Raw genomic sequence first — 55,825 nt, forward strand, 5'->3', positions numbered from 1 at the left:
AGTCCGGAGACTGGGATTGATCTGTTGATCCAAGCTTGCGCTTGGCTTGCCTCTCAGAGGCTGTACTGCCAGTCCGAAGACCGGCCTGTGGTCTTGCGACCTCCCGAGTCTGGAGTCTTCCGAAGAAAACCGCTCGCACACCCTGTCGGATGTTCCTGTCATCGTCACCGATATCAGATTTTCATGCGTCCCAGCGATGCACCCCCGGATTGCTCCGTCTGCTTTTCGCCTTTGCCCTTTCTCTGGGGCGAAAAGAACTATAAAGCTTGTGCGAATTTCTGTCAAGGCCTGCCACACCTGTCCGTGCCGAGTGAAGAAGTAGGGCGCGCTAGCCTGCCTTCATGACGCGTGAACATCCCAACTGGACCGGGCTGACCGAGGACGAGCAGCAGCCCTGGCAGACCCTGGAAGCCCGGACCCTGGTGGGCGGAGTCCGGACGGTGCAGGAAGACCGCGTACAGGTGCGGCCCGGCGTGGAGACGACCTACCAGTACCGCCCGCGTGGCCCACGCGCCGTATTCGTCCTGCCGGTGACGGCGCGCGGCGAGGCCGTGCTGATCCGCCAGTACCGTTATCCCCTGCGCGCGACGATCACCGAGGTCGTGGCCGGCGGTGTGGAACGCGGGGAGGCGCTCCTCGGCGCCGCCGCGCGCGAGCTGAAGGAAGAGGTGGGCGGCGCGGCCGCGGAATGGGTGGCCCTGCCGGGGTTCTATCCGCAGCCGAGCATCAGCGGGGTCGTGTTCTACGGCTTCGTGGCGCTGGGCGTTGAGCTGGGCGAGGCGCAGAATGAGGATACGGAGACCATCGAGCGCCTGACCGTGCCGCTTACCGAGGCCTACCGCCGCCTGGAAGCGGGCGAGATTCAGGACGGGCCCAGCAGCCTGGTGATGTGGCACGCCCGGCGGATTCTGGCCGAGCGGGGGCTGCTCTGAGCGCGGCCTTCACGACCCTGAATGGGCCACACCGGCACGACGCCCTGATCGAGAACAGCGAATTCCTGGCTTTTGCGGACCGGGCCGGCACGCCGCAAGACGCCCTGGCCCACCTGGCCGCCGTACGCGCCCGCTACCCGGACGCCACGCACCACTGCTGGGCCTACCGCGTTGGGCCGCTGTACCGCTTCGGTGACGACGGCGAACCTGGGGGAACGGCGGGCGCACCGATCCTGCGGGCCATTGAGGGACAGGGGCTGGACGAGGTGGTAGTCGTCGTCGTGCGGTACTACGGCGGCACGAAGCTGGGCACCGGCGGACTGGTCCGGGCCTACGGAGGTACGGCGGCCGAATGCCTGCGCACTGCTCCCCGGCTGGAGGTCCGGCCCCGCTGCCGCTTGAGCGTAGCTGTGCCCTTCGAGCATCTCAGCGGGCTGTATCACCTGCTGGGGACCTTCGACACGGTGAGGGGAGAGGAGGCGTATACGGCGAGCGGGGTGACTCTTGAGGTGGAGGTCTACCCCGAGGAGGCGGACGCCTTCGCGGCGGCGCGGCGGCGCTGCGGGACGCCACGCGCGGATCGGCACAGGTGGAGGGCGTAGAGGAAGACGTATCGGAAGCCTGAGACGAGGGGCTGGGATCTGGACTAGACCGGCTCAGCGCTTCGGGCGGTCCTGTAACAGGCCACTGCCCACTGCCTGCCGGGTGATCTGGCCGAGGGCCTGGATGCCGCGCGCCTTACTCCAGAGGTCGCGGTCGAAGGTGAAGACCTTGCCCGACTGCACGGCGCGCAGCCGCAGCCAGATGCGATTCTTGCCCCAGCTGTCCAGTACGTTGTGCTCGCCGGGATTGACGAGCAGTACAAGGGTCGCGGGGTCGAGGGCCGCGATACCTTCGAGGTCGAGACTGTAGAGGCTGTCCTGCTTGCCCACCGAGGACGACAGGTTGGTGCGGCCCAGCCGGCCCATCAGGTCGCCGATGACACTCTCGCGCGAGTGCAGCACGAACAGATTCGAGGGGGGCAGCGCGGCCACGAGCAGCCCCCCGGCTCCCCTGCGGGCAAGCAGACGTGACTTGGTCAGGAGCCGGGCCTGTTCGTCCAGCAGACGCTGGGCCTGGGGTTCGCGGCCCAGTGCTCGGCCCAGGGTGCTCAGGGCGCCGAGCTGGCCCTGGTAGTCGCTGCGGAACACGTTCAGGGAGATCGTCGGGGCGATCCTGGAAAGCTGCGCGTAGATATTCTTGTGCTGGCCCGTGTCGGCCAGGATGAGGTCGGGCTTGAGGGCCAGGATTTTCTCTAGGCTGGGCTGCGCGCGGGTGCCGACGTTGGGGACGCCCGCGAGCTGCCGGCCCAGGTAGTCGGGCACGTCGGCCTCGCGCGCCCAGCCGACCGGCTTGAGGCCCAGGGCGGAAACGTCGTCGGCGTAGGCGTACTCCAGGACCACGACGCGCCTGGGGGTGTTCGGCAGGTCCACGGTACCCAGATCGTGCTTGATGCCCACAGCCCCTGCCGAGGCAGCGAGCGAGAGGCCGAGGAGCGGGACGAAGAAACTCTTCATATCCGACCAAACTACTCGGGATTGAGAGAGGAGGGCCAGTGTCCGTCTGGTCAAGTCCTGCGGCCACAGAAGGCCTGGACTGCCCGGCCTAGACTGTCTGAATGACTGCGCCAGACGCCGCTCCTGCCCCCACCCATCCAGGCGGGCACATCCACCTGCCGGACGGCTCCTGCTGCAAGCCCAAGCGTTTTGCCCACCTGCACCAGCACACCCAGTACAGCCTTCTGGACGGTGCAGCCAAGCTCAAGGACCTGCTGAAGTGGGCCAAAGAGGTCACGCCCGAGGGCCAGACCCCAGCGCTGGCGATGACCGACCACGGCAACATGCACGGCGCAGTGCACTTCTACAACTACGCGACCGGCATGGACGTCAAGCCGATCATCGGGTACGAGGCGTACGTGGTGCCGGGGCAGGGCACCCGCCGCGACCGCACGCGCGGCCAGGACGGCGAGAAGGGCATCTTTCACCTGACGCTGCTGGCGCGTGACTTCGAGGGCTACCAGAATCTGTGCCGTCTGAGCAGCCGGGGCTATACCGAGGGGTACTACTACAAGCCGCGTATCGACCACGAACTGCTTCAGGAGCACCATAAGGGCGTGATCGCCATGAGCGGCTGCCTGGGCAGCGAGGTGCAGCAACTCCTGATGCAGGGGCGCGAGGCCGACGCCAAGGCGAGACTGCTGTGGTACCGCGACCTGTTCGGCGAGAACTACTACATCGAGATTCAGGATCACGGTCTGCCCGAGCAGCGCAGGAACAACCCCATCCTGAAGGCTTGGGCGCAGGAACTCGGCATCGGGATGGTGGCGACGAACGACGGTCACTACGTCAAGAAGTCGGACGCGACCGCGCACGAGACCCTGCTCGCCATCCAGACCAAGGCGACGCTGGCCGACGAGAACCGCTTCAAGTTTCCGTGCGACGAGTTCTATGTCAAGGACCTGGAGGAGATGCAGGCGGCCCTGCCGGTGGCCGAGTGGGGCGAGGAGGTCTTCGACAACACGGCCATGATCGCCGACCTGTGCAACGTCGAGCTGCCGGTGGGCAAGAAGCGCGTATACCAGATGCCGGCCCTGCCCATTCCCGAGGGCCGCACCATGCCCGAGGAACTGCGCGTACAGACCTACCGGGGCACAGTCAAGCGCTACCCGGCGCACGCCACCGAGGGACTGCTGCGCGACTATGCTGCCCGTTCGCTGGCGGAACTGGGCGAGGCCGACGCCGCGCGGGTGCTGGCACGCGTACCGGGCTGCGACGCCCAGAGCTGCGATCTGGAGACGCTGCTGACCCTGCTGGCCTTCCTGGGCAGCGAGTGGGAGGCGCGGGGCAAGGCCGCCGAGGAAAAGTACACGCCCTATCCGGCGCTGGTGAAGATGGAGGAGGAAGCGGAAAACGGCATCCTGCCCCCCTACGCCTACGAGGACTGCCGCCGCGCGCAGGGCAGGGACAGCGACACGACCATCGAGCTGGACCCGGACGCCGACGAGGGCGAAACCACGCGCGGCCACCACCGCCACGCCCTGACCATCCTGCGCCGGGCCGAGTACGAGCTGTCGGTCATCAACAACATGGGCTTTCCCGACTACTTCCTGATCGTGGCCGATTACATCAACTGGGCCAAGGACCACGACATCTCCGTGGGGCCGGGGCGCGGCTCGGGCGCAGGCAGCCTCGTGGCCTACGCCATGCGGATCACCAACCTCGATCCCCTGGAGTTCGAGCTGCTGTTCGAGCGCTTCCTGAACCCCGACCGCATCTCGATGCCCGACTTCGATATCGACTTCAATGACGCGCGGCGCATGGAGGTCATCGAGTACGTGCGCGGCAAGTACGGCGACGACAAGGTCGCCATGATCGCCACCTTCGGGACGATGGCGAGCAAGGCCTGCCTCAAGGATGTGGCGCGCGTGATGGGCCTGGAATACGCCAAGGTGGACAAGGTCTCCAAGCTCATTCCCATCAAGTTCGGCAAGAGCTACAGCCTGGAGCAGGCGCGCGAGTCGGTGCCGGACATCGCGCAGATGCTGAACGAGGATTCGCAGCTCCTCGAAGCCTACGAGTTCGCGCAGAAACTCGAAGGCCTGACGCGCCACGCCTCGGTGCACGCGGCGGGGGTGGTGATCGGGCGCGACAAGCTCACCGACCTCGTGCCGGTCATGCGCGACACGTCGGGTGAGGGCATGGTCTGCCAGTACGACATGAAGGCCGTGGAGGACATCGGCCTGATCAAGATGGACTTCCTAGGCCTGCGCACGCTGAGCTTCCTCGACGAAGCGCGGCGCATCATGCGCGAGTCGCAGAAGATCGACGTGGATTTCGACGCGATTCCCTTCGACGACGAGAAGACCTACGCGCTCATGAGCCGGGGCGACACCAAGGGCGTGTTTCAGCTCGAAGGCGCGGGCATCGCGGACGCCTCGCGCCGCCTCAAGCCCCGGCGCCTGGCCGACATCATCGCCCTCTCGGCGCTGTACCGCCCCGGCCCGATGGAGAACATCCCGACCTACGTGCGGCGCCACCACGGGGTCGAGGAAGTGGACTACGTGCGCGACGGCTTCGCGGCCAGCGCCCCGCACCTCGAGAAGATCTTGCAGGAAACCTACGGCATCCCCGTGTACCAGGAGCAGATCATGCAGATCGCCTCCGAGGTGGCGGGCTTCTCCTTGGGCGGAGCGGACCTGCTGCGCCGGGCGATGGGCAAGAAGGACGTGGCCGAGATGGCCCGGCAGCGCCAGATCTTCGTGGAGGGAGCCGAGGAAAACGGCGTGTCCAAGGAGGAGGGGAACAAGCTCTTCGACCTGCTGGACGCGTTCGCCAACTATGGGTTTAACAAGTCGCACTCGGCGGCCTACGGGGTCATCACCTACCAGACCGCGTGGCTCAAGGCCAACTACCCGGTCGAGTTCATGGCGGCCCTGTTGACCGTCGAGCGCCGCGACTCGGACAAGGTGGCTGAGTACGTCAGCGACGCCCGCAAGATGGACGTGCGTGTGCTGTCGCCGGACATCAACCGGTCGAGCAGTGACTTCGCCGTGCAGGGCGAGGAAATCCTGTTCGGGCTGTACGCCATCAAGGGCCTGGGCGAGGCGGCGGTGCAGAAGATTCTGGAGGAGCGCGAGCGCGGCGGTGGGTACGCCTCACTCTCGGACTTCTGCTCGCGCCTGGGCAACAAGGTCTGCAACCGCAAGGCCCTGGAAAGCCTAATCAAGTCGGGGGCCTTTGACGCCTTCGGCGAGCGGCGCCAACTGCTGGAATCGGTGGACGACGCCCTGGAAGACGCCGCCGGCACCGCCGAGATCAATGCAAAGGCCCAGAGCGGCATGAGCATGATGTTCGGCTTCGAGGAGGTGAAGAAGGAGCGCCCGCTGCGCAGCGGCGTGACGCCCCTGACCGACCTGGAGCGCCTGAAGATCGAGAAGGACGCGCTGGGCCTGTATATCTCCGGACATCCGCTGGAGCAGCACGAAGGCCTGCGCGAGGCGGCGAGTTGCCGCATCAGCGACCTCGACACCTGGTTTACGACCCAGAGCGTGGCTCCCGGCAAGCGCATCAAGGCGGTGCTGGCCGGCATGATCGAGAGCGTGGTCAAGAAGCCGACCAAATCGGGCGGCATGATGGCCCGCTTCATCCTGGCCGACGAGTCGGGGCAGACCGAACTCGTGGCCTTCTCGCGCGCCTACGACCGCATTCAGGACCGGCTGGTGAACGACACGCCCGCCCTGGTGATCGTGGAGCTGGAGTCTGAAGACGGCGGCCTGCGGGCGATTGCCGAGGAGGTCGTGGGGATTGAGCAACTGACCGAGGTGCCCAAGGTCATGTACGTGACCATCGACCTGGAGACGGCCAGCCCGGACGCTGTCGGCGAGTTCCAGAGCGTGCTGGACGAACACGCAGGCAGTATGCCCACCTACCTGCGGCTGGAGACGCCCGAGCAGTTCGTGCTGTACCAACTGGACCACGGGATGGGCAGCCCGGAGGCGATCCGGGCGCTGAACCGCACCTTCGCCTGGGCCTCGGCTTATCTGGCCTACGACCAGCAGACCATTCTGGGCCGTTTCGCTCCCAAGCCGCCCGCCTGGATGGCGCGGCAGCAGGGCGGGGGCGGAGGCATGCGGGCGTGATTCCGGAACCCCTGCGCGCAGAGGCGGCCATCCATCATCTGCTGCTGCGCGAGGGGTTCATGACGGGCCGCGAAGTCGTCGCCTGGGCCGATGCCTGGCTGATGCGTCTGGATGACCTGCCCGACGAACTGGTGGACATCAGCCTGAGCCGGGAGAGGGCCAACGACATTCTCGGTGCCCTGAACCGGCTGGCCCCACCGGGGCTGGATGCCGACACCTTCGGCCGCCTGTGTCAGTTGCTCCATGGACAGCTCGAACGGTCGCCACAGGCTCTGGAGGCTATTACGGCGCTGCTCTGGCGGGTGCATTACGACGGTGTGGACGGTGCCCGGCCGCTGACTTTTGAGCCCTTGCAGGGGCTGTACATGTTCCGCGAGTACCAGAATCTCATTCCTGACGGCTACGTGCACCTGACGCTGGACGAGTTGCGCGGGGATGTGCTGGAGTTTCTGGGCGGGTACGCCCGCAGAGGCAAGGCCTGAGCTTCTCTGCGCTCGCTCGGCTTATCAGCCGCCGCATCTCCGGTCTACGAAGCGTCCAGCACCGAGGCCAGGGCCAGCGAAAAGGGTAGACACAGGGGGTGGGCTACGGCTTCCCTAACCCCCGCCTCACCCGCTGACTCCAGGCCGCCCCCAGACTGAGACCATGCTCGATAACATTCTGGACACGGTCCGCCGAGGGGCCGAGAAAGTGCAGCGCCGGGGCGAGGAAGTGGCCCAGGTGGCCCGGCTGCGGATGGAAGTCTTTCAGCTCGGCCGCGAACTTGACGGCACCTATGGCCGCTTGGGGCGCGCGTACCACGGCGGCGCGCAGCCCGACCAGATGGCTGAGCTCCAGACCGAGATCCGCCGGCTGGAGGCCGAGATCCAGGCCCGCGAGCGTCTCATCACCGAGCTCGGGAGCGTTCCCGACGAGCCGGGGACCCAGCGGGTCGAGCCGGCCTACCCGGTCGCGACGCCGACGGCGACCGCTGCCTCCACGACTGCCTACAACACGCCCGCCGCCGTGCCCCACCCCGGCCAGGAGGTTCCTTCCATGACCAAGAACGACGTTCCGACCACGCCCGACCCCACCATGCAGCACAGCGACGAGCGGCTCGTGCCCGGCGACAAGACGGCCAGCCAGGGCAATGAGGCGGCGCGCGACGAGATGGTGCGTCACCGCGAGACCATCGAAGAGGGCAAGGCGTCCAGCAAGAATCCCGATCCGCTCGATCTCTGATCTGGACGCCGCCGGACAGGCCCGAGTGCCTTCCTGACTTCTGAGCCCCTGAATGACTGCCCCCGCCGAAGCGGGGGCGTTGTCGTGGATCTGGAAGCGCTGCTCAGCCCGGAGATAGGAGCTCGGCGCCGTGTGTCCGCAGCCAGGCCCGCTGTTCACGGTGCCCGGGCCTCAGGCGGGCGACATGCGCCCAGTAGCGCGGCGAGTGGTTGAGTTCCAGCAGGTGGGCGGCCTCGTGCAGCGCCACGTACTCCAGCACGGGCAGCGGCGCGGCGCTCAGCGCCCAGTGGAGCCGGATGTCGCCGCGCGCTGTGCAGCTGCCCCAGCGGCTGCGCGTATCACTGACTTGCACCGTACCCAGACGGTCCAGGGCCCCCAGCTGCGTGGCGAAGTCACGGACCAGCCGCTTGTACGGCTCCGGCGTGGCCGCGCGCCGCCACGCCCGGACCTGCGCCGCCAGCCCCGCAGGGTCGGCGGCCGGGAGACGCAGGTCGTCACCCACCCGCTCGGGTCGCAGCAGATCGCTGACCACACGGAGTGTCAGGGGCTCGCCCATAAAGAAGACGACCGAGCCGTCGCCCGGTGCCGGAGCTGGGGGCGCGGAGGCGGCCTGGGCCTGCCGCTCCAGGTGCTGTGCCAGCCAGCCACTCTTGGCTTCCACGAAGGCGCGGATGGCGGCCTCGGGCAACTGCGTAGGGGCGTGCGCCGTGACCACGCCGCCGCGCACTTCCAGCGCCAGGGTGCGGCGGCGTCCGCTGCGGCGCACGACGACGGTCAGGCCGGCGACGGTGAGGGTGGGCAGGGGAACCGGCATCCACTCAGCAGAGCGCGGTGGGACAGGCGGCGTCAAGGTGCGTGGGGATACGAGAAAGGGCGTGGAGAGCCGGTCTGGCCTCCACGCCCCTACCGCTCAGCTCAGAGCTGGTTGTAGGGCACGTTCAGGGTGTCGCAGTTGTTCGGGTTGCCCGACTGGAAGCCCTTGGTGAACCAGTTGATGCGCTGCTGGCCGCTACCGTGCGTAAACGAGTCCGGCACGACGCGGCCCTGGCCGGCGCGCTGCAGGGTGTCGTCGCCGATGGCCGAGGCGGTGTCGAGGGCCTCACGGATGTCGGCCTGGGTCAGGTTGGCGGCCTCGCTGCCGCGCACCTTGTTGCCCCATACGCCTGCGAAGCAGTCGGCCTGAAGCTCAAGGCGAACGCTGTAGCTGTTGGCTTCGGCCTCGCTGCGGGCCGCGCGCTGCTTGCGCTCGACCTGATCGGCGATCCCGAGTTCGTTCTGGACATGGTGCCCGACCTCGTGGGCGATCACGTAGGCGTAGGCGAAATCGCCGCCGCCGCCGAGCTGACGCTCCATCGTGTTGAAGAAGCTGGTATCCAGATACACCTTGCTGTCCAGTGGGCAGTAGAACGGCCCCACGGCGCTGCTCGCCTGTCCGCAGGCGCTCTTCACGCTGCCGCTGAACAGCACGAGCCTGGGCTTGGTGTACTGCCGGTCCGACTGCTTAAAGATGCCCGTCCAGACCTGATCGGTGCTGCCCAGAATCCGGTCCACGAACTGGTAGCTCTCGTCCTTGGTGTCGCTCTGGGTCTGCCCATTTTGCGTCTGGCCATCCTGGGTCTGCGAGGGAGCGTTATGGGTCTGCGTCTGCTGGCCCGAGTCACCGCCGCCTAGGATCACGCTGGGGTCAATGCCGAAGAACAGCGCCACTACGGCGATGATCAGGCCGCCGATACCGCCTACCGCGAGGCCGCCGCCGGGCAGGCCCCCGCCGCCGCGCCGGTCTTCCACATTGCCGCTTCCCGGAAGATTTTTCCAATCCATGAGGATGTCAGTGCTCCTTTTGGGTCCTGCGCCGGGCCAGCCGGTGCACGCTGGCTTTGCCGGGGCCCCGTTGCGGCGCGGGGAACCTCAGTCTAGGACTCTGTGGCTGACGACACCTTTAGTGAGAATGCACCGAACGTTGCGAATTGAGCGCGGGGCGGGCGCTGGGTCAGCCGGCGTGAAAGGGACACGCCCCGGCTGAAGCAGGTTCTTCCGGGTCCAGCCAGCGGGGAGACTGGTGGGCGAAGTTGGGGGCCTCCTCACGGGCTCTGTAGCTGCGGCCCCAGACCGGGGTCGTCGCGGGCGAGAGCGGCGGGATGAGCCACGACCACCGGCCGCGCACCTCACGCCCAGCCCGCGCTTCCCGTTCCTCGAACCGCCGGAAGTGCCGCGTGACCGTGTGGTGATCAGTGATCTTGACCCCCGCCGCCCCGAAGGAGTGCAGCGTCGCCACGTTCAGCTCGACGAGCGCCCGGTCACGCCACAGCGTGCGCTCGCGCGAGGTGTCCAGCCCCAGCGCGCGGCCCACCGCCGGCAGCTGGTCATAGCGGTCGGCATCGGCCAGATTGCGTGCGGCGATCTCGGTCTGCACGTACCACCCGCTGAAGGGCGCGCACGCGAAACTCAGCCCGCCGACCTCCAGGCTCATGTCGCTGATGACCGGCAGGGCGTGCCACCGCAGCCCCAGCTCCGCGACAGCGGGGCAGTCGGGATGCGTGAGGGCCACCTCCTGCACGGCCTGGGGCGGCAGGGTGAACAGCCGGGTCCGTCCTCCTGCCTCAATGGCCAGCGGCAGCACGTCGAAGGCGGTGCCGGGGCCGCCCGCCCAGCCCAGCCGGCGCAGCCAGTCGGTCAGAGCGAGGTTGGCCGGGTCGCCCACCACACTCTCCGGGTGGCCGGGCTGCCGGTATGCCGCATACCGGATGAGCTGCGGGTTGTGAATCCGCACGCCCGGCCCGAACACGCTCATCAGAGGGCGCAGGTGTCCGCCGTGAAAGGCGTCCTCCAAGTGGGCACACAGGTGCGCGAAGACCTCCTCGTGCGCCGTGACGTGCCGCAGGTCACGCACCTCCAGCGCTTCCCAGTACAGCCGGCCCACACAGCGCGCCGAGTTGCGCCACGCCACCCGGCCCCCGTGCCTGAGTTCCTCGGTGTTCAGGGTATAGGTGCCAGTGTGGCTCAGCTCGTCCCCGACGGCACGGAGCCGGGCCTCCAGGCCTTCCAGCGCGTGCTCGGCGTACATCCCGGTCAGGAACCGTTCCGCCTCACGCTGCACGGCTGGGGGGGTCAGGGTCATGGCGTGAGGCTAGCGCCGCCGCCGCTGCGGGAATGTCCCGCGTGGGGGGGTACGGTGCCCCCGGCGGGGGAGAAGAAGTCTGTGCCTACTCGCCCTGCAGGGTCAGCACCAGCGAGCGCGCTCCGCCCTGGTCGCGGTGCTCGCACAGGTACACGCCCTGCCAGGTGCCCAGGGTCAGGCGGCCGCCGCCCACCGGCAGACTTAGGCTGCTGCCCAGCACGCTCGCCTTGATGTGGGCGGCCATGTCGTCGTCCCCTTCCAGGGTGTGCTCGAACGGCGCCCAGCCGTCCGGCACCGCGTGATTGAAGTACCGCTCGAAGTCGCGTCGCACGTCGGGCGAGGCGTTCTCGCTGACTGTCAGGCTGGCTGAGGTGTGCTGAATGAACACGTGCAGCAGCCCGGTCTGCACCTGCCCGAGCTCGGGCAGAGCGGCGAGCACCTCACGGGTGATGAGATGAAAGCCGCGTGGGTACGGGCGCAGGGTCACTCGGCGTCGGGTCCACATACCGCTCAGGGTAGGGGAAGGCCGGACTTCATGGGCGCGCCCTACCCTGAGCGGCGATGCGTCCTCTTCTCATCCCCCTGCTGCTCGCCGCGTTGTCCACTGGGCCGGTGAGTGCCGCCGTGCCGACCGTCCCTGTCACCCCCTCGCCCTCGCGGGTGGTGCTGCCGGTGTCGGTGCCCCTGGCCGGCGTGCAGGCCGCCGCAGAGGCCCGTGTGCCCGCCGAACTCGCGCGGCTCGACCAGACCCGGTCGTTCCTGGGTGGGGCCGTTCAGGTGCGCCTCAGCGGCGCGGTGACGCGGGCAGGCACCCCGACCATCGTCCCCGATGGCGACGCGCTCGTGGTGCGTGTGCCTCTGCGCGCCGAGTTCCAGGCGGCCCCGGTTGGTGTGGGCGCGGCACTGGGGCGCAGTTTCGGCGGTGCGGCGACCGTCAGCCTGCGTCTCACGCCCTACGTGACCCCCGAGTGGGAGGCGGGCGTGCGCGCCAGTGCCGACGCCGTCTGGACCGACCCCCTGAGCGTGGAGCTGGCGCCGGGCGTGAAGATCAGCGTGCAGTCGCTGGTGGGCGCGCAGGTGCGGACGGCGCTGGACGCCGTGACCACGAGCATCGAACGCTCGGTGCGCGGGGGGCTGGATCTGCGGCGCCGGGCGGGCACGCTCTGGGCACGGGTGCAGCGGCCCTGGGCCCTGCCACTGCCCGAGCCGGGTTACGCGCTCGTGTCGCCGCAGACCCTGGCCGTCACCCCCTTTCGCCTGAGCCCGCAGGAGATCGGGGTGACGGTGGGGGCCAGCTTCGGCCTCAACGCGGGGCTGGGCCGCGCGCCCGAGGTCGCCGCCCGGTCCCTGCCTCCGCTGACGACCGCGCCCCGGCTGGAGCCGGGCCTGAGTCTCGCTGTACCTCTGTCCCTGCCCTACGCCGACCTCTCGGCGCTAGCGACCCGTTCGGCAGCTGCGCGGCCCTATACCCTGCCGGTCCCCACCAGCCCGGTTCTGCGCGTGCTGGACGTGCGCCTTACGCCCGCCGGCGACCGGGTCCGGGCCGCCGTGCGCGCCGAGGTGCGCGGACCGCTGGGGCTGCGCCTGGAAGTGACGACCGACGTGACCGGTACTCCGGTCCTCGACCCGGCCACCCAGATCGTGACTCTGCGCGGCGTGAGCGTCCAGACCCGTAAGGAGGGCCTGAGCGGGCGCGCCGTCGCCTGGTTGGCCGACGCCCGCGCGCAGGAGTACCTGTCGCGCGCCGCCCGCTTCGACCTGACGCCCGCGCTGGAGCGTGCCCGGAGTAGCCTGGCCGCCCGCCTGCCCTTTTCGCCCGTGCCGGGGCTGAGCCTGGGCGGCGCGGTGGGGCCGCTGCGCGTGACCTCGCTGGACGTGACCCCTCAGGTCCTCGTGGTGCAGGCGGCCGTGACCGGTACGCTGCGCGCCGAGGTGCAGGCGGGCGCGTTGAACTAAGAAAAGACCCTGTGGCCGATTCCCCCGATACACCAGAGCCCCCCCTTCCGCGGGGAAGAGGGGCGCCAGTAAAGCCGCGTTCCGGAGGGCTATTCGGCTCCGCGCCGCAGGGGCAGGTAACGCGGTTCCCAGGCCCGTTCACGGATGACTGCCTCCAGGGCGTCGTCGTTCATCGCGCGAACGCGGCGTTCGGCGCACACACCGTCCTCGATGGCCTGGCGCGCGACCCGCACCGCGACGCGCACGCTCAGCTCGCGCAGTTCGCTGATGGGCGGGTACACGCGCGGCGCGCCGCCGCTCTGGGCGTTGTGCTCTGCGGTGTAGTCGGCCAGCGTCAGGGCGGCGGCCATCACCATGTTGTCGGTGATCTCGCGTGCCCGGCTGACCACCGCGCCGAAGCCCAGCCCCGGGAAGATGAAGGCGTTGTTGCCCTGGCCCACGGCGTAGCGCCCGCCCTCGTACTCGACATCCGGAAAGGGACTGCCCGAGGCGACCACGGCGCCGCCGCGTGTCCAGTGGATCAGGTCGGTAGGGCGGGCCTCGACGTGGCTCGACGGGTTCGACAGCGGAAACACGATGGGCCGGGGCGTGTGTTCCAGCATTGTCTCGACCGTCTCCTGCCGGAACAGGCCCGGCACGCCGGTAAAGCCCAACAGAGCGGTCGCGCCGGCCCCGGTCACGGTCTCGTGCAGCGTGGGGTACTCGCCCGCGTACTGCCAGCCCGCCACGGCGGCCGCCGGGCGCACGAAGCTCTGCTGCTGTTCTTCGAGGTCGGGCTGCCCGTCCATCAGGAGGCCGTAGCGGTCCACCACGTAGATGCGGGCGCCCGCGTCCTCGTAGCTCAGCCCCTCCTGCATCAGGCCCTGGCGGATGGCGGTCGCCACGCCGATGCCGGCGGCCCCCGCCCCCACGATCACGAACACCTGGTCCTTCAGGGCCTCGCCCTTGAGGCGCGCGGCGCTGATGAGGCCGGCCAGGGCCATCGCCCCGGTGCCCTGGATGTCGTCGTTGAAGCTCGGGACGACCTTGCGGTAGCGCTCCAGCACCCGGAAAGCCGTACCGCGCGAGAAGTCCTCCCACTGGATGATCGCCTTGGGGTAGCGCGTGGCGACCGCCTCGACGAAGGTGTCGAGGAACTCGTCGTACTCGCTGCCCGTCAGGCGCTTGTGGTGGCTGCCCAGGTACAGCGGATCGTCGATGAGGTCCTGGCGGTTGGTGCCCACGTCGAGCTCGACCGGCAGGGTCTTGTCGGGGCCGACGCCGCCCGCTGCCGTGTACAGTGAAAGTTTGCCGATCGAGATCGCCATGCCGCCGAAGCCCTGGTCGCCGAGGCCCAGAATGGCGCTCGAATCGGTCGCCACGATCATGCGTACGTCGTTCACCGACACGTTTTCCAGCATGTCGTCGATGCGCCCGATATCCGAGCGGCTCACCGTGAACCCGCGCGGGTAGCGGTAGTTGCCCGAGTAGTTCTTGACTGCCTCACCCACGGTGGGCGTGTAGATGATGGGCAGCATTTCCTCGAGGTGATCTTCGAGCACCGCGAAGAACAGGACCTCGTTGCGGTCCTGCAGGGCGCGCAGGTACTCGTGCTTTTCGAGGTCCGAGCTGCACTGCAAGTAGCGCAGGTAGGTGCGCTGCTTCTGTTCCTCGAAGGTGCTCACGTGCGGCGGGATCAGGCCTTCGAGGCCCAGGCCCAGGCGCTCCTCGGGCGTGAAGGCGGTCGTCTTGTTCAGCAACGGATTTTGCAGCAGGGCCAGCCCGGTCACGTGCACGTCGATGAACCGCTGACCCTCAGCGTCCCGTTTGACGTCGTAGTACCGGGAAACAGGAAGAGACTTCGGCATATCGTTCCAGCATAGCGGCGCCGTTCTCCGGATGTGTCCGCCGCACTGTGCCGGAGCTGAAACCCTCTGGGGGACGGGGGAGACTGTCTAGGCCCGCACGGCCTCCCAGCGGCGGCGCAGCTCGGCGAAACCGTCCTGGAGCCGTGTGCCGGCCGTCACGACCTGGGTGGTGGTGCCGTGCCCGACCGCGTCGCCCAATTCGTTCACGGCGAACAGATCGGCGTGGATACGCCGGCCTTCCTGCCGCGTGAACGTCGCTGTGACGGTCACGGTCATGCCCGGCAGCGCCGAGGCGGTGTGGAACACTTCGAGCTGTGTGCCGATTCCCTCCTCACCCCCTTCCAGAAAGGGCAGGATGAGCTTGCGCCCCGCCTCCTCGAAGTGCCGGGCCAGCCAGTAGGTCGCGTAGACCGGGTGCACCGGACCCAGTTCGGCGAACTGCACGGTCATCTCGTCCGTCACGGTGATGACGAGCTGCTGCTGAAATCCCTCGGGCATGGGGCGCATGGCTCCAGCCTACCGGACATGAAGCTTCGCTGAAACCGTGTCGGCCCCCGTACGGCGCGCGCGCGGCGCCCCCGCTTACACTGCCGGGGTGAAATTGAAGCCCGCCGATCTCCTGACCCTGATCCGTGAGGCCGCCCTGGCCTTCGGGCAGGACAAGGCCCCGCGACTGTCGGCGGCCATCGCGTACTACGCCATGTTCAGCATCGCGCCGCTGCTGGTGGTTGCCGTGGCGGTCGCCGGATTTTTCCTGTCGGACGCGGCCGTCATCCAGCAGCTGTTCGGGCCCGGCAGCCTGATCGCGCAGAACCTGGGCGACCAGGCCGCCGAATTCCTGCGTGGGCTGCTCGACAGCCAGCAGGGCGTGCAGCGCGGCTCGGGCTGGGCGACCACCATCGCCTTCGCCGTGCTGTTCATGGGGGCCACGGGGCTGTTTGTGCAGCTTCAGGACGCCCTGAACAGCCTGTGGGGCGCCGACCCTGCCCCGCCCATGGGCGTGGTCGCCATCGTCAAGACGCGCGTGCTGGCCTTTTTCATGATCCTGATCATCGGGCTGCTGCTGCTGCTGTTCCTGGGCCTGAATACCTACCTCTCGGCCATCGCGCAGAATCTCGGCGACCGCATCGGGGCCGGGGCCTTTTTCGTTCGCCTGGGCACCTTCGTCCTCTCGGCGCTGTTTCTCACGCCCATCTTTGCGGCCATCTACAAGCTGCTGCCGGTGGTGCGTCTGGAGTGGCGTGACGTGACGGTCGGCGGCGCGGTGACGGCTTTCCTGTTCACCCTGGGGCAGCTCCTGATCGGGCTGTACTTTGGGCAGGCGGCGCCGGGCAGCGCCTTCGCGGCGGCGGGCACCCTCGTCACGCTGTTGCTGTGGATCTACTACAGCGCCATGATCTTCTTTTTCGGGGCTGAAGTGACCTGGGTCTACAGCCAGAAGTACGGGACGCGGGCGGGCGGCGCCGGCAACGTCGCCAAGAAGCGGGCGGTCGCCGGCCTGGGCGCCGAGATCGACACGGCCCCCAGCGCTCAGGAGGCCGAAGCTGCCGCTGAGGCCGACCGCCCGGTGCGCGACGCCCGGGGCCGCGTGGTGGCCGGGCCACAGGCCGCCAGTCAGGAGAAGGGTGCCCGGAGTCGTCGCCGCCTGCCCTGGCCTCTGACCCGGGGTCCGGCCACCCGCCGCGCCCCGGAGTCCAGTCTGCCCAGTGTGAGCGGCGCCCTCTGGAACGCCCTGAGCGCCGTACTGGCGGTGCCGGCCGTGATCGTACTGCGGCTCCTGGGCCTCACCGGCCGCAGGAAGTAGCCCAGCAGAAACGGGGGACGCGGGGCAAAGTGGCTCCGCGTCCCCCCGCTCTTCTGGCTTCCTACAGCACGACCGGGTAGGGCAGCGTGCCCTCGTAGATCGCGCGGCCTACGATGGCGCCCTCGATGCCCTCCTCGGCCAGCAGGCGTACGTCCTCGGTGTCCCGCACGCCGCCGCCCACGATCAGGGTATTGAGCCACAGCCCGCGGACCTGCCGCATCAGCTCGCGGTCCAGGCCCTTCAAGGTGCCGTCGCGGGTCACGTCGGTAAAGATCAGGGTTTCCAGGCCCGCGTCGGCCAGTCTGGGGGTCAGCTCGGCCACCTGCACGCCGCTGCCCTGCGCCCAGCCGTGGGTGGCGACCTCCAGCCCGCGCGCGTCAAGGCTCACGACGACCGCCTCGGAGCCGTGGGCGGCGATGAGTTCGGCGACGAGTTCCGGGCTTTTGACGGCCGCCGTGCCGATCACCACGCGGCGCACGCCCAGCGCGAGCAGGGCCTCGGCGTCCTCGCGGCGGCGCACTCCGCCGCCCACCTCGACCGGCACGCCGAGGTCCGAGACGATCCGCGCGATGATCTCCCGGTTCTCGCCGCGCCCGGTAGCGGCGTCGAGGTCCACGAGGTGCAAGAAGCCCGCGCCCAGGCCGGCCCAGTGCTGCGCGGCCTCCAGCGGCGACTCGAAATACACGGTCTCGCGCTCGGGGTCGCCCTCGTAGAGCCGGACGGCGCGGCCCGACTGGATGTCCACGCAGGGCAGGATCAGGGGAGACAGGGAGCGGTTCACGCGCCCCAGCATAAGGGCCGGTGAGAACCGGGGCGGCTTCCGGACCGCTAGACTGCGCCTCAGCGTGCGAATCGGAATCGTGACTGCCACCTACCTGCCGTCCCGCAACGGGGTCGCCACCAGCACGGCGCTCTTTGCGCGCGGCCTGCGGGAACGCGGCCACGAGGTCCTGATCTTCGCGCCCCGCCACCCGCAGATGCCCCCGCACGAGGAAGGCGTCTACCGCCTGAACAGCTCGTTCGCGGGGGCGCGGGCGCTGGGTGCCCCGGCCGACTACCCGGTGATGCTCGCCCCCGGCCCCCGGCTCACGGCGCGGCTGCCTCTGCGCGGGCTGGACGTGGTTCACACCATGCACCCCTTCCTGGCCGGGCGGCTGGCGCTGCGCTGGGCACGCCTTGCGGGGGCGCCGGTGGTCTACACGGCCCACACCCAGTACGACGAGTATCTGCATTACACGCCCATGCCCCGGCGGGTGGGCCGCGCGGTGCTGCGCCCCCACGTCTCGGCCTTCGCGCGGCGGGTGGACGCTGTGCTGGCGCCAGGTCAGGCGATGGTGGACATGCTGCGCGGCTACGGATTTGCCGGCGAGGTGACCCTGCTGCCCAATCCGGTGGACCTCACAGCCTTCGCCGGGGCCACGGGCACGGCGTTCCGGGCCGAATACGGCATTGCGCCAGACGTGCCGCTCGTTATGTCGCTGGGTCGGCTGGCCCCCGAGAAGAACCTGGGTACCATGCTGCGCGCTTTCGACCGCGCGCGGGCCAGTCGCCCCGAACTGCGGCTGCTGGTGGTCGGAGACGGCCCCAGCCGCGCCGAAGCCCAGGCGGCGGCCCCCGAGGGCGTGACCTTCACCGGGCCGGTGCCCTACCCCCGCGTGCCCGAGGCCCTGGCCGCCGCCGACGTCTTCCTGACCGCGAGCACCAGCGAGGTGCTGCCCATGTCCATGATCGAGGCGCTGGCGGCCGGCGCGCCCCTGGTCGCGGCCCGCAGCGCCGCCGCCCTGGACCTGGTCCGTGAGGGCGAGAACGGCACAGTGAGGGAGGCCACCCCCGACGACCTGTCGCTGGGCATGCTGGAGACCCTGGACCCCGCGCGCCTGAGCGCCCTCCAGGCCGGTGCGCGCGCCAGCGCCCGGCAGTACGCCCTGCCCGAGCGCGCCGCTGCCCTGGAGGCAGTCTACGGCCAGGTACTGGCGCGCCGCCGACGCCTGTAGCTCGGGGGCGGGGTCAGTTCAGCTGTTGTGCACAGGGTCTGGACGAATACAGGACAAAAGCAGAAGCCCCAGCATTTCTGCTGGGGCCCCTCTGCTGGTGCCGAGGATGGGATTTGAACCCACACACCTCGCGGCGCTAGTCCCTGAAACTAGTGCGTCTACCAATTCCGCCACCTCGGCACGCTTCCGGCGTCCTGCACAGCTCCGGTTGCTTTGGTATCTCACCCGCGCTAGCGGGCGCGTTTCAGGCTCGCTTACTTTACTGGCGACTTCCGGAACTGTCAAGCGTTGCCGGCGATAGCTTCCCGCGTCCTGCGCACGACCTCGGCGGCCAGCGCCTCTCCGCGCGCCGACAGGTTGTCTCGTTGGGCCCGGAGCCGCGTTCCCTCCCCGGCCTCCAGGTGGCGCAGGTTGATGTCCAGGGTCAGCAGGGCCGCCTCCAGCGCGCCGCGCAGTAGGGCCGCTCCCGCGCCTACATCGCTGATCACCTCGGGGTGGGTATGGGGCAGGGTGGACCCGGCGAGCTCCAGCGCCTCGACGCAGGCCTGGGCGGTTCCCAGGGGCGCGGCGCGGGCGGCTTCCCCGGCCCGGTCCAGAGCTGCTCGGCGCTTGGCCTTCTCCTCCTCGGTACTCCTGGGCAGGCGCGTGGCGTCCACGTAGCCCCGGAACACGGCCACGTCCTCGTCGGCGAGGCGTTGCAGGCGGCCCTGCACCTCCTCCAGCGTGTCGGGGGCTGCCGTCAGGGCGGGGTCGGGCGTCTGGCCCGCCTTGTGCGCCTTGTGCAGGCTGATGCGCGCTGCCATGGCCACCAGGCCGGTGCCGAACGCCCCGCCCAGTGCCGCCACCGAGCCGCCGCCGGGGGTGGGCTGACGGCTACTGGTGGCGTCCAGCAGGTCCTGGGCGGAGCGGGTCCAGAGGGTCTCGGGAGGGGTCATGGCCGCCACTGTAGCGGTGAAACCGGACTGGCAAAACCCTGGCGGCAAAAGCGCACCGGCGAAGCTCGCCGCAGCAACACGTAGGCGGGGGTGCGGCCCGCAAGCCACGCCCCCGCCCCGACAGTGCGGTGTTACTTCACCAGACCGAGTTTGCGGACCTCGTCGCGCTCCTCGCTCAGTTCCTGGGCGGTGGCGTCCATCTTGCCGCGGCTGAAGTCGGACACCTCCAGGCCCTGCACGATCTCGTACTTGCCGCCGCTGGTACGCACCGGGAAACCGTAGATCAGGCCCTCGGGGATGCCGTAGCTGCCGTCGGAGGGAATACCCATGCTGACCCACTCGCCTTCGCGGGTACCGAGCGCCCAGTCGCGCATGTGGTCGATGGCCGCGCTCGCCGCCGAGGCCGCGCTGCTCAGGCCGCGCGCCTCGATGATCGCCGCGCCGCGCTTGGCGACGGTCGGGATGTAGGTCTGCTCGTACCAGTCGCGCTCGACGAGGTCCAGGGCCGGCTTGCCGCCCACGGTCGTCTGCGAGAGGTCGGGGTACTGGGTCGAGGAATGGTTGCCCCAGATGGTCATGTTCTTGATCTCGCTCACGGCCTGGCCGGTCTTCTCGGCAAGCTGCGACACAGCGCGGTTGTGGTCCAGACGGACCATCGCTGTGAACTGCTTGGGGTCGAGGTCGGGCGCGTTCTGCTGGGCGATCAGTGCGTTGGTGTTGGCGGGGTTGCCCACCACAAGTACCTTCACGTCACGGCTGGCGACAGCGTTCAGGGCCTCGCCTTGGGGCTTGAAGATGCCGCCGTTGGCGCCGAGCAGGTCGCCGCGCTCCATGCCGGCCTTGCGGGGCATGGCTCCCACGAGCAGGGCGTAGTCGGCGTCCTTGAAGGCCACCATCGGGTCATCGCTGGTCACGACGTCCGCCAGCAGCGGGAAGGCGCAGTCGCGCAGTTCCATGACCACGCCGCCGAGCGCCTTGAGGGCCGGGGTGATTTCGAGCAGTTGCAGGATGACCGGTTGATCCTTGCCCAGCATGTCGCCCGAGGCGATGCGGAAAAGCAGGCTGTAGCCGATCTGACCGGCCGCGCCGGTGACGGCCACACGTACGGGTTGCTTGTTCGCCATGAAAGTTCCTCCCAGAAGAAATGGTTTTACGGCTCACCATAACGCGAAAGATGCCGGGGCGGCGCGCCCGTCCCCTTGGGGGGAACAGTACGGCGTGGCAGCCCGGCCTGACGCGCTTGCCTGTCATGACGACGCGGGGCCGCCGGCCTCCCGCAGAGGAGAGGATCGGCGGCCCCAGGGGGTGCGGGCGCGTTACTTCTTCGGGGGCTGGGCCGGCGTCTCGTCGCCCAGACTCCAGAAGTCGAGGTCGTCCACGGCGCTGCTCAGGCTGCTCAGCTGCGCCATGTCTCCGGCGCTGGCCTGACCCTGCACCTGTACAGTGCCGGCGCGGGCCGTGTTCTGGCCGATGGCTCTGGCCATCACGTCGGCCGGAACGGCGGCGAACATCTGCGCGGCCTGCTGGGGCGTGGCGTCGAGCAGCACGTCGCCTAGCACCTCGTCGGGAATGTCGTGCGACACGCGGGCGCGCGCCGACGAGAGCGCCGCCGCGTCAATCTCGGGCCGTGCGGCCGTCTCCTCGTCGAGGTGCCGGGTGCCGGGAGGCTGGACCTGGGGCACGTTCTCCTGCGGCGTACCGGCCGTGCCGGAACGCTTCCTGAGAACCAGAAAGGCGACGATCGCCACGAGAATCAGCACAAGAATCAGGAACTTCATGGGTACACCTTGGGCGGCACTGGGTTCTGGGCGTCCCCGACCGGCGGAAAGAAACGGAGGCGGGCCTTCAGGAGCTGAGGGCGGTGGCGGGCGCGTTCCCGGCACGTGGACTTCCCAGTCAACTGCGCGCGGCTCGGGCTGTGAGCAGCGTAGGACGGCAATCCTGTCTCCACTCTTACTTTGGGCTCAGCTTCAGTATTCTCCCCCCTGATCGGGGGCAACCCGGCCGCCCGATGAAGCGGCGACCGGGAGAATATGCCAGCAGAAGTGCACGAAAGGGGGCAGAGGCCAGCGCGCCTCTGCCCCCTTTCGTGCACTCAGATTTCCTGGTAGCTCTTCTCGATGGGCATGCCTACCGCGTTGCCCCACTCGGTCCACGACCCGTCGTAGTTGCGCACGTTGGGGTAGCCCAGCAGTTCGCGCAGCACGAACCACGAGTGGCTGCTGCGTTCGGCGATGCGGCAGTAGGCGATCACGTCCTTGTCGGGGGTCACGCCCTCGCCGCCGTACAGCGCGGAGAGTTCGTCGGCCAACTTGAATGTGCCGTCCTCGTTCGTGGCCTTGGCCCAGGGGATGCTGCGCGCGCCCGGGATGTGGCCGCCGCGCAGCACGCCTTCCTGCGGGTAGTTGGCCATGTGCGTGACCTTGCCCGAGAATTCATCGGGGCTGCGCACGTCCACGAGGGCGCCCCGGCCCGACTTGACGCTCTCCAGGTGGGCGCGGACCTCGTCGCGGTAGGCGCGCAGGCTCTCGTCACGGGTCAGGGCGGGATACTCGGTCGCCTGCACGGGGGTCTCGTCGGTGGTCAGCTCACGGCCCTCGGCGACCCACTTCTGGCGCCCGCCGTTCATAAGCTTGAGGGGGTTTTTCACGCCGCTGTAGCTCAGGAACCAGTAGGCGTAGGAGGCCCACCAGTTGCTCTTGTCGCCGTACAGCACGATTTGGTCGTCCGGGGAGATACCCAGGCGGCCCAGCAGCGCGGCCACCTCGTCGGCGCCGATGAAGTCGCGCTCGACCGGGTGCCAGAAATCCTGCTGCCAGTCCACCTTCACGGCGCCGGGGATGTGTCCGGTGTCGTACAGCAGGATGTCCTCGTCCACTTCGATCAGCCGCAGGCCGGGCCGGCCCAGGTTCTCGGCCACCCAATCGGTGTTTACCAGCACGTCTTTCACGTAGTCCATCGTTTTTCCTCCCTCATGTGGGGGCACGTGGCCCCGCTTCTGCAAGATTATTCCGCGGCTGCCAGTAGTTGACCAAAGAAGTCAACTGGACAAGGCTCACCATAGCGTCTGCGCCGTCCACGTTACAGTAGAGGTATGACCGGTGAAGCCCCCCTCCCCGAGAAGCTGCAAGGGATCGTGAATCTCTTCCGCTCGGCTCCCAAATCGCTGCGGCTCCAGGCCCTGCTGGAATACAGCAAGAAACTGCCCGCTTTGCCCGAGAAGTACGCCGAGCACCCCGAGTTCATGCAGGCGGTGCCCGAATGCACCAGCCCCTTCTTTCTGGTCACCGAGCGTGACGAGTCGGGTGGCGTGAAGATGTTTTTCAAGGTGCCCGAAGAGGCGCCGACCGTGCGCGGCTACGCGGGCATCCTCAACGAGGCCCTGAGCGGCGAGTCGCCCGAGACGATCCTGAATGTGCCGGACCAGTTCTACATGGACATGGGCCTCTCGGAACTCATCACGCCGATGCGTCTGCGGGGCATGGGCGCCATCCTGATGCGCCTCAAGCGGGACGTGCAGACCCACACTGCGGACGCCCCCCAGGGCTGAGCCACCGCGTCAGGCGGGAGCGGGGCAGACGAGGCCCTTCTCCCGCCTGTCCTATTCGCCGCCCGGCAATGCACGGCCTGCACGGCCCAGCGCCCAGACGCTCAGCCCCAGGGCCGCGCCGTAAAACAGGTGTGCCCCCAGGCGGTTGAGGTGGCCCCTGGCGTTGCCCGCACTCGGGCCGTCCTGAAGTCCCAGCAGCGGCACGATACCCTCGTCCATGACGGCCCACAGGCCCGCCCCAAAAGCGGCGCCCAGCCCCGTACCGGCCAGGGCGCCCGTCTGCCGCCCGGCGATGGCCCCGAACACCGCGCCGCTCATGACGCCCATACCCCAGTGGACCCCCTCACTGAGCTCGTTTTTCAGGCGGTCGCTACGCGGCGGTTTGCCCTTGAAGGCCTCGTACCCCAGGCGGCCCAGGGCGGCGGTGCTGCTCTCGCTGGGCTGGTGCAGTTGGCCCAGTGGGGCGACCGAATGCTGGTCAGGCCCCTTCTTGGGCAGGGCACTTTCGGGCTGCACAAGTGGGGCGATCTTCGTCCAGTATTGCCCCATCGCCAGGGTGCCCGCCGCGCCCCCCACCATCCCGGTCAACATGCCGCGCAAAGTTGTCATGGGGTCAGGCTAAGGGGACCTCCGGGACGGGCGCCGGCTGCCTAAAGGATTGCTCAGCTCACTGGGCGCCGGCTCAGGCACCAGGGCGGTGGGCGGCAAGCAGGGCCGCCAGCGCCTGCCCCCGGTGGCCGACCGCGCGCTTTTCGGGGATGGTCAGCTCGGCCATGCTGCGGCGCTCGCCGTCGGGCACGAACAGGGGATCGTAGCCGAAGCCGCCCTGCCCACGCGGGCCTTCGAGCAGCGTGCCGCCCACCTCGCCGCGGTACTCCTCCAGGTCGCCGTCCGGGTAGGCCAGCACGACCACCGACACGAACTTGGCCCGGCGGTCCCGAGTTCCGCGCAGCTTCTCGAGAAGGTAGAGGTTGCGCTCCAGGTCGCTGCTGCGCCCCCCGAACCGCGCCGAGTACACCCCCGGCTCGCCGCCCAGGGCCGCGACCTCCAGACCCGAATCGTCGGCTAGGGCGGGCAGGCCGGTCATCATGGCCGCCGCGCAGGCTTTCAGGGCCGCGTTCTCGGCGTAGGTGCTGCCAGTCTCCTCGGGCAGCGGCAGGCCGCTTAGGCCCTGCACCTCCCAGCCCAGGCCGCCCAGAGCCTCCTCGATCTCGCGGACCTTGCCCGCATTGCTTGTCGCCACGACCACGCGGCGGATATTCCGGCTCTCACTCGTCACCTCCGCAGTGTAGGCGGTCGGGACGGCGAGCGGACACCGGTCCCTTCCGCCACCCAGGGCCGCGCAGCGCGGTGCACGGCTCCGCGACCCCAGGTCAGTAAACGGCGGCCAGCGCCCGCACCAGCCGGTCCTGAACGGCGCGCAGCTCCAGCAGGGGCGTACTCTCGGGACCGTTCATTAGGACAGCGAAGGCCAGGGTCCGGCCGCTGTCCGCAGTGACGTAACCGGCCAGGGCACTGACTCCCGGCAGGGTGCCGGTCTTGGCCCGCACGTCCAGGCCGCTGCCGACGAGCCGCGCGGCGAGGGTGCCGCCGCGTCCCTCCTTGTCGCCGCCCACGCCCGCCTGTGGCAGAGCCTCGGCGAACAGGTTGCGCCGATTCGCGTAGACCTGGGCCGGGGAGTCGGTGGTGGGCGAGGCGGTGTAGGGCAGGTCGTACATCACCTTGAGCAGGTCCACCAGGGCGCGGGAGGTCAGTCGGGCGTCCCGGCTCAGGCCGCTGCCGTCGGCCAGTACCACGCCACCCAGGTCCACGCCCAGACGGCGCAGCGCCGCGCGTTCGCGGTTCAGGGCGCCGGCCAGGGTACCGCCGCTGCCCGCGTCCTGGCCGCCCGGCGCGGCGGCCAGGGCCGCGAGCAGCGACTCGGCGCGGGCATTGTCGCTGGGCCGCAGGGTGCTGTTCAGAAAGGGCGTGACCGGCCCGCTGCGTACGCTCGCCACCCCGGATTCGGGCCGGCGCGCGGCCGGAACGGGCGCCTGGGCCTGTGTCTGGGTACCCGGCCGGCCGGGCGAGAGATAGGGACGCCGGGGCACGGCTACTCCCAGGGCGTCCTGGTCCACCTGGACACCGGCGCGGCGCAGTTCGGCGATCAGGGCCGCGCCCAGACGCCGCCTGGCCTCGGTCACGCTGCCGGGGGGGCGGCTTTTCCATTCGCGCAGGCGCAGGGCCGGCATGGGGAGGCCGTACTCGGTCGCGGCGAAACTCGCGGCGTCCACCCGGCCGGGGTCGAGCCGCACCTCGCCCACACGCCGGACGCCGCGCGCGTAGGCCTGGGTGGCCAGGGCACGCAGACTGTTGGCACCGTCCGAGACGCTCAGGGTGGGGTCGCCGCTGCCGCGCAGGGTCAGGGCGTTTACGCGGGGCTGCCCCTCCTGCACCGCCGGCACGGTCAGTTCGGTGCTCCACCAGCCGCGTGCCCCCTGGCGCGAGACGAGGGTCACGGCACCCGTGACCAGCTTGGTGGTGCTCGCCGGAATGAGGGGGAGGTCGGGCGACTGCGCGGCCAGCACCGCGCCCGTGCCCAGGTCGCGCACGAGCAGGGTGGTCGTCACGCCGCGCGGCAGGTCACGCAGCGCCGCGCGCATCGCCGGCGCCGGGCCGGGTTCACGCGGCAATACCACGTCGGCGGCCGGGGCCAGCGCCGCCGTCTGGGCGGGGGCGGGCGAAAGGACCAACAGGCCCGCCAGAACCAGGCCCGTCCCCAAGGGGCGCAGGCTCAGGAGGTCGTCCCGGCCGCCGCGGGATGCGGCGTGCCGGCCTCCCGCGCGGCGCGGTCCTGCATCGCCAGGTACATGCCGTACTGCGGCGCGCCGCCGAGCATGTTCTGACCGCCGTCCACTGGCAGGATGACGCCGGTCACGTAGCTCGCGGCGTCCGACACCAGGAACAGGGCCGCGTTGGCGATGTCCTGCGGGACCCCGAAACGGCCCAGCGGCACGGTCCGGGTGAACTGAGCGCGCGTCTTCTCGTCGGGGGCCAGGCGCGCCATGCCCTCGGTGCCGTCAATAGGACCGGGGATGATCGCGTTGACCCGCACGCCGCGCAGGCCCCACTCGACGGCCAGCGTCTGCGTCAGGGCGTCCACGCCCGCCTTGGCCGCGACTACATGGGCCTGTAGGGGCACCGGCACCCCGTAGGCGCTGATGCTCAGGACATTGCCGCCCGGCGTCTTGAGGTGCGGGGCCGCCGCCTTGATGGTGTTGTAGGTGCCCAACAGATCGATGTCCACCACCGTCTTGAAGCCGTTGGGGCTGATGCCATCGACCGGAGCCGGAAAGTTGCCCGCCGCGCCCGCCAGCACGATATCCAGCGGACCGTGCGCCGCCACGGCCTGCTCGGCCGCCGCCTGAAGGGCTGCAAAGTCACGCACGTCGGCCGAGACGCCTATGGCCCGGCCCCCCGCCGCGACGATGCCCGCCGCCGCCGTCTGGGCTTTTTCGAGGTTGCGGCCCAGAATCGTGACCGCGCAGCCGTGCGCCGCGAAGCTCTGCGCGACGCCGAGGTTGATGCCGCTGCCGCCGCCCGTGATCAGGGCGTGCTTGCCGGCGAGCAGGTCGGGGCGGAAGGTCGTTGCGGGGTCGTGGGGCTGGGTCATGGGCACTCCTGGGGTGAGGAAGAAGGGAAGGTCAGGCTCTACGCAGGGCCGCTTGCAGCCCCTCGGCGGTCATGTGGCGGGCGTTCCAGGCGACGTCGGCGGCCAGGCGCGCGGCATGCGGCCCCTCGGCGTTCAGCGAGCGCTTGGTGCCCTCCAGCGCGTGGGCCGGCAGGGCGGCGAGCGCGTCGGCCAGGGCGTCGGCACGCGCGAACAGGGCTTCGGGGTCGGGGAGCACCTCGGTCACGAGGCCCCAGCGTTCGGCGGTGGCGGCGTCCACCGGCTGTCCGGTCAGCGCAAGGTGCGCCGCGCGGCCCCGCCCGATCAGCCCCGGCAGGCGCTGGAGCCCCCCCAGGTCGGCGGTGATGCCCAGCCGGACCTCGGGCAGCATGAAGCGGGCGTCGGCGCTGCACAGCCGCAGGTCGGCTGCCGCGGCGAGTTCCAGCCCCGCGCCGATACACCAGCCGTGCGCGGTCACGATCACCGGAATGGGCAGCGCGGCCACCCCCTCGGTGACGGCGTGCATCCCGGCCACGATCGCCGCGAATCGGGCCTCGTCACCCAATGCGGGCAGCAGGTCGGCGGCGCTGGCCTTCACGTCCAGTCCGGCGCTGAACAGGCCCTCGCCGCGCACGGTCAGGACCCGTACACCCTCCAGATCACCAAGCGCGCGCGCGGCGTCCTGCCAGAATCCTGGCCCCATCGCGCCCATCTTGGAAGTGATGGTCAGGGTGGCGACCTGCTGCCCGTCGCCTGTGACCCGGCGTGTGAGCCGGACACTCTCGTTCGTCATGAACCGAGTCTAGAACAGTTCGCCGGAGAGCGTGGGTAGAGGTTCGAGGCGGTCCCGGACCCCGCGCCGTCAGGTCCTGGAGGCCGCGCACTCCCGTCGGGGCCACCGGAACATGGGCCGAGATGTCCGCCAGTTTATGAAGTTTTCATGGCCCTCATCCTCAGCGCCACAATGAGTGGCCTGCCACAATGGATTCACTCGGAAGGTACGGGTGCTCCCTTCAGGGGGTGCCTCTCCATCTGGCCCCTATTCCCCGGAGGTTCCTATGAAGCGTCTGCACTCCCTGACCACCCTGACCCTGCTGCTGTGCGGCGGCGCCCTCGCCGGCGGCGCCGGTGCGCCCGTCACGCCCGTCACTACCGCGCCCGCTCCTGTGGCCCCGGCCCCCGCGCCGATGCCTATGCCCGTCGCCGTGCCCGCCCCCGCTCCTGTGGTCTGCACGCCCGGCACCTGGGCCAAGGCCGCCATCGACCTCGTGACCCAGCGCGGCCTGTTCGTCGGCTACCCCGACGGCCAGTTCGACTGGTGCAGCGCCGCGACCCGTCAGGAAGTCGCGCAGGTGCTCGCCCGCCTGCTCGCGCAGCTGCCCGCCAACCAGACCACCTTCGACCCGGCCGAGCTCGCCACCCTGACGCGCGGCGTGCAGGAAGCCCTGGCCGGCCTCGAAGCCCTGCGCGCCGAGCAGGCGGCCCAGAACCAGGCCATCACCGCTCTCCAGACCCAGGTGCAGGCGCTGCAAGAAGCCCTGAACAACCTCCCGGCCGCTGGCGCGGGCGAGGCGGGCGTCGCCGGGCCCCAGGGTCCCCAGGGCGAAGCTGGCCCGGCCGGAGCGACCGGTCCTGCTGGCGCGACGGGCGCCACCGGAGCGCAGGGTCCCCAGGGCGTGGCCGGCCCGGCCGGAGCTACCGGTCCCCAGGGTGAGCGCGGGTTGCAGGGCGACCCCTACATTCCCCCGGCGGCCCCCTTCCGTTACGGCAACTACCTGGGCGCGGCCTACTACGGCATCCTCCAGCAGAACGTCGGTTCGATGGTGCGCATCACGGCCGGCAATGACCAGATCATCGGCGGCTTCGGCGTGCGCGTCACGGGTGATCTCCGCGTCAGCGGCAGCACTCCCGGCAACAGCGTCAGCGGCGCCGTGACCTACCGTGGCACCTCGGGCCGCATTGACGGCATCCTGGGCGTGGGCGGCGGCTACAACTTCCAGAACGCCTCGACTTTCGGCGAACTGTCGGTGGGCGTGGACTACCGCGTTCTCGACCGCGTAGCCCTGTTCGGTGAAGCCCGTCAGCACTACTTCTTCAACGGCAGCAACACCAACGTCAGCACCATCGCGGCCGGCCTGAAGTTCCGCTTCTAAAGCCTCGCCCCTATACAAAGCGCCCTCCTGGTGGGGGCGTTTTTCTTTGTCTTGCGGGCACCTTTAGGTCGGGCAGAGATTGTGAGGGCGACTAGGTTGGCGTCCTGCGCTTTACCGGAAGCTGCCGGACAAGAGGCGCGGGGCCACTGGCCAGCGTCCACCGCACTTCATTCCCCGGAGGTCCACCCATGAAACTCTCCAACATCCTGTATATCCTCGGTTTCGGTTCAATCATCCTGAGCGCCGCCAACTTCTTCAAGAGCCAGGATTCCGACAGCGAGCGCAACGGTATCTTCGTGGGTCACTGGGCACCCACCTTCCTGATCCTGGGCAAGGTCGCCGAGGACCGCGAGAAGGAAGGCCGCGGCCTGTTCGACTTCAGCTGAGGACGGCAGCAGAAAGGCGGGCGACTTACCCTAAGTCGCCCGCCTTTCCCTTTTGCGTTCACATCTCCAGACGCACTTTCAGGAAGTTGGTCATGACGGCGCCGCGCTTATAGAACGGGTTGTCCATGATCTTCACGTACAGCGGAATGGTGGTTTTCGGCCCCTGGATCACCGTTTCTTCCAGGGCGCGCTTCATGCGGGCAATCGCCTGGTCGCGCGTGTCGTGATGCACGATCAGCTTACCAATGAGGCTGTCGTAATGCGGCGGAATCACGTAGCCGCTGTATACGTGCGAGTCCACCCGGACGCCGGGGCCACCTGCGAAATGCACGTCGTCAATCTTGCCGGCCGCCGGGCGGAAGTCCTTGTCGGGGTCCTCGGCGTTCAGGCGGCACTCAATGGCGTGGCCGTGCAGCTTGACGTCTTCCTGCTGGAGGGGCAGGCCCTCGCCGGCCGCGATCTGGAGCTGTAGACGCACGAAATCCAGGCCCGAGATCATCTCGGAGACGCAGTGCTCGACCTGAATCCGGGTGTTCATCTCCATGAAGTAGAAGTTGCCGTCACGGTCGACGATGAATTCCAGCGTGCCGGCTCCGGCGTAGTTCACATGCTGCGCGAGGCGGACGCCTGCCGACAGGATTTCCTGGCGCAGCGTTTCGGGCAGCTGTGAAGGCGCTTCCTCGATGAGCTTCTGGTTGCGGCGCTGGATCGAGCAGTCGCGCTCGCCGATGTGCACCACGTGGCCCTGGCCGTCGCCCATGACCTGCACCTCGACGTGCCGGAACTCCTCCAGGAACTTTTCCATGATGAGGTCCGGGTCGCCGAAGTACAGCCGCGCCTCTTCCTGCGCCTGCGCGAAGCCCTTTTTCAGCTCGTCCTGCGTGCGGATGACCTTCTGTCCGCGCCCCCCGCCTCCGGCCGAGGCCTTGAGCAGCACCGGATAGCCGATCTGCTTGGCGGCCAGCAGCGCGGCGTCGGTATCCTCCAGGATGCCGGTACCGGGCACGGTGGGTACGTTGCTCATGGCGGCGATTTCACGCCCGCCCGCCTTGGAGCCCAGGGCGCGCATGCTCTCGGGCGTGGGGCCGATGAAGACGATGCCGTGCTCGCGGCACATCTCCGCGAAGTCGGGGTTCTCGGCCATGAAGCCGTAGCCGGGGTGAATCGCCTCGGCGCCGGTCATGAGCGCGGCCGAGAGGATGTTGGGGATGTTGAGGTACGACGCGTTACTCGCAGGCGGGCCCACGCATACCGACTCGTCGGCGAGCAGGACAGGCAGGCTCTTCTCGTCGGCCGTCGAGTACACCACGACCGTCTTGACGCCCATCTCTCGCGCCGTGCGGATCACGCGCAGGGCGATTTCGCCCCGGTTGGCAATCAGGATCTTCTTGAACATGTGCGCTCCGGGCCTTACTCGATGACGAACAGGGTCTGACCGTATTCGACCGGCTCGGCGTTCTTCACCAGAATCTGGCGCACCACACCGCCTGTCTCGGCCTCGATCTCGTTCATCAGCTTCATGGCCTCGATGATGCACAGCACCTGTCCGGCCTCGACCTTGTCGCCGACTTTGACATAGGCGGGCGCGTCGGGGCTGCTCGACGCGTAGAAGGTGCCCACGATGGGCGCCTTGACCGGCGTGCCGGCACTGGCGGGGGCCGCCGCCTCGGGGCTGGTCGTCGCCGGAGCGTCGCTGGCCGCGGGGGCAGGGGGAGCGGGCGTAGGCGCGGTGTCGGCGGCCGAAGCCTGGGGCATCGGCGCGGCCGGCAGGGGCGCCGGGGCCGGGGCAGCGTAGACCTGCGGCGCCTGCATCTGCGGGGTGGCCACGGGCGCGGCAGCGTACTGCGGCCCACGCTTGAGCGCGAGATCGAAGCTGCCGGTTTTGAGGGCGAATTCACGCACGTCGGCCGCGCTCAGGGCGTCGAGGATCTTCTTCAGGTCGTCGGGATGCATGGAACCTCCGGAAAAATGGGAACGGGGCAGGAAAAGGGGGAGCAGGTCCGGGGGACGCTCCCTAACGGGCGTTTGGCTGAACCGAGTCTAACGCGAAGACGCCAGCCGCCTTCCGTGGGGGGAAGGCGGCTGGCGAGCAGGTCACGTCGTTTAGGCGCGGCTGAGGTACTGGCCGGTGCGGGTGTCCACCTTCACGTCGGTGTCCTGCTCGACGAACAGAGGCACCTGCACGACGGCGCCCGTTTCCAGGGTCGCGGGCTTGGTGCCGCCCGACACCGTGTCGCCGCGCACGCCGGGGTCGGTCTGCGTGATCTTGAGAATCACCTGGTTGGGCAAGCTGATGCTCAGGGCCTTCTCGCCGTACATGGCGACCTCGACCTCGGTGTTTTCCTTCATGAACTTGGCGGCGTCGCCCACCAAGTTGGGGGCCAGGTACACCTGGTCGTAGGTGTCGAGGTCCATGAACACGAAGTCGGCGCCGTCCTTATACAGGAACTGCATCTTCTTGCCCTCGACATAGATGTCCTGGAGCTTTTCGCCGCTGTTGAAGGTGCGGTCGACGATGCTGCCCGATTCCATGTTGCGGAACTTGGTCACGACCTTGGCGCCGCCGCGCCCCATCTTGAGGTGCGAGTACTCCAGGCACTCCCACAGGCCGCCGTCCATCTCCACTTTCGTGCCGTTACGCAGTTCAGTCACGCTGATCATGTCGCTTTCTCCTCCATTTCTGTCCGGGGCCGCCTCGGCCGGCGCCGCGTCCTGTCCGCTGGGGGCCAGAACCGGCGCCGGGCCAGGGGCCGCGCGGCAACGCCCGCAAGTCTAGCAGAGACATGCCTTTGCCTTCCACATTGGCCCCTTCCACCCCTGGGGCGGCTTTTGCTATGCTGTCAGGGTTGCCCGCCCGCCCCCGCTTCTGTTGACCCGGAACTGGCCGAGCGCGAGGCGGCGAAGAGACCCTCTCAAGGAGAAGCACCATGGAACTGAACGCCAAACCCCGCAGCAGCCGCGAAAAGCTGGCAGAAGGCATGATCCCCGCCGTCGCATACAACAAGGAAAACAACGTTTCCTTCGCGCTGGACCGCAAGGTCTTCGACCGCGCCTTCCGCACCCAGGGTACGGCCGGCCTGTTCGACATCACTGTCGAAGGCGGCCAGACCTTCCCGGCCCTCGTCAAGACGGTCCAGATGGACAAGCGCCGCCGCCTGCCCATCCACGTCGACTTCTACATGGTCACCTACGGTGAACCCGTCGAAGTGTCGGTGCCTGTGCACACCACCGGCCGCAGCCAGGGTGAAGTCCAGGGCGGCCTGCTCGACACCGTGCTGCACAACCTGAGCATCATTGCTCCGGGGCCGCGCCGCATTCCCCAGGAACTGACCGTGGACGTGACCGCCCTGAACATCGGCGACCACGTCACCGCCGGCCAGATCAAGCTGCCCGACGGCGTCAAGCTGGCCGTGGCCGAAGACACCGTGGTCATCAGCGTGCTGCCCCCCCGTCTGACCACCGAGCAGCTCGAAGCCGAAACCCAGGCTGCCCAGGTGGCGGGTCTGGTCGCCGCCGGCGAGATCTCCGAAGAAGCGGCCCAGGCCGTTCTGGAAGGCGACGCCAGCATCGAGGACGTCAAGACCGAAGCCGCGAGCGAGGCCGACCGCGAGACGGCCGAAGCCAGCGACGAAGCCAACAACGCCTGATCTCAGGTGTGAGCGGACCGGGGCGCCCTGCGGGGGGCCCCGGTTTTCTGTTGGGCATGTTTTCCTGGGATTGTGATTCTGGACAGCCAGACCCTGTTTTAGGCAAGGGCCGTGATGGGCAATGCCCCGGCCGCACGGTAAGGCGCGTCGCCTTCGTTCTGACCGTTCCTTCGTCCACCCAGTCTTGCTGGTTGCGTCGGGTCAGGTACTAGGTGACCCAGGGCTTCTGCCGGTGCCGCGCCTAGAACACCTGCCGCGCGGCACCCAGCTCCGGCCTGTGTTCGTCGTCGCTGGGGCGCTCGTGTGGGCGCAGAAGGCAGTGGACTGAGCTGCGGCCCCTAGGCCCACAGGTCTACGAACCGGGCCACGTCCCAGCCCACGAGGTCGGAGACCTGGCCGTCCCCCACCTCGACGACCCGCAGCGTGCCGTCCTCCCGCATGGCCACATCTACCGAGAAGAAGGGGAGGGCCAGCCGTTCGGCGCAGGCCTGTACGGGGCCGGGCACCGCAGTGCTGTCCGCTGAGGCGGGCTGGCCCCGCACCACGAAATACCGCCGCTCGGTGTCGGGCACGAAAGCCTCGAAGCGGCGCACGCACAGCCCTCCCTCGATCTGCCCCCGGAAATGCGCCATCTCGTCCATCAGCGCCGCGATCTGCTTGGGCTGCTCGATCAGGCTGCCGCTGCCGGTCTTGAGCGACTTGACATAGTCCTTGACAAAAAACCGGTCCCAACCCAGGGCCCGCAGCCGGGCCTCGGCCGTCTCCAGGTCAGAGAAGCACACCGTCTCGGGCGTGAGGTCGGCCAATAGGGGTGCCCAGTTGGGGAGGTGGTGCGCGCCGAGGTACTGGGCCGACGAGGTCAGGAGGTCGCCGCCCGCCGCCTGCACGGCCGCTTCCAGTGCGTTGTACCCGGCAGCGTTCAGCATCCACCCGCGGTACAGCGCCGTGTCGCCGGGGTTGGGGACCGGATGCAGCTGGCCGCCGTCATCCAGCGTGGACACGCTCCAGCCCAGCGCGGCGAAGGCAGCGGCCTCGTCGGCGTACTGCGCGTCGGGCCGGGTAGGCTGAAAGTAGTCGGCTGGAACGATCAGTCGCATGTCGGGAGCATAGGGGAAGGGGCCGGCCCGGGGCCGCACAACCGAGTCGGCTCAGAGAAATACCTGGATAGTCCTTATCTGCCGGGAAGCCGCTGCTCGGGGCGGCCAGACAGTGCCGTGCTGCCGACATGGCGGGAAGCTCAACTTCGGGTCAAGGCCGGCCAGGAAAGGGCAGTCTAGGATGCTCGGTGACGCGCCCCGCCTGCCACGGACAGGGCGACCCCAAGGAGAATTCCATGCCCAGCAAGACCCTCAAAGACCTGGCCGAGCACATGCGCGGCATCGACATCGCCATGCTCTCGACCATCACCGAGGGCGGCTACATCGCGGGCCGCCCGATGAGCAACAACGGTGAGGTCGAGTACGACGGCACCTCGTACTACTTCACGGACGAAGATACCCGCACCGTGGGCGACATTCGCCGCGAGCCGAAGGTCGCGCTGGCCTTTCAGGGCAAGGATGGCTTCTCGCTGGCCGTCGAAGGTCAGGCCCGGCTGAGCCAGGACCGGGGCGAGATGGGCGAGCACTGGACCCCTGATCTCGACCAGTGGTTCGAGAAGGGCCTCGATACTCCCGGCCTGACCATGATTGTGGTGGAGGCCGAGCGCGCCCACTACTGGGCCAAGGGCGACGAGGGCGAAGTCACGATCTGACTTTGACCAGGAAAGCGGCCGCCCAGAGTATCTGCATCTAGGCGGCCGCTTTCCTGGTTACGCGTTTAGGCGGAGCCGACCTTCTCGGCGATGATGCCCTCGATGTAGGTCACGACGCTCTTGAGGGGCACGCGGGTCAGCACGTCCTCCAGGAAGGCCGTGACGAGCATCTTCTCGGCCAGTTCCTTGCGGATGCCGCGCGACCGCAGGAAGAACAGCGCCTGCTGGTCGACGGGGCCGGTGGTCGAGCCGTGCGAGCAGCGCACATCGTTGGCATTGATCTCGAGCTGCGGCACGCTGAAGTTGCGGGCCTCGCTGCTCAGCATCAGGGTGCGGTGCTTCTGGTAGGCGTCGGTCTTCTGGGCGCCCAGGTCCACCTTGATCATGCCGCTGAACACGCCCACGGCCCGGTCGTCGCCCACACCCTTGTACAGCAGGTCGCTGTGGGCGTGGCCCGCGGCGTGGTGCTGCAGCGTGTAGTGGTCGAAGTGCTGGTCCTCGTTGGCGAAGTACAGCGCCAGCATTTCGCTGTCGGCGCCCTGGCCGCGCAGGTAGCTCTGCATCTCGGTGCGTGAGAGGGTGCTGCCCATCGTGACCACGAGGGAGTTCAGGGTGGCGTCGCGCCCCACGTCGCCGCGCTGGCGCTGGATGTGGGTCACGCCCTTGCCCCAGTTCTGGATGGAGACGTAACGCAGCCGCGCGCCGTCCGCGACCACGAGCTCCACGGCCCCGATCGCGTAGGTGCCGGGCAGCTCCTCGCTGTCCTGCTCGTCGATGAACGTGACCTGGGCATTTTCCTCGGCCACGACCAGCGTGCGGGTCGCGGTGTAGGTGCCGGCGTCACTCATCACGCGGAACGAGCCCAGAGGCAGCTCGACTTCCACGCCGCGCGGCACATACACGAACGCGCCGTTGGTCCACAGCGCCGCCGCCAGGGCACTGAACTTGCCCTCGCTGGGATCGGGCGACTTGCTGGGCGTGGTGCCGGGGGCGGCGATGGTGGTGTCGTCGGGCACTTCGGCGGGAACCACGCTGTAGAGGTACTTCTGCACCTTATCGGCGTGCTGCTCGACCGCCGTCTTGAGGTCGGTGAAGATCACGCCCTTGGCGCTCAGTTCGGCCGGCAGCTCGGTGCGGTACACCACGTCGGGGCCGTCGAGCACCAGGAAGGCGCCCGCATCGGTGCTGCTCAGGCGCTTTTGCACGCTTTCGGGCAGCTGCGACACGTCCTGCACCACGTCACGCTTGGCGTGGGGGCGCAGGGCATCGAAATCTACCGCGACGCGGGTGTACTTCCAGGCCTCAACGCCCTCGGTGGGCACGGTCAGCGAGGTGAAGAGGTCAAGGCTTTCGCGGCGCTTGGTGGTCAGCCACTCGGGGCCGCCCGCCTGGGCGAGTTGATCGGTGAAGGGTTGGGTCATGGGATCTCCAAAATCAGAGGGGGCGAGGCTTGCCGCTCAGCCGAAAAACGACTCGACTTCCAGAACGAAGCCGCCCGGCGTATCGAAATAGAACGTCAGTCGCCCGTTGTTCTCGTGCGGCTCGGGAATGCTGAAGCCCGCGTCCGTGAGCTGCTTATGCATGTCGCGCACTTGCTGGGGCGTGTCCTGCATGAACCCGATGTGAAACACCTTGGGGTACGAGACGTCCTTGACCTTGAACACCGAGATCAGCGAGCCCGCGTCGTCGCGCAGAAAGGCCATGCGGTCGTTCATGGGCATGCCGTCGCCCGCCGGTTTGAGGCCGAAGTGGTCCTGAAACAGGGCCACGCTGGCCGGCACATCGGTCACGCCGAGGTTGATGTGATTGAGCTTCATGTGGACTCCTGTGCGGGCTGGGGGCAGAGCTCACCCCCACGCCCGCCGGCCGGGGCCGGGACGTGGGGGCAGAGGACTCAGCCGACCGAGCCTTCCATTTCCAGCTCGATCAGGCGGTTGAGTTCCACCGCGTACTCCAGCGGCAGTTCCTTGGCAATCGGCTCGATGAAGCCGCGTACGATCAGCCCAGCCGCCTCGTCCTCGCTCAGGCCGCGGCTCTGGAGGTACAGGATCTGTTCGTCGTTGATCTTGGAGACGGTGGCCTCGTGGCCCACAGAAGCGTCCTTCTCCTCAATCTCGATGTACGGGTAGGTGTCGGTGCGGGCTTCCTCGTCGAGCAGCAGGGCGTCGCACTCGACGTTGGTCTTGCTGCCCTTAGCGCCTTCGTAGATCTTGACGAGGCCGCGGTAGCTGCTGCGGCCCGAGTCCTTGGAGATCGACTTCGACACGATGGTGCCCGAGGTGTGCGGCGCGAAGTGCACGATCTTGGCTCCGGCGTCCTGGTGCTGCCCACGGCCCGCCATGGCGATGCTCAGGACCTCGCCGCGCGCGCCCTCTTCGAGGAGGTAGCAGGCGGGGTACTTCATGGTCACCTTGGAGCCCAGGTTGCCGTCCACCCATTCCATCACGCCGTTGCCGTACACGGCGGCGCGCTGGGTCACGAGGTTGTAGACGTTGTGCGACCAGTTCTGGATGGTGCTGTACCGGAAACGCGCGCCTTCCTTGACGACGATCTCGATCACGCCCGAGTGGAACGAGTCGGAGTTGTACGCCGGGGCGGTGCAGCCCTCGATGTAGTGCGCCTGCGCGCCCTCGTCGATGATGATCAGCGTGCGCTCGAACTGCCCGCTGCTCTCGGCGTTGATGCGGAAGTACGTCTGGAGGGGAATGTCCACCTTGACGCCCTTGGGGACGTACACGAACGAGCCGCCCGACCACACGGCGGAGTTCACGGCCGCGAACTTGTTGTCCTCGGGGGGCACGATGGTGGCGAAGTGCTCGCGGAACAGCTCCGGATACTGGCGCAGGCCGTCCTCAATGCTCAGGAAGACGACGCCCAGCTTTTCCCACTCCTCCTTGAGGTTGTGGTACACCATCTCGGACTCGTACTGTGCGCCCACGCCGGCCAGTGCCGCACGCTCGGCCTCGGGGATGCCCAGGCGTTCGAAGGTCCGCTTCACGTCTTCGGGCACGTCGTCCCAGGACCGGGCATTGAAGCCTTCGGGCTTGATGTAGTAGTAGATCTCGTCGAGGTTGAGGCCCGAGAGGTCCGCGCCCCATTCGGGCATCGGCTTGGAGTTGAAGATATCGAGCGCCTTGAGGCGGAAGTCGAGCATCCACTGCGGCTCGTCCTTGGCCTTCGAGATCATCTCGACGACGTCCCGCGACAGCCCCTTGGGCGCCTTGATGGCGTAGCGTTCGGGGTTGCTCCAGCCGTACTCGTATTCCGTGTTGATGTTGCCAGCTTCGGGATTGACGGTCATGTGACGCTCCTTGATCTCAGGGACAGGGAAGGGGGCGCGCGGCGCTCAGGCCGTCGCCAGTTCCTTGACCCAGTCGTAGCCCTCGGTGTCCAGGCGCTTGGCCAGTTCGGGGCCGCCGGTCTGCACGACCTTGCCCTGCACGATGATGTGCACCTTGTCGGGGACGATGTAGTCCAGCAGGCGCTGGTAGTGGGTGATGATCAGCCCGCCGAGGCCGGGACCGCGCATGGAGTTCACGCCGCGCGCCACAATGCGCAGGGCATCCACGTCCAGGCCCGAGTCGGTCTCGTCCATGATGATGTAGCTCGGTTCGAGCATGAGCATCTGCAGGATCTCGTTGCGCTTCTTTTCGCCGCCCGAGAAGCCCTCGTTGAGGTAGCGCTCGACGATGCTCTCGTCCCACTCCAGCACCTTGAGGGCCGTCTGGAGCTTGCCGTAGAACTCGGTGAACGACACTTCCTCGCCTTCGGCCTTGCGCGCCTGCATGGCGAGGCGCAGGAAGTTGGCGATGGTCACACCCGGAATCTCGACCGGGTACTGGAAGGCCAGGAACACGCCCAGGCGGGCGCGCTCGTCGGGCTCCATCTCCAGGATGTTCTGGCCGTCCACCAGGATTTCACCCTCGGTCACGGTGTATTCGGGGTCGCCCACAATGACCTTGGCCAGGGTGCTCTTGCCGTTGCCGTTCGGCCCCATGATGGCGTGCAGTTCGCCGCGCGGCACGACGAGGTCGATGCCCTTGAGAATCGGCTGGTCGCCGACCGAGGCATGCAGGTTACGGATTTCGATCTGGTGGGGGTGGTCGCTCACGTGGTCTCCTTCAGGAATTGCCCGTCGCAGTGTGGCCGCTGGGGGCTGGGGCTGCTGTTAGGAATAATTCCTAGTTACCGGTCTATTTTACCCGTCTTTCGCTCTAAAGTCGAGTCGGACGCTGCGGTATGCCAACCCGTCGGGCAGCAGATGAGCGGCCCCCAGCGGGTTTTCACGCTTGCCACCCGGATGTGTGCTACCCGTAGGTTTGATGAATCTTCTCGATCTCGCCCGCGCCGCCGGACCCCTGCTCTGGGTCCTGCTGCTGCTGTCCATCTACGTGGTCTACCTGACGGTGATGCGGGTTCTGGCCCTGAACCGTCTGGGCCAGGACGCCGGCACCCTGATCGAGCGGGCCCGCGCCCTCACGGCCGAAAGCGGCCCGGTCTCGGCCCTGCGGGAAGTGGACCACGTCGCCCATCCCAGTCCCGCCGCCGCCGTGCTGCGCGCCGGACTGGGGCGCGCCGACCGGGGCGAGGCCGCCTCACAGGCCGCCATGAACGCGGCCGTGCTCGACGGCGACGCCCGCGCCTATGCCGGACTCTCGGCGCTGGGCACCGCTGCCCAGATCGCGCCGCTGCTGGGCCTGCTGGGCACCGTGATCGGCATGGTGCGTTCGTTCCTGGTATTCAGCAGTACCTCGGCGCCCACGCCCGCACAACTGGCGACCGGCATCAGCGAGGCGCTCATCAATACGGCCGGGGGACTGATCGTGGCGATCATCGCCTACGTTGCCCGCAACGCTCTGCGCGCCAAGGCTGACCGCGTGATGGCGCAGGCCGAGCGCGTGCGCGAGGAACTGCCCGCGTGGCTCTCGGGCCGCCCGGCTGCCGCAGTCGCCGCGCGCCCCGCCCCCATGCCGGAAGTCGCGCTGACCTTCGAGCCGGTGAAGGTCTAAGGTGGCCCCCCTGCGCCGGCGGATGCGCGACGAGGGCGCGGCCGTGACCTTCGACTTCGCGCCCATGGTGGACATTGTGCTGCTGCTGCTCATCTTCTTTTTCCTGACGAGCAGCCTGGGGGCGCGCCAGAACGCCCTGCCGCTGGACCTGCCGCGCGCGAGCACGACCGTGCAGGAGACGCCTGCCCTGCCCATCGTCAGCGTGGACCGCTCGGGCAAGCTGTACCTGAACGGCAAGGAAACCACCCTGACCAAGCTGGGCGCGCAGCTGAGGCCCCTGGCGAGCGCCTCGGGCGGCGTGGTGGGCCTACGCGCCGACGAGCGCGGCAACTACGGCACCGTGGTCAAGGTCATGGACGTGATCAAGCAGGCCGGGGGCGAGCGCCTGGCCCTGGGCACCCGCACGGGCGGCCAGTGAACATGCTCCGCCGCCCAGCGGTCCAGCCAGCGATACGGAGACCTTCATGACGACCCTGCCCACGCACCGCAAACCCCCGCCGGGCCGCGGTCCTGGCCCGGACGGCCGCCCACGTGACCGCGCCGTGGCCGCCGCCGCAACGGTGCTATTGCACGCCGCGTTGCTGGGCGGGCTGCTGCTCATGCGCCCCGACGAGCGTGCTCCCCGGATGACCACCGCCCAGGACCTGAGCCGCGCGCCGCTGGAAGTGGTGACGCTGGCCCCGGCTACGCCGACCTCCCCCCTGACGCCCCCCGTTCAGACCCGGACTGCCCAGGCGCAGCGGGAGCAGGCGCAGCGCGAAACCCAGCGCCAGGCGGCCCAGCAGGCCGCGCAGAGGCAGGCGCAGCAGCAGGCCCGTCCGGCCGCTACGCCCGCCCCGCCTCAGCCGACGCCGCCCGCCGCCCAGCCCCAGCAGTCCCGGCCCGTCCAGACGGCGCCTGCGCGGCAGGCTCCAGCGCGTCAGACTCCGGCGCAGGCCGCCGCGTCCTCTCCGGCCGCCGCCCCCACGCCGGCGCAGGCCCCGGCCGAGACCCCCACCGATGCTCAGACTCCGGCGGCCAGCCCTGCCCCGGCCGCGCAGCCGGCCACCACGGCGCCCACGGCGGGGGCCGCCCCCATTACCGAGTTGCCGCAGGTGAGCGGAGCGCGCCCCCTGCCGGTGCCGCAGGCGATTCCCAGTGCGGCCAGTGGCGCGCGCGTGACAGTGCCCGACACGAGCGCGGCGCTGCCCAGCCCCACTGAAGCGACGCCCACTGCGGCCCGCCCAGCCGAGGAAACGCCAGTGGCCCAGGCGCCCGCCGAGACCCCGGCTGAGGCGGCCCGTCCCGCCGACCCCGTGGCCGAACCGGTGGCGCAGACGCCCGCCGCCCAGAGCGACGCGCGCGCCGAGGCCGCAGCCCCAGCGGCCGAGCCAGAGGCCGTCACCACTCTGCCCCGGCGCGAAGACGCCGCGCCCAGCAGCGCCCCTGAGTCGGCCGCCCCGGCGCGCGGCGCGGCGACGGCGACCGAGGCCCCGACCACCGCCCGCAGCGAAGCGGCCCGCGCAAGCACGACCCAGGACACCGGCCCGGTGGTCGCGCGCATTCCGGCGCGGCCGCAGTCGGGCGGCGCGCCCCAGGCGGCGGCCCCGGCTGCCACGGTGGCCGAGCGCGGCGCGGTGCCCGTGACTGCCCCCGCCGAGGCGGGCCGCGCGGGCACGGCGAGTTCCGTGCCGGCGGCCGAGGCGACCCCCGAGCGGGCCACCGGTACGGCGCGCGGCAGCGACCCCGCGCCCACCCAGGCGAGCGCCGCCCCGGCCCGCACAACCAGCGCGGCCTCTTCCGCGCCCGAGGCGACCGCCACGCCGGCCACCCGCGCGCCGGGAGGTCCGGGCGGCAGCGCCGCGCCCGCCGCCGAAACGGCCCGCCCGGCCCAGACGCCCGGCACGGCGGCCGGCAGCGGTTCCGGGACGGCGTCCGCCGTGCCCCGCAGCGGTGAGGGCGCCCAGACCACACCCGGTGCCCAGGCCGAGGCCCCGACACGCGGCACGCCCGGTAGCGCAGGCACCTCGGCCGGGGCGCCTGCGGGCGATACCGCCGCACGCCCGGCGGCCGGGGGAGGGGGCGCGAGTTCCGCAGCCGCCGAGACCGGCACTCCCGCCGGGGGGCGGGGGGCGGGGGGCAACGCCCCGGCCGGCCAGAGCGGTGAGGGCGCGGCCCCCGCGGCCGGACGCCCCGGCGGCAGCAACGGCGGCGGCGCCACCGGCGCGGGAGGAGACGGCGGCGCCGGCGGCGCGGTAGCCCGTGTGGGCGGTGGCGGCGGTGCGGCGGCCGGCAACGAGGACCGCCCGCTGAACTGCACGGTCGTGGTGGACGTGCGCGGCCTGGGCAACTTCCAGCGCGACATGACCAGTTTCGTGTACGCCGAGGGCGGCGCGCAGCTCTGGCCCGACGCCGCACTCGTGCAGGGCGTGAGCAGCCAGCTCGTGCAGGAGGGCAACCTGCACACCTACATCACGGCCGAGGGGCAGGCGGCGGGGTTCAGCAACGTCACCCGCGTCAAGGCCAGCAAGATCCGGCCCAGCAAGTTCGCCCCCAACTCGTCGGTCTACACCGACGTCGAGCTCTCGGGCGCCGCCGCGCAGCAGTTCCGCTCGGCCGGCAAGGCCTGCCGGGTGGTGTACCTCAAATCGTGAACGCGGCGGCCGAATCCTGAGTGCCGGCCCGGTCGGCAGGTCAGGTTCGCGTCACCCGCGCCTTTTTCAATGAACAGCGTTTCTCCGGAGGACCACCCTATGCGCAAACTACTTCTTCTGTCTCTGACTGCCGCGCTCTCGGCCCCCGCCCTGGCCTGGGTGCCCAAACTCGAGGACACGACCGCCAAGAACGTCATCGACGGCACCTACGGCCGCCGCGACCCTGTGACCACCTACCAGACCCTGGACCTGAGCGTCAAGGACGGCAAGTTCGCGGCGGGCGACGGCGTCATCCGGGCCTTCGACGGCGGCGACGCCTGCGTGGCCGACTGGTTGGCCGCCCCGACCGACTACGGCAAGGGCAGCCGCCTGGGCAGCGTGACCCTGAGCGGGCAGGCCGATCAGCTCTACTTTCAGGCCGTGGACGCCCGTGACAGCTTCAAGAACCTCTCGGTCAAGGATGCGCTGGGGGCCGACTACGCCGGCAAGCGTCTGGCCGACGGCGAACTGCGCGTGGACATCGCCGTGCGCGGCCTGCCCAGCGAGAAGGCCCGCGACGCCTACCTCGTGCGCCTGATGGCGCCGGGCGGCAAGATGATCGCCCCGGCGCGCCGCAGCTACGTGAGCGACTTCAAGCAGGACGGCGCCACCTGGAGCGGCACGCTGGTGTACTACTTCAAGCCGCTCGAGGCCGGGGTGGGCGCAAGCGACAAGGTCGAGATGCTCGTGCGCACCGAGGCCGACACGAGCTGCGCCTACAGCGTCGCGCTGAACCTGGCCAGCTTCAACTGACCCTTGGGAGCTGGAGCTCCCCCGCTCCGGCCCCAGGGTTTTGTAACGCCGCGCCCATTCGACAATTCTTCGTAGAGCTGCGGTGAGATGGGGGCTATGAGTCAGGCTTCTCCCCCACATCCCCCGCAGGAAGGCCCGCCTACCAACCGCAGCAAGGCGGCGGACCAGCACGCAGCAGGCCAGTCGCCCCACCGGCGCGGCCTGCTGCGCTTCGTGCTGGTCCCGCTGCTGCTGGCCGGAGTCGGATTCGTCGGCTACCGGCTGGGGCAAGACGATTCGGGTTCGTCGGCCACCGCCGGCGGGTTCGGCGCGGGCCAGAGCGGCGCCGGCCAAGGCGGTGCAGGGCCGGCTGCCGGAGGTCAGGGCGCGGCTGGTCAGGGCGGCGCGAGTCGGCAGGGCAGTGGCGAGACCACCAGGGCTGCCGGGCAGGCCGGAGCAGGCCAGGGGACCCGGGGGTCGGGCGGCCAGGGGCAGACGGCGCAGGGCCAGGCCGGAACGCGAACAGGCGCGGGCGCGGGCCAGACCGGCGCGCAGTCGGGAGCAGGCGGCCGCGCCGGCACCGGGCAGGGGGCAGGCACACGGATCGGGGGCGGCATCGTAACCCCGGTGCAGGCCGCTGCCGCCGAGACCGGCACCCTGCGCGCCCAGCGCCGACTGAGTGGTACGGTCGCCGCCGCCCAGTCGGCCACCGTCACCACGCGGACTGCCGGGACCGTGACCGAGCTGCTGGCCGCGGTGGGCTCGTCCCTGGGGGCCGGCGATACGGCGCTGCGCCTGAGCAACCCCGACCTCCAGAGCAGCGTACAGAGCGCCCAGAACGCGCTGGACAGTGCCCAGGTCTCGCTGCGCAGCCAGGCCAGCCAGACCGCAGCCGGCCGCGCCTCGCTGCAACAGGCGGTGACGGCCGCGCAGACCTCGCTCGACAATGCCCAGCGCAGCCTCAGCTCGCTGCAGCGGCTCTACGACGTCGGGGCCGTGGCCCGCACCGAGGTGGACGCCCAGAACGTGCAGGTACAGAACGCCCGCAGCAGCCTGATCGCGGCGCAGTCGAACCTCGCCGAGAATGCCCGCAGCGGCGCCGAGGGCCAGGAGACGGCGCGCCTGGCCGTGCAGCGCGCCCAGATCACCCTGAACCAGGCGCAGGCGGCGGCCGCCGCTGCGCGCGTCACGGTGCCCTTCGCTGGGCAGGTCACGGCCCTGAACGTGAGTCCGGGCCAGTACGTCTCGGCCAACACGGAGGTGCTCACCCTGGTGAGCCGTGACCAGCAGGTGCGCGTGAACGTGCCCCCGACCGAGGCGGCGTCGCTGCCGGTGGGCACCGCCCTGAATTTCGTCTCCGGGCAGCAGACCTATCCGGTCAAGGTCTCGCAGAACGGAGGCTCGGCGGGCACCGGCAGCGTGCCGGTCGTCGCGCGCTTCACCGGCGAGTCGCGTCCGTCGGCGGGCACGGTGGGCACGGTCGTCTACGACGCCAAGGTCGCGACTGGGGTGCTCGTGCCCAGCACGGCCCTCCAGGCCGACAGCGACAAGACCTACCTCTTCACGGTCGAGAACGGGCGCGCCGCTCAACACACCGTCACCGTGCTGGGGCAGGCGGGCACGCAGTCGGCCGTGAGCGGCGTCTCCTCGGGCACGCAGGTCATCTCGCAGCCCCCGACCGGTCTGCTCGACGGCGGCGCGGTGCGCACGGCCGGCACCGGGGCGTCCCGGAGCGGTGAGGGCAGCCCGCCCGCCGGTGGTCCCGGAGGTGCGCCGTGATCCGTAAGGTCGGGCAGAAGGTCCTGGCCAGCGTCAACCCGCTCGTGGGGTTCTCGGTGTCGCGCTACGTGTTCGCCATCGGCATCTTCGTGGGGGTCGTGGTGTTCGGGCTCGCGGCCATGCGGTCGCTGGGCGTGGACCTACTGCCCAGCACTAGCATTCCGGTCGTGACCGTCAGCACGTCTTACTCAGGGGCCAGCCCGGCTTCGGTGGACGAGGAGGTCACGCAGGTCATCGAGAGCGCGGTCGCGCAGGTGCCCAACGTCACCACCCTGAGCTCGAGCAGCAACACCGGCAACAGCCGCGTGACGCTGCAACTTCAGGACGGCACCGATCAGGACGCGGCGGCCAACCAGGTCGCCTCGCTCGTGTCGGCGGCCAGCCGCCAGCTGCCCAGCGGCGCGGGCAGTCCCAGTGTCCGGACCTTCAACCCCAACAGCTCGGCCATCCTGGAATTCGGGGTGTCGGGCGGCACCGCCAGCCAGGCCGACGTGTACGACTACGTCGAAAATCAGCTCGTGCCCAACCTGCAGCGCGTCTCCGGAGTGGCGGACGTGAGCCTGAGCGGCGGCTCGCAGCGCGCGGTCGCCGTGCAGCTCGACCCCGACAAGCTCAGCGCCTACGGCCTGAATCCGCAGACGGTCTCCAGTGCCATCAGTGGCAGCAACGTGAGCTCGTCCATCGGCACGATCACCCGCGACGGCAACAGCCTGACCTACACCACCAACGCCAAGCTGACCAGCCTGGACGACATCGCCAACGTCCTCGTGGACACGGGAAAGGGCGTGCGCGTCAGTGACGTGGCCCAGATCCAGGACAGCACCACCGTGAGCGGCGTGACGCGCGTCAACGGGCTGCCGGTCGTGCTCGTCAGCATTCAGCAGTCGTCGGGCAGCAACGCCGTGGCGGTCGTGGACGGGGTCAAGGCTCTGGTGGCGGGCACCACCCTGCCGCGCGGGTACGCCGTGACGTACAGCAACGACACCACCGGCCCCATCCGCGCGAGCATCGAGTCCACGACGCACGAACTGTGGATCACGGCGCTTGTCGTGGCCCTCGTCACGCTGCTGTTCCTGGGGCGCCTGAACACGGCCTTCACCGTCATCGCGGCCATTCCGATCTCGCTGGCCGCCGCGCCGATCCTCTACAAGCTCATGGGCTTCACCTTCAATCAGGTGTCGCTGCTGGCCCTGATCGTGGCCATCGGTATCGTGGTGGACGACTCCATCGTGGTCGCGGAGAACGTCGAGCGGTACCGCGCGATGGGCTACGACCGCGTGCAGTCGGTGCTGCGCGGCGCCTCGGAGGTCTTCAGCGCGGTCGCGGCGGCCTCGCTGTCGCTGCTCGCGGTCCTCATTCCGGTCAGTTTCATGGGCGGCATCATCGGCGAGTACGTCAAGCAGTTCGCGCTGGGGCTGGCGGCGGCCGTGTTCATGTCGTGGCTCGAAGCCCTGCTGTTCCTCACGGTGCGCATGGCCTACACGCCCGACGCCGCCCCGCTGACCTGGCGCGACGTGCCGCGCGTGCTGGCCCGTGGCCCCGAGGCCGTGCGCTGGGGCCTGGGCGCCGTGCGGGCCTGGTGGTTCTGGGTGCTGGCCGTAGCCCTGGGAGCCCTGCTGTGGACCCAGGTCGCCCCGCTGTGGGCCCTGGCCGTGCTGGCGCTGCCCCTGGTGCTGGTCGCCGCGCGTTACCTATGGGGCGCGCTGCTGGCCCTGGCCGAGGCCCTGACCGGTACGCTCCACGGCCTGACCGACCGCGCGCTCGTGGGAATCCGCGAGGCGTATGCCCGCAGCCTGGACGGCGCGCTGCGCTCCAGCGCGGGCGTGCTGGTGCTGGCGGCGGCTTTCCTGGTCGCCACGGTCCTGCTCGTCGGGCCGCGCACGCAGTTCACCTTTACGCCCTCGACCGACTCGGGGACCCTGCGCGCGGGCCTGCGCCTGCCCTCGGGCCTGGACCTGAACACCCGCAACGTTCTCGTCAACCGCCTGGAAACCTACTTCCTGGCCCAGCCAGCGGTGCAGACCGTGCAGGCCTCGGTCACGGGCAGCGGCACCAACCTCAGCATCACCCTCAAGGATAAGGATGAGCGCCCTCCGGTCGCGGAGCTGACCGCGCAGTACCAGCGGGCGCTGCGCGGGCTGTTTACCGACTACCCCAACGTGCGCGCCAACCTGTTCAGCGGCGGCGGGTTCCGGGGCCAGGGCAACAGCCTGAGCCTGACCCTGGTTGCGAGCAACTTCGACCTCCTCAAGACCCGCGCGGCGGCAGCCGTCAACGTGCTGGAGGCCGACGCGGGCGTGTCGAGCGCCAGCAGCAGCCTGGACAACACCACGCTGGAAAACCGTTTCGTGCCCAACCAGAGCCAGCTCGCGGGCGCGGGCCTGAGCGCCAGTACCGTCGCCAGTGCGCTTCAGACCTACGGCAGCGGCAGCGGCGGCGGCAACGTCGAACTCGGCGGCGTGACCTACCCCATCACGGTCGAGCTGGAGCCGCAGTACCTCCAGGACGAACAGTCGCTGCTCTCGTTGCCGGTCTACAGCTCCTCGCTCGCCAGCAGCGTCACGGTGGGGCAGCTCGGCAGCATCGTGCAGGCGAGCGCACCGACGAGCATCGCACGCAACAACCGCCTCTACAGCCTCGACCTCTCGGTCGAACCCAACCCCGAAAGCGGCCTGACCACCGCGCAGCTTCAGGAGCGCCTCGTCGCGGCCCTGACGGGCGTGGGGGTCGTCGACAACCTCGTGACCGTGGGCAACTCCGACCGCAACAGCGCCTTCGGACTGGGCGCGCAGATCAGCAGTGTGGGCCTCCAGGCCTTCGCGCTCTCGATGCTGCTCGTGTACCTCGTGATGGGCGCGCAGTTCAACTCGTTCCGCTACCCGCTGTACCTGCTACTGCCGGTGCCCTTCGCGGTCGCCGGTGCCTTCTGGATGATCTTCCTGACCCGCAGCACGCTCGATATCTTCGGGGTGCTGGGCTTCCTGCTCCTCATCGGGCTGTCGGCCAAGAACGCGATCATCTACCTCGAATTCGTGGTCGAAAAACTCGAGGAACTGCCTCTGCGCGAGGCCCTCATCGAGGCCAGCCGCCTGCGCTTCCGGCCCATCGTGATGACCACGCTGACAGTGCTCGTCATCAGCATTCCGCTCCTATTGAGCAGCGGTAGCGGCAGCGAGTTCGGCAAGAGCCTGAGCATCGTGATCGTGGGCGGGATCAGTGTGTCGGCCATCATGACCTTCTATGTGGTGCCCGCCGCCTTCTATCTCTTCGAGCGCCGCCGCCTGGCCCGCCGCGCGACGGGGCCGGAAGGAACCGGGCCGGCCGTGACCGCGCCGGTCGTCTCTCTGCCGCAGTCGGGAGCCCAGGCCGCGCCGGGAGCCTGACCGCGAGAGGGAAAGACGAACCAGGAGGGGGCCGCGCACTGCAGGGCGGGCGCGGCCCTCCCTGCTGACCGGGTAGAATCGGGGGCGTGCCCGCTTTTCCCCTCCTGGCCGTGGATGTCGGCAACACCAGCACCGTGCTGGGCCTCGCGGACGCCTCGCATACCCTGACGCACACCTGGCGCGTGCGCACCGGCCGCGAGATGCTGCCCGACGACCTGGCCCTGCAACTGCGCGGCCTGCTCGACCTCGCGGGCGCCGGGGCTCCCCGCGCCGCCGTCCTGAGCAGCGTGGCGCCGCCGGTCGGACAGAACTACGCCCTCGCGCTCAAGCGGCACTTCGCCGTAGACGCCTTCGAGGTCAGCGCCGAGAACCTGCCCGACGTGCGGGTGGAACTCGACCAGCCCGGCGCGGTGGGGGCGGACCGCCTGTGCAACCTGTTCGGCGCCGAGAAGTACCTCGCCCAGAGCGAGTACGCGGTCGTCGTGGACTTCGGCACCTCGACCAACTTCGACGTGATCGGGCGCGGGCGGCGCTTCATCGGCGGCGTGCTGGCGACCGGCGCGCAGGTGAGTGCCGACGCCCTGTTCGCCCGCGCCGCCAAGCTGCCGCGCATCACCCTGGAGGCCCCGGCCAGCGCCATCGGCAAGAATACCGTCCACGCGCTGCAGTCGGGGCTGGTCTACGGCTACGCCGAGATGGTGGATGGCCTACTGCGCCGCATCCGTGCCGAGCTGCCGGGGCCGGCGGTGGCTATTGCCACCGGGGGCTTTTCGCGCACCGTCGAGGGCATCTGCCGCGAGATCGACCACTACGATGAGACCCTGACCCTGCGCGGCCTTGTCGAGTTGTGGGCCAGCCGCCCAGGCAGCTGACCGGAACGGGGGAGCGCTGCACCCCGGCCGGAGGGGGGCCGGTCAGAACCGGTCGATGACCGTGACCCCGCGCCCGCCGAAACGGTCCATGTTCACCAGCACGTCCAGACCTTCTTCGAGGGTCACGCGCTGGCCCAGCAGTTGTTCGGGGCGCAGCGCTCCCCGGGCGATCATGGCGAGCATCTCTGGGTAGGCGTGGGCGGCCATGCCGTGGCTGCCGTAGATTTCCAGCTCACGGGCGATAACCCGGTCCATCGGCACGGCGGGCCGGCTCTGGTCGCCCAGCAGCAGGCCCACCTGCACGTGGCGGCCCCGCGTGCGCAGGCACAGGACCGAGTTGGCGCAGGTGTCGGGGTGGCCCAACGCGTCTAGCGAGACGTGAGCGCCCCCACCGGTCAGCCCGCGCACCGCGCCGGGCACGTCGGGCACTTCAAGGCTGTTCAGGGTCAGGTCGGCGCCCAGGTCGGCCGCCAGCCGCAGCTGCGCCTCGCCGATGTCCACCGCGATCACCTGCGCGCCCAGCGCCTTGGCGATCAGGATGGCCGACAGCCCCACGCCCCCGCAGCCGTGGACGGCCACCCATTCGCCGCCCCGCACGCGGCCCTGATGGACCACCGCCCGGAAGGAGGTGGCGAAGCGGCAGCCCAGGCTGGCGGCCGTCCCGAAATCCAGCTCGTCCGGCAGCGCCACGAGGTTCTGGTCGGCCTGGTGCAGCGCGACGTACTGCGCGAACGAGCCCCAGTGCGTGAACCCCGGCTGGAACTGGCGCTCGCACACCTGCTGGTGGCCCGCCTGGCACTCGGCGCAGCGCCCGCAGCCCGACACGAAGGGCACGGTCACGCGGTCGCCCACGCGCCAGTTGCGGATGCCCGCTCCCAGCGCCACCACGGTCCCGGCCAGTTCGTGTCCCGGCACGTGCGGCAACCGGATGTCGGGGTCGTGGCCCATCCAGCCGTGCCAGTCGCTGCGGCACACTCCCGTCGCGGCGACCTCCACGACCACCCCGCCTTCGGGGGGGGCGGGGTCGGGGACGGTGGTCACTTCGGGGCGGACGCCGAAGGTGTGGTACAGGGCGGCTTTCATGCCCGGCAGTCTCTCACCGGGCGGGCCGCCCCCGCCGCCTAACGTTTAAGCAGCAGCGCCGCCGGGAAGTTTTCCAGCACCTTGGCCACCGGGACGTTTCCGCCGCGGACCCGCAGCGTCTCGCCGGTCAGGGCGTTCTCGTAGGTGCCGGCCGGTAGGCTCAGGCGGCGGTTGCCCCAGATCTCGGCCAGCGCCCAGGGGGTCTTCTCGCGGGTCAGCGAGAGGGTCAGGCGCGGCGCGACCGTCACCGCGACCTCGCCCTCATGCTCGCGGGCGAAGGTCAGGAGGTACTTGCCCGCCTCAATGGGCCGGTACTTCCCGTGCGCGAACAGCTCCCGGTGGGCCTGGCGGGCCTGCAGCGCCGCCCAGGTCAGCATGACCTTGACCCCGCCGTCCTCGTAGCGGCCCAGCAGCGTGCGGGCCACGTCCACGTCGTGCTTCTTTTCCAGGCGGCCCACCACGCGCCCCAGGCGGGCATAGTCCACCGGGCGGCGGTTGTCGGGGTCCACGAGGCTCTGGTTCCAGCCCTCGGCGCCCTGGTACGTGTCGGGCACGCCGGGGGCGGTCAGGCGCACCAGGGCGGCACTCAGGCCGTTCTGCGCGCCGTAGGGGCTGATGCGGCCGTGCAGCTCGGCCAGTCCCGTACAGAACCGCTCCTCGGACAGCAGACCTGAGACCAGCGCGGCGAGCGCAGCCTCGTACTCCTCGTCGGGCGCGGCCCAGCTCGTGCTCAGCTTGGCCTCGCGGCTGGCCTTGAGCATGTAGGCGTTCAGGCGTTCCGTAAACCCCTGCAGCTGGCCGTCCAGCGGGTAGGCGCCCAGCGCGTTTTGCAGCAGCGTGTAGATGCCCCCGAAGCTGGGAGCCAGCCCCAGGTCGGTGCGGGTCTGCAGCGGGCGCAGGTGCGGCAGCCAGGCGCTGAGGTACGCCGCCCAGGTCTGCGGCATCTCGGACAGTACGCTGATGCGCGCGCGCGTGTCCTCGCCGCGCTTGGTGTCGTGGGTGCTGCCGGCCAGCATGGCGTGGGGCCAGTGTTCGGCGCGTTCCCTGGCCGCCGCGTGAAAGTCCCGCGGCGGCGTGCCGAACAGCGCCGGATCGCCGCCCACCTCGTTGAGCGAGAGCAGGCGCGCATATCGGTAGAAGGCGGTGTCCTCGGCGCCCTTGGCCGTCACCGGGCCGGTGAGCTGCTGGAATTTCAGCGTGAAGTCGGCGTAGGCGGCGCGGGTGGCCTCGTCGGGGGCTCCCAGGGTCAGGACCGACTGGAGGTAGTCGAAGACGCTGGGGTCCAGCGGCGAGCCGTTCCGGCGGTTGTGCGCCTTGGCGTCACGGATAGCGTGGGCGATCTTGGCGTCATCGCCGGGTTCGCGCGAGCCGTCGGCGCGGATGTAGGTGCGGTACACCGGGAAGGTGGCGATCACTTCGCGCAGCGCCGCACGCACAGTGCTCAGGGTGAAGTCGCGCGCCCCCAGGTCGGTCTCGGCCAGGGCCTCGAGCCCTTCGGCCAGCACGTTGACCTCGCCCGGCAGCGACACCCGCTGGATGAGCTGTTTGCCCAGGTACAGCTGCTCGCCGTAGCTTTCGCGGTCGCCGGTGAAGCGCCGGTACACCGCCGTCATCTCCTCCTCAGCTCCCGCCTCCACGAACACGCCGCCGAGCTGGGCCAGGAAGTCGTAGCCGGTCGTGCCGTGAATCGCCCAGGCCTGCGGCAGATGCTCGCCGGGCTCCAGAATCTTCTCGGCGACGACGTAGAGCGGTAGTTCGCTGCGGTCCAGGCCCGCGCCGCCTTCCGTGCCCCCGGTGGTGGGGCGGCCCAGCGCCTCGCCCGCGCCGAGCTGCAACGCCTGAAAGTACCCGGCCGGGTCGTACAGGCCGTCGGTGTGGTCGAGCCGCACGCCCTGCACGGTGCCTTCACGCAGCAGGTCGAACAGCAGGCCGTGCGCCCAGGCGAACACGCGCGGGTCTTCCATGCGCAGCGCGGCGAGGTCGTTGATGTCGAAAAAGCGCCGGTAGTTGATCTCCTCGGCCGCCACCTTCCAGAAGGCGAGGCGGTAGTTCTGCTCGCTGACCAGGGTGTCGAGCTGCGCGGGGTCGGCGTTGTAGGCCGCCACCACGGCGTCGAGCGCCGATCTCACCGGCCCTGAGGCCTCGGCCAGCACCTCCAGGCGCCGGGCCATGACCTCCATCTCCTGGGCGCGCCCGGCACGGTCCTCGTCGGTCAGGTCCGGCGAGGTGCTGCGCGGCAGCGCGGCGGCGCTGCGGGCGATGCTCGCCAGTTCGCTGCGGGCACTGCTCCCCACGCTCTGGGCTAGCCGGGGAGCCACCTCCGAGAGCAGCAGCGCGAGGCTGCGCGGCGACATAGGCAGCCGCCGTTCCCAGTAACGCAGGAAGAAGCGCCCACCCTCTCTCTCCAGTTTCAGCTCGCCGCGCTCCAGCACCCGGCCGTACTGGTCGCCCAGCAGCGGCAGCATCACCTTGCCTTCCAGCGCCCGTTTGAGGGGATGCCACGAGATGTCGAAGAAATGCGCGTAGCGGCTGGCCTGCCCGTGCGTCAGCACGTCCTCCCAGTAGGGGTTGTGCCCGCCCTGAATCCCCATGTGGTTGGGCACGAAATCCACGATGAGTGAGAGCCCCAGTTCGCGCGCCCGCGCCGAGAGCCGGCGCAGCCCCGCCAGACCGCCGAGTTCGGGATTGACGGCGGCGTGGTCGGTCACGTCGTAGCCGTGGGTGCTGCCGGGCGTGCTGCCCCAGATGGGCGAGAGGTACACGTCGGTGACCCCCAGCCGCGCGAGGTAGGGCAGCGCTTTGCGGGCCGCCGCGAAGGGAAAGTCGCGGTGCAGTTGCAGGCGGTAGGTGGCGCGCGGAATGTGCGTCTCGGGCGGGGAGTCGTGCGTGCCGGCCACCGGCGCCGGGCCGGACCCGGAAGCCGTCTCTCCTGGGTTGGGCCGGGCCGCCGTCACTCCCGGACCCCGTCTGCCGCCAGGATCACGGCCTCACCGGGGTACAGGGTGTCCGGGCTGGCCTCCCGGCCCTCGCTGTGCAGCAGCAGCCGCGCCGGCAGGCCGAAGGGCAGCCCGAGTTCGGCGAGCGCGCATCCGGAATCGCCGGCCAGACCGGTGTGCCACAGCAGCACCCGCTCGCCCGCCCCGCTCTGGTGACGCACCCACAACAGCTGACCCACGTTGCCGGCGCTCAGTCCCGCGCGCGAGCGGTCCCGCAGCACCGGGTCCTCACGGCGCAGCCGCAGCAGGGTGCGGTACAGCTCCAGCGTGCGGGCGTGTTCGCCCTCACGGCGCTCGGCCCAGTTCAGGTGCGCGAGCCGGAAGGTGTCCTCGGACTGCGGGTCGAACACGTCCTCGCCCTGAAAGCCCTCGAAGTGCCCAAATTCCTTCTTGCGGCCCTCAGTGACCATCTGGCCCAGTTCGCCGTGGTGGTCGCTAAAAAAGGGAAAGGGCGTGCTGGCGGCCCACTCCTGCCCCTGAAACAGCAGCGGGGTCATGGGCAGGCTCAGCAGCAACGCCGAGGCGCCCCGGAAGTGGGCGGGCGTCACCCGGTCGAGGTGATGCACGCGGTCTCCCTGCGCGCGGTTGCCGATCTGGTCGTGGTTCTGGATGAAGTACACGAAGCTGGGGGCTTCGAGCGGCCCGGCCGGCTTGCCCCGGCGGTTTTGCGGCAGGAACTGGTCTTCCAGCGGCCACTTCTGGCCCTCGTAGGCCCAGCCCCGGTTGATGGTGTGCGCCACGCCCGCCGCCCCACCCGTGAAGCAGGCGTAGTAGCCGTCACGCTCGCCGGTCAGGGTGACGCGGACCTCGTGGTGAAAGTCGTCCACCCAGATGCCGTCGAGGTGGTAGTCCGTGACGAGTTCGGGAATGTTGCGGTAGTCCTCGGCAAGCATGAGGTGGGTGCCGCCCAGACGGTGCACCTCGCTCGCCAGTTCCTGCAGGACGTGCACGTCGCTGTCGTCCGACATCGCCTGCGTGGCGTCGAGCCGCAGGCCGTCGAAGCGGTAGTCCCGCAGCCACATGCGCGCGTTGCCGGTGATGAGGCGGCGCATGTGCGGCTCGGCGTAGTCCAGCCCCGCGCCCCAGGCGCTCGAAAAGCGGTCGGTAAAGTACGTCTCGCTGTAGCTGCTCAGGTAGTTGCCGTCGGGGCCGAAGTGGTTGTAGACCACGTCCAGAAAGACCGCCAGCCCCAGCCCATGCGCGGCGTCGACAAACGCCATGAGCTCCTCGGGGCGGCCGTAGGGAGCGTGGGGAGCGTAGAGCGCTACGCCGTCGTAGCCCCAGCCGCGCTCACCGGGAAAAGCGGCCAGGGGCATGAGTTCGATGGCTGTCACGCCCAGGTTCCTGAGCTCGGGCAGCCGCTCCTGCGCCGCGCGGTAGGTGCCCTCCCGGGTAAAGGTCCCGATGTGCATCTCGTAGAACACGCACTCGGCCAGCGGCAGGCCGCACCAGTCGGGGTGCTGCCAGGCGTAGGTCTCCAGGTCCAGCACCTCCGCCTCGGCGTGGACGCCGTCCGGCAGGAAGCGGGCATACGGGTCGGGCGTGGGCTGCCCGTCGAGCAGGAAGAGGTAACGGGTGCCCACACCGACCGGCAGGACGAGTTCGTAGGTGTCGGGGCCGACGGAGGGCAGGTCGTGGTCGCTGCCGTTCACGCGCACGCCCACCTGCGAGGCGCGCGGCGCCCACACGCGGAACCGGGTGCCGCTGCGGTCGGGAAGAAGGTGAGCGCCCAGGCGCGTCATGGGGTCGTCGAGATGAACCGGTGTGGGGTGAACGGGTTCAGTAGGGGTCTGTGTCATGTGCTGCTCCTTTGGCGCCGCGGCCTGCGGGCCCGGCAATCAACCGCCGAGCCTAAGGGGCGGGCCGCGTGGCCCCGTGAGAGAACGGTCAAGGAAAGTGCCCAGGAAGTCGGGGGCTTCATGCGAAACGGCTAAAGGTGAGATGTGTGCAGGCCGCCCGGCCCGTGCAGCTGCGGGCCAGCTGCGGGGGCTGGCAGACGGCCTTCATGTTCGGTCTCACTCGGCCCCCGCGCGTCACACTGGGGCCATGCCCACCGCACTCGCGCTGCTGCTGCTTCTGGGAGCCGTCCTTCTGGGTCTGCTGGGGCTGAGCCTGCTCGTTTTCAGTCTGTGGCCCCTGGCCGAGCAGGGACAGGCCGGGGGCGCACTGGCTGCGGGACTGACCTTTGCCGGGCTGAGCGTGCTGTGCCTCATCGCCAGCGGCGTGCTGGTCCGGCTCTCGGTGCGCGCCCTGCGGCGGCGCTGAGGAAGAAAGTACCCATGAAGAGGCCCCGGCGCACGGAAGGAAAACGGGTGGCCGGGGCAGGGGGAAAGGGGAGAGGTCAGCCTCAGCTGCGTGGGCAGCGGTAGAGCTTGAGGCTCCGGGCGATCAGGGCAGTCTCGTCACCGGCGTTGACCTTCGCCTGGGCGCGGTCGTCACTGGTATCCAGCAGCAGTTCCCACTCGCCGCAGCCGCCCAGATTCGGCAGTTTGAAGGGCAGGTCTACATGCGAGGCCGAGAGCAGCAGCAGCAGGTGGTCGTCGGTCAGCGGGTGGCCCTCGGCGTCGATGTCGTCCAGGCCGTTGCCGTCCAGGAAGATCCCCATGGACTGGGTCTGGGGGTTGTTCCAGTCTTCGTCGCTCATCTCGGCGCCGTCAAAACGCAGCCACACGATGTCGCG

Annotated in this window: 50 protein-coding genes and 1 tRNA gene (1 of these 51 cut by a window edge); 21 read left to right on the top strand and 30 right to left on the bottom strand. The window is 69.5% G+C overall.

Features of this window, described 5'->3' with window-relative positions; all coding sequences use genetic code 11:
- Window positions 1-341: 341 nt before the first annotated feature.
- Window positions 342-932 (top strand): NUDIX hydrolase, encoded by a 591-nt coding sequence (locus ASF71_RS04430; protein ID WP_056295645.1) that lies wholly within the window; start codon window positions 342-344, stop codon window positions 930-932.
- Window positions 890-1,534 carry a YigZ family protein gene (locus ASF71_RS04435; RefSeq protein ID WP_369814954.1) on the top strand — a complete coding sequence of 215 codons (645 nt, stop codon included), beginning with the start codon at window positions 890-892 and terminating at the stop codon, window positions 1,532-1,534. Before ASF71_RS04430 ends, ASF71_RS04435 begins: the two co-directional genes overlap by 43 nt.
- A 54-nt stretch (window positions 1,535-1,588) precedes the next feature.
- Here the strand turns inward: ASF71_RS04435 and ASF71_RS04440 are convergent, their stop codons facing one another.
- On the bottom strand, window positions 1,589-2,488 hold the full coding sequence (locus ASF71_RS04440) for an ABC transporter substrate-binding protein (protein WP_056295649.1): 900 nt from the start codon (window positions 2,486-2,488) through the stop codon (window positions 1,589-1,591).
- 101 nt (window positions 2,489-2,589) lie between these two features.
- Here ASF71_RS04440 and dnaE point away from each other — a divergent pair, with 101 nt between their 5' ends.
- The 3 genes from dnaE to ASF71_RS04455 all read left to right on the top strand — a co-directional run bounded on the left by dnaE (window position 2,590) and on the right by ASF71_RS04455 (window position 7,830).
- Window positions 2,590-6,609: a DNA polymerase III subunit alpha gene (gene dnaE / locus ASF71_RS04445; protein ID WP_056295653.1), complete on the top strand. Its 4,020-nt coding sequence runs from the start codon at window positions 2,590-2,592 to the stop codon at window positions 6,607-6,609.
- Entirely contained in the window at window positions 6,606-7,091 is a 486-nt protein-coding gene (locus ASF71_RS04450; RefSeq protein WP_056295656.1) for a hypothetical protein, read from the top strand. The genes dnaE and ASF71_RS04450 overlap by 4 nt, the downstream gene beginning before the upstream one ends.
- A gap of 163 nt (window positions 7,092-7,254) precedes the next feature.
- A complete protein-coding gene (locus tag ASF71_RS04455) occupies window positions 7,255-7,830 on the top strand; it encodes a hypothetical protein (RefSeq protein WP_056295661.1) in 576 nt (191 codons plus the stop codon).
- A 103-nt stretch (window positions 7,831-7,933) separates the two neighbouring features.
- On the opposite strand, the gene ASF71_RS04460 is transcribed toward ASF71_RS04455, so the two are convergent.
- The 4 genes from ASF71_RS04460 to ASF71_RS04475 form a co-directional block, all read right to left on the bottom strand.
- Window positions 7,934-8,644 carry a M48 family metallopeptidase gene (locus tag ASF71_RS04460; protein WP_056295664.1) on the bottom strand — a complete coding sequence of 237 codons (711 nt, stop codon included), beginning with the start codon at window positions 8,642-8,644 and terminating at the stop codon, window positions 7,934-7,936.
- Window positions 8,645-8,745: 101 nt separating this feature from the next.
- Window positions 8,746-9,651 carry a neutral zinc metallopeptidase gene (locus ASF71_RS04465; RefSeq protein ID WP_056295669.1) on the bottom strand — a complete coding sequence of 302 codons (906 nt, stop codon included), beginning with the start codon at window positions 9,649-9,651 and terminating at the stop codon, window positions 8,746-8,748.
- 169 nt (window positions 9,652-9,820) lie between these two features.
- On the bottom strand, window positions 9,821-10,948 hold the full coding sequence (locus tag ASF71_RS04470) for a nitric oxide synthase oxygenase (RefSeq protein WP_056295671.1): 1,128 nt from the start codon (window positions 10,946-10,948) through the stop codon (window positions 9,821-9,823).
- 85 nt (window positions 10,949-11,033) lie between these two features.
- Window positions 11,034-11,453: a secondary thiamine-phosphate synthase enzyme YjbQ gene (locus ASF71_RS04475; RefSeq protein WP_056295674.1), complete on the bottom strand. Its 420-nt coding sequence runs from the start codon at window positions 11,451-11,453 to the stop codon at window positions 11,034-11,036.
- Window positions 11,454-11,509: 56 nt separating this feature from the next.
- Here ASF71_RS04475 and ASF71_RS04480 point away from each other — a divergent pair, with 56 nt between their 5' ends.
- A complete protein-coding gene (locus ASF71_RS04480) occupies window positions 11,510-12,904 on the top strand; it encodes a DUF4403 family protein (RefSeq protein ID WP_056295680.1) in 1,395 nt (464 codons plus the stop codon).
- An 89-nt stretch (window positions 12,905-12,993) separates the two neighbouring features.
- Here ASF71_RS04480 and ASF71_RS04485 read toward each other — a convergent pair whose 3' ends face one another.
- Window positions 12,994-14,751 (bottom strand): NAD-dependent malic enzyme, encoded by a 1,758-nt coding sequence (locus ASF71_RS04485; RefSeq protein ID WP_056295683.1) that lies wholly within the window; start codon window positions 14,749-14,751, stop codon window positions 12,994-12,996.
- An 87-nt stretch (window positions 14,752-14,838) separates the two neighbouring features.
- A complete protein-coding gene (locus ASF71_RS04490) occupies window positions 14,839-15,258 on the bottom strand; it encodes a thioesterase family protein (RefSeq protein ID WP_056295686.1) in 420 nt (139 codons plus the stop codon).
- Window positions 15,259-15,352: 94 nt separating this feature from the next.
- On the opposite strand from ASF71_RS04490, the gene ASF71_RS04495 reads away from it, so the two are divergent.
- Complete coding sequence (locus ASF71_RS04495) at window positions 15,353-16,555, top strand: YihY/virulence factor BrkB family protein (protein WP_056295691.1); 1,203 nt, start codon at window positions 15,353-15,355, stop codon at window positions 16,553-16,555.
- A gap of 61 nt (window positions 16,556-16,616) precedes the next feature.
- Here ASF71_RS04495 and hisA read toward each other — a convergent pair whose 3' ends face one another.
- Window positions 16,617-17,336: a 1-(5-phosphoribosyl)-5-[(5-phosphoribosylamino)methylideneamino]imidazole-4-carboxamide isomerase gene (hisA, locus tag ASF71_RS04500; RefSeq protein WP_235514127.1), complete on the bottom strand. Its 720-nt coding sequence runs from the start codon at window positions 17,334-17,336 to the stop codon at window positions 16,617-16,619.
- A 64-nt stretch (window positions 17,337-17,400) separates the two neighbouring features.
- On the opposite strand from hisA, the gene ASF71_RS04505 reads away from it, so the two are divergent.
- Window positions 17,401-18,549: a glycosyltransferase family 4 protein gene (locus ASF71_RS04505; RefSeq protein ID WP_056295698.1), complete on the top strand. Its 1,149-nt coding sequence runs from the start codon at window positions 17,401-17,403 to the stop codon at window positions 18,547-18,549.
- A 95-nt stretch (window positions 18,550-18,644) separates the two neighbouring features.
- Here the strand turns inward: ASF71_RS04505 and ASF71_RS04510 are convergent.
- From ASF71_RS04510 to ASF71_RS04530, 5 genes are all read right to left on the bottom strand, one after another.
- Window positions 18,645-18,729: transfer RNA gene (locus ASF71_RS04510), tRNA-Leu, on the bottom strand.
- Window positions 18,730-18,830: 101 nt separating this feature from the next.
- A complete protein-coding gene (locus ASF71_RS04515) occupies window positions 18,831-19,484 on the bottom strand; it encodes a cyclodeaminase/cyclohydrolase family protein (RefSeq protein ID WP_056295702.1) in 654 nt (217 codons plus the stop codon).
- Between the two features lie 131 nt (window positions 19,485-19,615).
- Window positions 19,616-20,608 carry a malate dehydrogenase gene (locus tag ASF71_RS04520; protein WP_056295705.1) on the bottom strand — a complete coding sequence of 331 codons (993 nt, stop codon included), beginning with the start codon at window positions 20,606-20,608 and terminating at the stop codon, window positions 19,616-19,618.
- A 192-nt stretch (window positions 20,609-20,800) separates the two neighbouring features.
- Window positions 20,801-21,262, bottom strand: a complete 462-nt coding sequence (locus ASF71_RS24890; RefSeq protein ID WP_235514128.1) for a hypothetical protein — start codon at window positions 21,260-21,262, stop codon at window positions 20,801-20,803.
- Window positions 21,263-21,579: 317 nt separating this feature from the next.
- Complete coding sequence (locus tag ASF71_RS04530) at window positions 21,580-22,443, bottom strand: sulfurtransferase (protein WP_056295709.1); 864 nt, start codon at window positions 22,441-22,443, stop codon at window positions 21,580-21,582.
- A gap of 135 nt (window positions 22,444-22,578) precedes the next feature.
- On the opposite strand from ASF71_RS04530, the gene ASF71_RS04535 reads away from it, so the two are divergent.
- A complete protein-coding gene (locus ASF71_RS04535; RefSeq protein WP_056295712.1) occupies window positions 22,579-23,034 on the top strand; it encodes a SufE family protein in 456 nt (151 codons plus the stop codon).
- A gap of 51 nt (window positions 23,035-23,085) precedes the next feature.
- Here ASF71_RS04535 and ASF71_RS04540 read toward each other — a convergent pair whose 3' ends face one another.
- The 5 genes from ASF71_RS04540 to ASF71_RS04560 all read right to left on the bottom strand — a co-directional run bounded on the left by ASF71_RS04540 (window position 23,086) and on the right by ASF71_RS04560 (window position 27,476).
- Entirely contained in the window at window positions 23,086-23,643 is a 558-nt protein-coding gene (locus tag ASF71_RS04540) for a hypothetical protein (RefSeq protein WP_082505526.1), read from the bottom strand.
- Window positions 23,644-23,716: 73 nt separating this feature from the next.
- Window positions 23,717-24,313 carry an RdgB/HAM1 family non-canonical purine NTP pyrophosphatase gene (rdgB, locus tag ASF71_RS04545; RefSeq protein WP_156372613.1) on the bottom strand — a complete coding sequence of 199 codons (597 nt, stop codon included), beginning with the start codon at window positions 24,311-24,313 and terminating at the stop codon, window positions 23,717-23,719.
- A gap of 94 nt (window positions 24,314-24,407) precedes the next feature.
- Entirely contained in the window at window positions 24,408-25,796 is a 1,389-nt protein-coding gene (locus tag ASF71_RS04550) for a D-alanyl-D-alanine carboxypeptidase (protein WP_235514129.1), read from the bottom strand.
- A gap of 11 nt (window positions 25,797-25,807) precedes the next feature.
- Window positions 25,808-26,686 (bottom strand): SDR family oxidoreductase, encoded by an 879-nt coding sequence (locus tag ASF71_RS04555; RefSeq protein ID WP_056295726.1) that lies wholly within the window; start codon window positions 26,684-26,686, stop codon window positions 25,808-25,810.
- Between the two features lie 31 nt (window positions 26,687-26,717).
- Window positions 26,718-27,476: an enoyl-CoA hydratase-related protein gene (locus tag ASF71_RS04560; protein ID WP_056295729.1), complete on the bottom strand. Its 759-nt coding sequence runs from the start codon at window positions 27,474-27,476 to the stop codon at window positions 26,718-26,720.
- 265 nt (window positions 27,477-27,741) lie between these two features.
- Here ASF71_RS04560 and ASF71_RS24475 point away from each other — a divergent pair, with 265 nt between their 5' ends.
- Both ASF71_RS24475 and ASF71_RS04570 read left to right on the top strand, forming a co-directional pair.
- Complete coding sequence (locus ASF71_RS24475; protein ID WP_235514130.1) at window positions 27,742-28,836, top strand: collagen-like protein; 1,095 nt, start codon at window positions 27,742-27,744, stop codon at window positions 28,834-28,836.
- A 188-nt stretch (window positions 28,837-29,024) separates the two neighbouring features.
- Window positions 29,025-29,222 (top strand): hypothetical protein, encoded by a 198-nt coding sequence (locus tag ASF71_RS04570; RefSeq protein ID WP_056295733.1) that lies wholly within the window; start codon window positions 29,025-29,027, stop codon window positions 29,220-29,222.
- A 58-nt stretch (window positions 29,223-29,280) separates the two neighbouring features.
- Here the strand turns inward: ASF71_RS04570 and accC are convergent, their stop codons facing one another.
- The 3 genes from accC to efp all read right to left on the bottom strand — a co-directional run bounded on the left by accC (window position 29,281) and on the right by efp (window position 31,883).
- Window positions 29,281-30,618 carry an acetyl-CoA carboxylase biotin carboxylase subunit gene (gene accC / locus ASF71_RS04575; RefSeq protein ID WP_056295736.1) on the bottom strand — a complete coding sequence of 446 codons (1,338 nt, stop codon included), beginning with the start codon at window positions 30,616-30,618 and terminating at the stop codon, window positions 29,281-29,283.
- A 14-nt stretch (window positions 30,619-30,632) separates the two neighbouring features.
- Window positions 30,633-31,175, bottom strand: a complete 543-nt coding sequence (gene accB, locus ASF71_RS04580; RefSeq protein ID WP_056295738.1) for an acetyl-CoA carboxylase biotin carboxyl carrier protein — start codon at window positions 31,173-31,175, stop codon at window positions 30,633-30,635.
- A gap of 150 nt (window positions 31,176-31,325) precedes the next feature.
- Window positions 31,326-31,883 carry an elongation factor P gene (gene efp, locus ASF71_RS04585; protein ID WP_056295740.1) on the bottom strand — a complete coding sequence of 186 codons (558 nt, stop codon included), beginning with the start codon at window positions 31,881-31,883 and terminating at the stop codon, window positions 31,326-31,328.
- A gap of 266 nt (window positions 31,884-32,149) precedes the next feature.
- Here efp and ASF71_RS04590 point away from each other — a divergent pair, with 266 nt between their 5' ends.
- Entirely contained in the window at window positions 32,150-32,869 is a 720-nt protein-coding gene (locus ASF71_RS04590) for a 50S ribosomal protein L25/general stress protein Ctc (RefSeq protein ID WP_056295744.1), read from the top strand.
- 338 nt (window positions 32,870-33,207) lie between these two features.
- On the opposite strand, the gene ASF71_RS04595 is transcribed toward ASF71_RS04590, so the two are convergent.
- Window positions 33,208-33,966, bottom strand: coding sequence for an ATP-grasp domain-containing protein (locus tag ASF71_RS04595; RefSeq protein WP_056295854.1), 759 nt, complete (start codon window positions 33,964-33,966; stop codon window positions 33,208-33,210).
- Between the two features lie 236 nt (window positions 33,967-34,202).
- Here ASF71_RS04595 and ASF71_RS04600 point away from each other — a divergent pair, with 236 nt between their 5' ends.
- A complete protein-coding gene (locus ASF71_RS04600) occupies window positions 34,203-34,619 on the top strand; it encodes a pyridoxamine 5'-phosphate oxidase family protein (RefSeq protein WP_056295748.1) in 417 nt (138 codons plus the stop codon).
- 65 nt (window positions 34,620-34,684) lie between these two features.
- Here ASF71_RS04600 and sufD read toward each other — a convergent pair whose 3' ends face one another.
- From sufD to sufC, 4 genes are all read right to left on the bottom strand, one after another.
- Window positions 34,685-36,040: a Fe-S cluster assembly protein SufD gene (gene sufD, locus ASF71_RS04605; RefSeq protein ID WP_056295752.1), complete on the bottom strand. Its 1,356-nt coding sequence runs from the start codon at window positions 36,038-36,040 to the stop codon at window positions 34,685-34,687.
- A gap of 36 nt (window positions 36,041-36,076) precedes the next feature.
- Window positions 36,077-36,436: a VOC family protein gene (locus ASF71_RS04610; RefSeq protein ID WP_056295755.1), complete on the bottom strand. Its 360-nt coding sequence runs from the start codon at window positions 36,434-36,436 to the stop codon at window positions 36,077-36,079.
- A 77-nt stretch (window positions 36,437-36,513) separates the two neighbouring features.
- Window positions 36,514-37,920 (bottom strand): Fe-S cluster assembly protein SufB, encoded by a 1,407-nt coding sequence (sufB, locus tag ASF71_RS04615; protein ID WP_056295758.1) that lies wholly within the window; start codon window positions 37,918-37,920, stop codon window positions 36,514-36,516.
- 45 nt (window positions 37,921-37,965) lie between these two features.
- Window positions 37,966-38,730, bottom strand: coding sequence for a Fe-S cluster assembly ATPase SufC (gene sufC, locus ASF71_RS04620; protein ID WP_056295761.1), 765 nt, complete (start codon window positions 38,728-38,730; stop codon window positions 37,966-37,968).
- 211 nt (window positions 38,731-38,941) lie between these two features.
- Here sufC and ASF71_RS04625 point away from each other — a divergent pair, with 211 nt between their 5' ends.
- The 7 genes from ASF71_RS04625 to ASF71_RS04655 all read left to right on the top strand — a co-directional run bounded on the left by ASF71_RS04625 (window position 38,942) and on the right by ASF71_RS04655 (window position 49,066).
- Window positions 38,942-39,628, top strand: a complete 687-nt coding sequence (locus tag ASF71_RS04625) for a MotA/TolQ/ExbB proton channel family protein (RefSeq protein WP_056295766.1) — start codon at window positions 38,942-38,944, stop codon at window positions 39,626-39,628.
- A 22-nt stretch (window positions 39,629-39,650) separates the two neighbouring features.
- A complete protein-coding gene (locus ASF71_RS04630; RefSeq protein ID WP_056295857.1) occupies window positions 39,651-40,046 on the top strand; it encodes a biopolymer transporter ExbD in 396 nt (131 codons plus the stop codon).
- A gap of 46 nt (window positions 40,047-40,092) precedes the next feature.
- Window positions 40,093-42,261, top strand: a complete 2,169-nt coding sequence (locus ASF71_RS04635) for a hypothetical protein (protein ID WP_056295769.1) — start codon at window positions 40,093-40,095, stop codon at window positions 42,259-42,261.
- A 99-nt stretch (window positions 42,262-42,360) separates the two neighbouring features.
- Window positions 42,361-43,053, top strand: a complete 693-nt coding sequence (locus ASF71_RS04640; protein ID WP_056295772.1) for a hypothetical protein — start codon at window positions 42,361-42,363, stop codon at window positions 43,051-43,053.
- Window positions 43,054-43,149: 96 nt separating this feature from the next.
- Complete coding sequence (locus ASF71_RS04645) at window positions 43,150-44,811, top strand: efflux RND transporter periplasmic adaptor subunit (protein ID WP_235514131.1); 1,662 nt, start codon at window positions 43,150-43,152, stop codon at window positions 44,809-44,811.
- A complete protein-coding gene (locus ASF71_RS25595; RefSeq protein ID WP_056295775.1) occupies window positions 44,808-48,194 on the top strand; it encodes an efflux RND transporter permease subunit in 3,387 nt (1,128 codons plus the stop codon). The genes ASF71_RS04645 and ASF71_RS25595 overlap by 4 nt, the downstream gene beginning before the upstream one ends.
- 86 nt (window positions 48,195-48,280) lie before the next feature.
- A complete protein-coding gene (locus ASF71_RS04655) occupies window positions 48,281-49,066 on the top strand; it encodes a type III pantothenate kinase (RefSeq protein WP_056295779.1) in 786 nt (261 codons plus the stop codon).
- 42 nt (window positions 49,067-49,108) lie between these two features.
- On the opposite strand, the gene ASF71_RS04660 is transcribed toward ASF71_RS04655, so the two are convergent.
- The 3 genes from ASF71_RS04660 to treZ are packed head-to-tail and all read right to left on the bottom strand — an operon-like array spanning window position 49,109 to window position 54,944.
- Window positions 49,109-50,149 carry a zinc-dependent alcohol dehydrogenase family protein gene (locus ASF71_RS04660; RefSeq protein ID WP_056295781.1) on the bottom strand — a complete coding sequence of 347 codons (1,041 nt, stop codon included), beginning with the start codon at window positions 50,147-50,149 and terminating at the stop codon, window positions 49,109-49,111.
- 38 nt (window positions 50,150-50,187) lie between these two features.
- The gene (treY, locus tag ASF71_RS04665; RefSeq protein WP_056295784.1) at window positions 50,188-53,046 is read right to left on the bottom strand and encodes a malto-oligosyltrehalose synthase; all 2,859 of its coding nucleotides are present in this window, start codon (window positions 53,044-53,046) and stop codon (window positions 50,188-50,190) included.
- A gap of 53 nt (window positions 53,047-53,099) precedes the next feature.
- On the bottom strand, window positions 53,100-54,944 hold the full coding sequence (gene treZ, locus ASF71_RS04670) for a malto-oligosyltrehalose trehalohydrolase (protein WP_056295787.1): 1,845 nt from the start codon (window positions 54,942-54,944) through the stop codon (window positions 53,100-53,102).
- Window positions 54,945-55,191: 247 nt separating this feature from the next.
- Here treZ and ASF71_RS04675 point away from each other — a divergent pair, with 247 nt between their 5' ends.
- Window positions 55,192-55,410: a hypothetical protein gene (locus tag ASF71_RS04675; protein WP_056295789.1), complete on the top strand. Its 219-nt coding sequence runs from the start codon at window positions 55,192-55,194 to the stop codon at window positions 55,408-55,410.
- Window positions 55,411-55,492: 82 nt separating this feature from the next.
- Here the strand turns inward: ASF71_RS04675 and glgX are convergent, their stop codons facing one another.
- A protein-coding gene (gene glgX / locus ASF71_RS04680) for a glycogen debranching protein GlgX (RefSeq protein ID WP_056295792.1) crosses the window boundary here: on the bottom strand, window positions 55,493-55,825 show its 3' end. The gene runs 1,803 nt beyond the window's last position; the window shows 333 of its 2,136 coding nt (coding positions 1,804-2,136); the start codon falls outside the window, past its right edge — the gene reads right to left on this strand; the stop codon is at window positions 55,493-55,495.

This window comes from Deinococcus sp. Leaf326 (assembly GCF_001424185.1).
GTDB lineage: Bacteria > Deinococcota > Deinococci > Deinococcales > Deinococcaceae > Deinococcus.

What these genes read in the sequence shown, in the direction of transcription:
- ASF71_RS24890 (WP_235514128.1), bottom strand. Translation starts at nt 21,262, where the DNA reads ATGAAGTTCCTGATTCTTGTGCTGATTCTCGTGGCGATCGTCGCCTTT.
- ASF71_RS04625 (WP_056295766.1), top strand. Translation starts at nt 38,942, where the DNA reads ATGAATCTTCTCGATCTCGCCCGCGCCGCCGGACCCCTGCTCTGGGTC.
- ASF71_RS04590 (WP_056295744.1), top strand. Translation starts at nt 32,150, where the DNA reads ATGGAACTGAACGCCAAACCCCGCAGCAGCCGCGAAAAGCTGGCAGAA.
- ASF71_RS04430 (WP_056295645.1), top strand. Translation starts at nt 342, where the DNA reads ATGACGCGTGAACATCCCAACTGGACCGGGCTGACCGAGGACGAGCAG.
- ASF71_RS04485 (WP_056295683.1), bottom strand. Translation starts at nt 14,751, where the DNA reads ATGCCGAAGTCTCTTCCTGTTTCCCGGTACTACGACGTCAAACGGGAC.
- ASF71_RS04675 (WP_056295789.1), top strand. Translation starts at nt 55,192, where the DNA reads ATGCCCACCGCACTCGCGCTGCTGCTGCTTCTGGGAGCCGTCCTTCTG.
- sufB (WP_056295758.1), bottom strand. Translation starts at nt 37,920, where the DNA reads ATGACCGTCAATCCCGAAGCTGGCAACATCAACACGGAATACGAGTAC.
- ASF71_RS04515 (WP_056295702.1), bottom strand. Translation starts at nt 19,484, where the DNA reads ATGACCCCTCCCGAGACCCTCTGGACCCGCTCCGCCCAGGACCTGCTG.
- ASF71_RS04490 (WP_056295686.1), bottom strand. Translation starts at nt 15,258, where the DNA reads ATGCGCCCCATGCCCGAGGGATTTCAGCAGCAGCTCGTCATCACCGTG.
- ASF71_RS04520 (WP_056295705.1), bottom strand. Translation starts at nt 20,608, where the DNA reads ATGGCGAACAAGCAACCCGTACGTGTGGCCGTCACCGGCGCGGCCGGT.
- ASF71_RS04640 (WP_056295772.1), top strand. Translation starts at nt 42,361, where the DNA reads ATGCGCAAACTACTTCTTCTGTCTCTGACTGCCGCGCTCTCGGCCCCC.
- efp (WP_056295740.1), bottom strand. Translation starts at nt 31,883, where the DNA reads ATGATCAGCGTGACTGAACTGCGTAACGGCACGAAAGTGGAGATGGAC.
- dnaE (WP_056295653.1), top strand. Translation starts at nt 2,590, where the DNA reads ATGACTGCGCCAGACGCCGCTCCTGCCCCCACCCATCCAGGCGGGCAC.
- ASF71_RS04440 (WP_056295649.1), bottom strand. Translation starts at nt 2,488, where the DNA reads ATGAAGAGTTTCTTCGTCCCGCTCCTCGGCCTCTCGCTCGCTGCCTCG.
- sufD (WP_056295752.1), bottom strand. Translation starts at nt 36,040, where the DNA reads ATGACCCAACCCTTCACCGATCAACTCGCCCAGGCGGGCGGCCCCGAG.
- ASF71_RS04630 (WP_056295857.1), top strand. Translation starts at nt 39,651, where the DNA reads ATGCGCGACGAGGGCGCGGCCGTGACCTTCGACTTCGCGCCCATGGTG.
- ASF71_RS04475 (WP_056295674.1), bottom strand. Translation starts at nt 11,453, where the DNA reads ATGTGGACCCGACGCCGAGTGACCCTGCGCCCGTACCCACGCGGCTTT.
- ASF71_RS04480 (WP_056295680.1), top strand. Translation starts at nt 11,510, where the DNA reads ATGCGTCCTCTTCTCATCCCCCTGCTGCTCGCCGCGTTGTCCACTGGG.
- ASF71_RS04540 (WP_082505526.1), bottom strand. Translation starts at nt 23,643, where the DNA reads ATGACAACTTTGCGCGGCATGTTGACCGGGATGGTGGGGGGCGCGGCG.
- ASF71_RS04560 (WP_056295729.1), bottom strand. Translation starts at nt 27,476, where the DNA reads ATGACGAACGAGAGTGTCCGGCTCACACGCCGGGTCACAGGCGACGGG.
- ASF71_RS04610 (WP_056295755.1), bottom strand. Translation starts at nt 36,436, where the DNA reads ATGAAGCTCAATCACATCAACCTCGGCGTGACCGATGTGCCGGCCAGC.
- ASF71_RS24475 (WP_235514130.1), top strand. Translation starts at nt 27,742, where the DNA reads ATGAAGCGTCTGCACTCCCTGACCACCCTGACCCTGCTGCTGTGCGGC.
- ASF71_RS04465 (WP_056295669.1), bottom strand. Translation starts at nt 9,651, where the DNA reads ATGGATTGGAAAAATCTTCCGGGAAGCGGCAATGTGGAAGACCGGCGC.
- ASF71_RS04460 (WP_056295664.1), bottom strand. Translation starts at nt 8,644, where the DNA reads ATGCCGGTTCCCCTGCCCACCCTCACCGTCGCCGGCCTGACCGTCGTC.
- ASF71_RS04470 (WP_056295671.1), bottom strand. Translation starts at nt 10,948, where the DNA reads ATGACCCTGACCCCCCCAGCCGTGCAGCGTGAGGCGGAACGGTTCCTG.
- ASF71_RS04645 (WP_235514131.1), top strand. Translation starts at nt 43,150, where the DNA reads ATGAGTCAGGCTTCTCCCCCACATCCCCCGCAGGAAGGCCCGCCTACC.
- ASF71_RS04570 (WP_056295733.1), top strand. Translation starts at nt 29,025, where the DNA reads ATGAAACTCTCCAACATCCTGTATATCCTCGGTTTCGGTTCAATCATC.
- ASF71_RS04635 (WP_056295769.1), top strand. Translation starts at nt 40,093, where the DNA reads ATGACGACCCTGCCCACGCACCGCAAACCCCCGCCGGGCCGCGGTCCT.
- accC (WP_056295736.1), bottom strand. Translation starts at nt 30,618, where the DNA reads ATGTTCAAGAAGATCCTGATTGCCAACCGGGGCGAAATCGCCCTGCGC.
- ASF71_RS04535 (WP_056295712.1), top strand. Translation starts at nt 22,579, where the DNA reads ATGACCGGTGAAGCCCCCCTCCCCGAGAAGCTGCAAGGGATCGTGAAT.
- ASF71_RS04600 (WP_056295748.1), top strand. Translation starts at nt 34,203, where the DNA reads ATGCCCAGCAAGACCCTCAAAGACCTGGCCGAGCACATGCGCGGCATC.
- accB (WP_056295738.1), bottom strand. Translation starts at nt 31,175, where the DNA reads ATGCATCCCGACGACCTGAAGAAGATCCTCGACGCCCTGAGCGCGGCC.
- ASF71_RS04530 (WP_056295709.1), bottom strand. Translation starts at nt 22,443, where the DNA reads ATGGACTACGTGAAAGACGTGCTGGTAAACACCGATTGGGTGGCCGAG.
- ASF71_RS04455 (WP_056295661.1), top strand. Translation starts at nt 7,255, where the DNA reads ATGCTCGATAACATTCTGGACACGGTCCGCCGAGGGGCCGAGAAAGTG.
- ASF71_RS04595 (WP_056295854.1), bottom strand. Translation starts at nt 33,966, where the DNA reads ATGCGACTGATCGTTCCAGCCGACTACTTTCAGCCTACCCGGCCCGAC.
- ASF71_RS04660 (WP_056295781.1), bottom strand. Translation starts at nt 50,149, where the DNA reads ATGAAAGCCGCCCTGTACCACACCTTCGGCGTCCGCCCCGAAGTGACC.
- ASF71_RS04555 (WP_056295726.1), bottom strand. Translation starts at nt 26,686, where the DNA reads ATGACCCAGCCCCACGACCCCGCAACGACCTTCCGCCCCGACCTGCTC.
- treZ (WP_056295787.1), bottom strand. Translation starts at nt 54,944, where the DNA reads ATGACACAGACCCCTACTGAACCCGTTCACCCCACACCGGTTCATCTC.